59 protein-coding genes and 2 tRNA genes (1 of these 61 running past the window's edge) are annotated in these 54,293 nt (G+C 64.2%); 35 read left to right on the top strand and 26 right to left on the bottom strand.

Annotation, left to right across the window (positions count from 1 at the left end; translation table 11 throughout):
* The 4 genes from CHB87_RS17255 to CHB87_RS17270 all read left to right on the top strand — a co-directional run.
* On the top strand, window positions 1–249 hold the 3' end of the coding sequence (locus CHB87_RS17255) for a DUF6599 family protein (RefSeq protein ID WP_089409690.1). It extends 945 nt beyond the left edge of the window; 249 of the gene's 1,194 nt are visible here — the last part of the coding sequence; its start codon lies off the left edge, out of view; the stop codon is at window positions 247–249.
* Between the two features lie 401 nt (window positions 250–650).
* Complete coding sequence (locus tag CHB87_RS17260) at window positions 651–2,108, top strand: glycoside hydrolase family 28 protein (RefSeq protein ID WP_089409691.1); 1,458 nt, start codon at window positions 651–653, stop codon at window positions 2,106–2,108.
* A 12-nt stretch (window positions 2,109–2,120) separates the two neighbouring features.
* On the top strand, window positions 2,121–2,663 hold the full coding sequence (locus tag CHB87_RS17265) for a DinB family protein (protein ID WP_089409692.1): 543 nt from the start codon (window positions 2,121–2,123) through the stop codon (window positions 2,661–2,663).
* 52 nt (window positions 2,664–2,715) lie between these two features.
* Window positions 2,716–2,791: transfer RNA gene (locus CHB87_RS17270), tRNA-Thr, on the top strand.
* Between the two features lie 13 nt (window positions 2,792–2,804).
* Here CHB87_RS17270 and CHB87_RS17275 read toward each other — a convergent pair.
* The gene (locus tag CHB87_RS17275) at window positions 2,805–3,275 is read right to left on the bottom strand and encodes a hypothetical protein (protein WP_089409693.1); all 471 of its coding nucleotides are present in this window, start codon (window positions 3,273–3,275) and stop codon (window positions 2,805–2,807) included.
* Window positions 3,276–3,337: 62 nt separating this feature from the next.
* Window positions 3,338–3,820, bottom strand: coding sequence for a YraN family protein (locus CHB87_RS17280; RefSeq protein WP_089409694.1), 483 nt, complete (start codon window positions 3,818–3,820; stop codon window positions 3,338–3,340).
* 237 nt (window positions 3,821–4,057) lie between these two features.
* Between CHB87_RS17280 and CHB87_RS17285 the strand changes: the two genes are divergently transcribed.
* Window positions 4,058–5,722, top strand: a complete 1,665-nt coding sequence (locus tag CHB87_RS17285; protein ID WP_089409695.1) for a CTP synthase — start codon at window positions 4,058–4,060, stop codon at window positions 5,720–5,722.
* Window positions 5,723–5,941: 219 nt separating this feature from the next.
* Here CHB87_RS17285 and CHB87_RS17290 read toward each other — a convergent pair whose 3' ends face one another.
* Entirely contained in the window at window positions 5,942–6,379 is a 438-nt protein-coding gene (locus CHB87_RS17290; protein ID WP_176441834.1) for a TA system VapC family ribonuclease toxin, read from the bottom strand.
* On the bottom strand, window positions 6,357–6,581 hold the full coding sequence (locus CHB87_RS22020; RefSeq protein ID WP_142988410.1) for a hypothetical protein: 225 nt from the start codon (window positions 6,579–6,581) through the stop codon (window positions 6,357–6,359). The genes CHB87_RS17290 and CHB87_RS22020 overlap by 23 nt, the downstream gene beginning before the upstream one ends.
* A 154-nt stretch (window positions 6,582–6,735) precedes the next feature.
* Between CHB87_RS22020 and CHB87_RS17295 the strand changes: the two genes are divergently transcribed.
* Window positions 6,736–7,599 (top strand): FecR domain-containing protein, encoded by an 864-nt coding sequence (locus tag CHB87_RS17295; protein ID WP_245818057.1) that lies wholly within the window; start codon window positions 6,736–6,738, stop codon window positions 7,597–7,599.
* Between the two features lie 123 nt (window positions 7,600–7,722).
* Window positions 7,723–8,181 carry a hypothetical protein gene (locus CHB87_RS17300; RefSeq protein WP_089409698.1) on the top strand — a complete coding sequence of 153 codons (459 nt, stop codon included), beginning with the start codon at window positions 7,723–7,725 and terminating at the stop codon, window positions 8,179–8,181.
* Here the strand turns inward: CHB87_RS17300 and CHB87_RS17305 are convergent.
* On the bottom strand, window positions 8,178–9,734 hold the full coding sequence (locus tag CHB87_RS17305; protein ID WP_089409699.1) for a VWA domain-containing protein: 1,557 nt from the start codon (window positions 9,732–9,734) through the stop codon (window positions 8,178–8,180). The genes CHB87_RS17300 and CHB87_RS17305 overlap by 4 nt on opposite strands.
* Before the next feature lie 157 nt (window positions 9,735–9,891).
* On the opposite strand from CHB87_RS17305, the gene CHB87_RS17310 reads away from it, so the two are divergent.
* The 5 genes from CHB87_RS17310 (at window position 9,892) to CHB87_RS17330 (ending at window position 15,750) form a co-directional block, all read left to right on the top strand.
* A complete protein-coding gene (locus CHB87_RS17310; RefSeq protein ID WP_176441835.1) occupies window positions 9,892–12,186 on the top strand; it encodes a S9 family peptidase in 2,295 nt (764 codons plus the stop codon).
* Window positions 12,187–12,301: 115 nt separating this feature from the next.
* Window positions 12,302–13,900, top strand: coding sequence for an EAL domain-containing protein (locus CHB87_RS17315; protein ID WP_089409701.1), 1,599 nt, complete (start codon window positions 12,302–12,304; stop codon window positions 13,898–13,900).
* Window positions 13,897–14,532 (top strand): hypothetical protein, encoded by a 636-nt coding sequence (locus tag CHB87_RS17320; RefSeq protein WP_245818058.1) that lies wholly within the window; start codon window positions 13,897–13,899, stop codon window positions 14,530–14,532. The genes CHB87_RS17315 and CHB87_RS17320 overlap by 4 nt, the downstream gene beginning before the upstream one ends.
* A 99-nt stretch (window positions 14,533–14,631) precedes the next feature.
* On the top strand, window positions 14,632–15,282 hold the full coding sequence (locus CHB87_RS17325; protein WP_089409702.1) for a DUF4230 domain-containing protein: 651 nt from the start codon (window positions 14,632–14,634) through the stop codon (window positions 15,280–15,282).
* A 177-nt stretch (window positions 15,283–15,459) separates the two neighbouring features.
* Window positions 15,460–15,750, top strand: a complete 291-nt coding sequence (locus CHB87_RS17330) for a hypothetical protein (RefSeq protein ID WP_089409703.1) — start codon at window positions 15,460–15,462, stop codon at window positions 15,748–15,750.
* A gap of 14 nt (window positions 15,751–15,764) precedes the next feature.
* On the opposite strand, the gene CHB87_RS17335 is transcribed toward CHB87_RS17330, so the two are convergent.
* The gene (locus tag CHB87_RS17335) at window positions 15,765–16,322 is read right to left on the bottom strand and encodes a hypothetical protein (protein ID WP_142988412.1); all 558 of its coding nucleotides are present in this window, start codon (window positions 16,320–16,322) and stop codon (window positions 15,765–15,767) included.
* Window positions 16,323–16,386: 64 nt separating this feature from the next.
* Here CHB87_RS17335 and CHB87_RS17340 point away from each other — a divergent pair, with 64 nt between their 5' ends.
* The 6 genes from CHB87_RS17340 (at window position 16,387) to CHB87_RS17365 (ending at window position 22,593) form a co-directional block, all read left to right on the top strand.
* The gene (locus CHB87_RS17340; protein ID WP_089409705.1) at window positions 16,387–17,430 is read left to right on the top strand and encodes an ACP S-malonyltransferase; all 1,044 of its coding nucleotides are present in this window, start codon (window positions 16,387–16,389) and stop codon (window positions 17,428–17,430) included.
* A 77-nt stretch (window positions 17,431–17,507) separates the two neighbouring features.
* Entirely contained in the window at window positions 17,508–17,993 is a 486-nt protein-coding gene (locus CHB87_RS17345) for a peroxiredoxin (RefSeq protein ID WP_089409706.1), read from the top strand.
* Window positions 17,994–18,193: 200 nt separating this feature from the next.
* Entirely contained in the window at window positions 18,194–18,913 is a 720-nt protein-coding gene (locus CHB87_RS17350) for a polysaccharide deacetylase family protein (protein WP_089409707.1), read from the top strand.
* A gap of 79 nt (window positions 18,914–18,992) precedes the next feature.
* Complete coding sequence (locus CHB87_RS17355; protein ID WP_089409708.1) at window positions 18,993–19,763, top strand: CPBP family intramembrane glutamic endopeptidase; 771 nt, start codon at window positions 18,993–18,995, stop codon at window positions 19,761–19,763.
* A 66-nt stretch (window positions 19,764–19,829) separates the two neighbouring features.
* Entirely contained in the window at window positions 19,830–20,918 is a 1,089-nt protein-coding gene (locus CHB87_RS17360) for a serine hydrolase domain-containing protein (protein WP_176441836.1), read from the top strand.
* A gap of 379 nt (window positions 20,919–21,297) precedes the next feature.
* Window positions 21,298–22,593 carry an MFS transporter gene (locus CHB87_RS17365; protein WP_089409710.1) on the top strand — a complete coding sequence of 432 codons (1,296 nt, stop codon included), beginning with the start codon at window positions 21,298–21,300 and terminating at the stop codon, window positions 22,591–22,593.
* A gap of 42 nt (window positions 22,594–22,635) precedes the next feature.
* Here CHB87_RS17365 and CHB87_RS17370 read toward each other — a convergent pair whose 3' ends face one another.
* Both CHB87_RS17370 and CHB87_RS17375 read right to left on the bottom strand, forming a co-directional pair.
* A complete protein-coding gene (locus CHB87_RS17370) occupies window positions 22,636–23,571 on the bottom strand; it encodes an acetamidase/formamidase family protein (RefSeq protein ID WP_089409711.1) in 936 nt (311 codons plus the stop codon).
* The gene (locus CHB87_RS17375; protein ID WP_089409712.1) at window positions 23,572–24,033 is read right to left on the bottom strand and encodes a RidA family protein; all 462 of its coding nucleotides are present in this window, start codon (window positions 24,031–24,033) and stop codon (window positions 23,572–23,574) included.
* 53 nt (window positions 24,034–24,086) lie between these two features.
* Here CHB87_RS17375 and CHB87_RS17380 point away from each other — a divergent pair, with 53 nt between their 5' ends.
* The 4 genes from CHB87_RS17380 to CHB87_RS17395 are packed head-to-tail and all read left to right on the top strand — an operon-like array spanning window position 24,087 to window position 26,179.
* Window positions 24,087–24,959, top strand: coding sequence for a cytochrome c (locus CHB87_RS17380; RefSeq protein ID WP_142988413.1), 873 nt, complete (start codon window positions 24,087–24,089; stop codon window positions 24,957–24,959).
* Complete coding sequence (locus CHB87_RS17385) at window positions 24,956–25,441, top strand: DUF2165 family protein (protein ID WP_245818059.1); 486 nt, start codon at window positions 24,956–24,958, stop codon at window positions 25,439–25,441. Before CHB87_RS17380 ends, CHB87_RS17385 begins: the two co-directional genes overlap by 4 nt.
* Before the next feature lie 52 nt (window positions 25,442–25,493).
* Complete coding sequence (locus CHB87_RS17390; RefSeq protein ID WP_089409714.1) at window positions 25,494–25,781, top strand: type II toxin-antitoxin system HigB family toxin; 288 nt, start codon at window positions 25,494–25,496, stop codon at window positions 25,779–25,781.
* Window positions 25,778–26,179, top strand: coding sequence for a helix-turn-helix domain-containing protein (locus CHB87_RS17395; protein WP_089409715.1), 402 nt, complete (start codon window positions 25,778–25,780; stop codon window positions 26,177–26,179). Before CHB87_RS17390 ends, CHB87_RS17395 begins: the two co-directional genes overlap by 4 nt.
* Here CHB87_RS17395 and CHB87_RS17400 read toward each other — a convergent pair whose 3' ends face one another.
* Window positions 26,180–27,877: a hypothetical protein gene (locus CHB87_RS17400; RefSeq protein ID WP_089409716.1), complete on the bottom strand. Its 1,698-nt coding sequence runs from the start codon at window positions 27,875–27,877 to the stop codon at window positions 26,180–26,182. It abuts the gene before it with no gap.
* Window positions 27,878–27,955: 78 nt separating this feature from the next.
* On the opposite strand from CHB87_RS17400, the gene CHB87_RS17405 reads away from it, so the two are divergent.
* The gene (locus CHB87_RS17405) at window positions 27,956–28,771 is read left to right on the top strand and encodes an ATP-binding cassette domain-containing protein (RefSeq protein ID WP_089409717.1); all 816 of its coding nucleotides are present in this window, start codon (window positions 27,956–27,958) and stop codon (window positions 28,769–28,771) included.
* A gap of 3 nt (window positions 28,772–28,774) precedes the next feature.
* Here the strand turns inward: CHB87_RS17405 and CHB87_RS17410 are convergent, their stop codons facing one another.
* Together CHB87_RS17410 and CHB87_RS17415 are read right to left on the bottom strand one after the other, a co-directional pair.
* Window positions 28,775–32,158, bottom strand: coding sequence for a S41 family peptidase (locus tag CHB87_RS17410; protein WP_176441837.1), 3,384 nt, complete (start codon window positions 32,156–32,158; stop codon window positions 28,775–28,777).
* A 97-nt stretch (window positions 32,159–32,255) separates the two neighbouring features.
* The gene (locus tag CHB87_RS17415; RefSeq protein ID WP_176441838.1) at window positions 32,256–32,756 is read right to left on the bottom strand and encodes a MarR family winged helix-turn-helix transcriptional regulator; all 501 of its coding nucleotides are present in this window, start codon (window positions 32,754–32,756) and stop codon (window positions 32,256–32,258) included.
* Between the two features lie 123 nt (window positions 32,757–32,879).
* Between CHB87_RS17415 and CHB87_RS17420 the strand changes: the two genes are divergently transcribed.
* On the top strand, window positions 32,880–34,475 hold the full coding sequence (locus tag CHB87_RS17420; protein WP_089409880.1) for a DHA2 family efflux MFS transporter permease subunit: 1,596 nt from the start codon (window positions 32,880–32,882) through the stop codon (window positions 34,473–34,475).
* Window positions 34,476–34,622: 147 nt separating this feature from the next.
* Entirely contained in the window at window positions 34,623–35,396 is a 774-nt protein-coding gene (locus CHB87_RS17425; protein ID WP_089409719.1) for an EAL domain-containing protein, read from the top strand.
* A 148-nt stretch (window positions 35,397–35,544) separates the two neighbouring features.
* Here CHB87_RS17425 and CHB87_RS17430 read toward each other — a convergent pair whose 3' ends face one another.
* The 9 genes from CHB87_RS17430 to trpB form a co-directional block, all read right to left on the bottom strand.
* Window positions 35,545–36,414 carry a prephenate dehydrogenase gene (locus CHB87_RS17430; RefSeq protein WP_089409720.1) on the bottom strand — a complete coding sequence of 290 codons (870 nt, stop codon included), beginning with the start codon at window positions 36,412–36,414 and terminating at the stop codon, window positions 35,545–35,547.
* Window positions 36,411–37,379, bottom strand: a complete 969-nt coding sequence (locus CHB87_RS17435) for a carbohydrate kinase family protein (RefSeq protein WP_245818060.1) — start codon at window positions 37,377–37,379, stop codon at window positions 36,411–36,413. Before CHB87_RS17435 ends, CHB87_RS17430 begins: the two co-directional genes overlap by 4 nt.
* Complete coding sequence (locus tag CHB87_RS17440) at window positions 37,376–37,990, bottom strand: Fic/DOC family protein (RefSeq protein WP_089409721.1); 615 nt, start codon at window positions 37,988–37,990, stop codon at window positions 37,376–37,378. The genes CHB87_RS17435 and CHB87_RS17440 overlap by 4 nt, the downstream gene beginning before the upstream one ends.
* Window positions 37,991–38,212 (bottom strand): antitoxin VbhA family protein, encoded by a 222-nt coding sequence (locus tag CHB87_RS17445; protein WP_089409722.1) that lies wholly within the window; start codon window positions 38,210–38,212, stop codon window positions 37,991–37,993.
* A 16-nt stretch (window positions 38,213–38,228) separates the two neighbouring features.
* The gene (locus CHB87_RS17450) at window positions 38,229–38,936 is read right to left on the bottom strand and encodes an alpha/beta fold hydrolase (protein ID WP_089409723.1); all 708 of its coding nucleotides are present in this window, start codon (window positions 38,934–38,936) and stop codon (window positions 38,229–38,231) included.
* Window positions 38,937–39,055: 119 nt separating this feature from the next.
* Window positions 39,056–40,075 (bottom strand): 3-deoxy-7-phosphoheptulonate synthase, encoded by a 1,020-nt coding sequence (gene aroF / locus CHB87_RS17455; protein ID WP_089409882.1) that lies wholly within the window; start codon window positions 40,073–40,075, stop codon window positions 39,056–39,058.
* Window positions 40,076–40,134: 59 nt separating this feature from the next.
* Entirely contained in the window at window positions 40,135–40,425 is a 291-nt protein-coding gene (locus CHB87_RS17460) for a chorismate mutase (protein WP_342743581.1), read from the bottom strand.
* A 34-nt stretch (window positions 40,426–40,459) separates the two neighbouring features.
* Window positions 40,460–41,230: a tryptophan synthase subunit alpha gene (gene trpA / locus CHB87_RS17465; RefSeq protein WP_089409724.1), complete on the bottom strand. Its 771-nt coding sequence runs from the start codon at window positions 41,228–41,230 to the stop codon at window positions 40,460–40,462.
* Window positions 41,230–42,480, bottom strand: coding sequence for a tryptophan synthase subunit beta (gene trpB, locus CHB87_RS17470; protein WP_089409725.1), 1,251 nt, complete (start codon window positions 42,478–42,480; stop codon window positions 41,230–41,232). Before trpB ends, trpA begins: the two co-directional genes overlap by 1 nt.
* A 367-nt stretch (window positions 42,481–42,847) precedes the next feature.
* Between trpB and CHB87_RS17475 the strand changes: the two genes are divergently transcribed.
* Both CHB87_RS17475 and CHB87_RS22370 read left to right on the top strand, forming a co-directional pair.
* Window positions 42,848–43,090 carry a hypothetical protein gene (locus CHB87_RS17475; protein ID WP_089409726.1) on the top strand — a complete coding sequence of 81 codons (243 nt, stop codon included), beginning with the start codon at window positions 42,848–42,850 and terminating at the stop codon, window positions 43,088–43,090.
* A 158-nt stretch (window positions 43,091–43,248) separates the two neighbouring features.
* Window positions 43,249–43,425: a hypothetical protein gene (locus tag CHB87_RS22370; RefSeq protein ID WP_176441839.1), complete on the top strand. Its 177-nt coding sequence runs from the start codon at window positions 43,249–43,251 to the stop codon at window positions 43,423–43,425.
* A gap of 122 nt (window positions 43,426–43,547) precedes the next feature.
* Here the strand turns inward: CHB87_RS22370 and CHB87_RS17480 are convergent, their stop codons facing one another.
* The 3 genes from CHB87_RS17480 to CHB87_RS17490 form a co-directional block, all read right to left on the bottom strand.
* Window positions 43,548–44,237 carry a phosphoribosylanthranilate isomerase gene (locus CHB87_RS17480; RefSeq protein WP_089409727.1) on the bottom strand — a complete coding sequence of 230 codons (690 nt, stop codon included), beginning with the start codon at window positions 44,235–44,237 and terminating at the stop codon, window positions 43,548–43,550.
* A 5-nt stretch (window positions 44,238–44,242) separates the two neighbouring features.
* A complete protein-coding gene (gene trpC / locus CHB87_RS17485) occupies window positions 44,243–45,070 on the bottom strand; it encodes an indole-3-glycerol phosphate synthase TrpC (protein WP_342743583.1) in 828 nt (275 codons plus the stop codon).
* A gap of 122 nt (window positions 45,071–45,192) precedes the next feature.
* Window positions 45,193–45,279: transfer RNA gene (locus tag CHB87_RS17490), tRNA-Leu, on the bottom strand.
* Between the two features lie 138 nt (window positions 45,280–45,417).
* On the opposite strand from CHB87_RS17490, the gene CHB87_RS17495 reads away from it, so the two are divergent.
* Window positions 45,418–45,672, top strand: a complete 255-nt coding sequence (locus CHB87_RS17495; RefSeq protein WP_089409729.1) for a hypothetical protein — start codon at window positions 45,418–45,420, stop codon at window positions 45,670–45,672.
* A gap of 123 nt (window positions 45,673–45,795) precedes the next feature.
* On the opposite strand, the gene CHB87_RS17500 is transcribed toward CHB87_RS17495, so the two are convergent.
* Entirely contained in the window at window positions 45,796–46,350 is a 555-nt protein-coding gene (locus tag CHB87_RS17500) for a response regulator (RefSeq protein WP_089409730.1), read from the bottom strand.
* Between the two features lie 305 nt (window positions 46,351–46,655).
* Between CHB87_RS17500 and infC the strand changes: the two genes are divergently transcribed.
* Together infC and CHB87_RS17510 are read left to right on the top strand one after the other, a co-directional pair.
* On the top strand, window positions 46,656–47,267 hold the full coding sequence (gene infC, locus CHB87_RS17505) for a translation initiation factor IF-3 (protein ID WP_281252364.1): 612 nt from the start codon (window positions 46,656–46,658) through the stop codon (window positions 47,265–47,267).
* A 410-nt stretch (window positions 47,268–47,677) separates the two neighbouring features.
* Window positions 47,678–48,169 (top strand): hypothetical protein, encoded by a 492-nt coding sequence (locus CHB87_RS17510; RefSeq protein ID WP_142988414.1) that lies wholly within the window; start codon window positions 47,678–47,680, stop codon window positions 48,167–48,169.
* A 73-nt stretch (window positions 48,170–48,242) separates the two neighbouring features.
* Here the strand turns inward: CHB87_RS17510 and dnaG are convergent, their stop codons facing one another.
* Window positions 48,243–50,036: a DNA primase gene (gene dnaG / locus CHB87_RS17515; protein WP_089409732.1), complete on the bottom strand. Its 1,794-nt coding sequence runs from the start codon at window positions 50,034–50,036 to the stop codon at window positions 48,243–48,245.
* Between the two features lie 263 nt (window positions 50,037–50,299).
* On the opposite strand from dnaG, the gene CHB87_RS17520 reads away from it, so the two are divergent.
* Window positions 50,300–51,343, top strand: coding sequence for a YXWGXW repeat-containing protein (locus CHB87_RS17520; protein WP_245818062.1), 1,044 nt, complete (start codon window positions 50,300–50,302; stop codon window positions 51,341–51,343).
* 99 nt (window positions 51,344–51,442) lie between these two features.
* Here CHB87_RS17520 and CHB87_RS17525 read toward each other — a convergent pair whose 3' ends face one another.
* Window positions 51,443–52,411: an oxidoreductase gene (locus tag CHB87_RS17525; protein WP_089409733.1), complete on the bottom strand. Its 969-nt coding sequence runs from the start codon at window positions 52,409–52,411 to the stop codon at window positions 51,443–51,445.
* Window positions 52,412–52,667: 256 nt separating this feature from the next.
* On the opposite strand from CHB87_RS17525, the gene CHB87_RS22375 reads away from it, so the two are divergent.
* From CHB87_RS22375 to CHB87_RS17530, 4 genes are all read left to right on the top strand, one after another.
* On the top strand, window positions 52,668–52,829 hold the full coding sequence (locus tag CHB87_RS22375) for a hypothetical protein (RefSeq protein ID WP_176441840.1): 162 nt from the start codon (window positions 52,668–52,670) through the stop codon (window positions 52,827–52,829).
* A 74-nt stretch (window positions 52,830–52,903) separates the two neighbouring features.
* Window positions 52,904–53,062 (top strand): hypothetical protein, encoded by a 159-nt coding sequence (locus tag CHB87_RS22380; RefSeq protein ID WP_176441841.1) that lies wholly within the window; start codon window positions 52,904–52,906, stop codon window positions 53,060–53,062.
* A gap of 74 nt (window positions 53,063–53,136) precedes the next feature.
* Complete coding sequence (locus CHB87_RS22385) at window positions 53,137–53,295, top strand: hypothetical protein (protein ID WP_176441841.1); 159 nt, start codon at window positions 53,137–53,139, stop codon at window positions 53,293–53,295.
* A gap of 89 nt (window positions 53,296–53,384) precedes the next feature.
* Window positions 53,385–54,272, top strand: a complete 888-nt coding sequence (locus tag CHB87_RS17530) for a hypothetical protein (protein ID WP_089409734.1) — start codon at window positions 53,385–53,387, stop codon at window positions 54,270–54,272.
* Window positions 54,273–54,293: the final 21 nt, after the last annotated feature.

Here is a 54,293-nt window from a genome sequence, read left to right on the forward strand (position 1 = left end):
CCGCTCGAGTTCCATGCCGAGATGGTGAAGACCTACACGCTGATGCAGAATATCGCGTGGTTCTCGGCCGTGGTGGGCGGCGCGGCGGTGCTGCTGGGGCTGTTCCTCGGCGGCGCGCGGGCGGGCTGGCGCGTGATGCGCGGCAAACCCGCCGCGAGCGAGCCGGAGTTCCTGACTATCAACCTGCGTGAAAAACCCAAGGGCGTACTGCTGCCCGACGCCGCAGTCGGCGACGGCAAAGCGACCTGACGCATCGTTCATGCGTCGGGCCTTCTCCCCCGTTGCACCACGGCTTGTGCAGCGCCTCCGCTAAGCGGCTCATTCAGCGCATTTTCCACAAAAAAGGCGCGCTAAGAAGCGAAATAAAGGCGAATACTGCACGCGCGCGGATTCCGTGAAAACGAGAATATAACCCTTTTGTAATGAGCCGCTTACGCGGAGGAAGAAACACTCTTGACAGGGCAATTTGGCCCTTCTATGCTTGCGCCAGACAGTTCCAATGGCTTTGCCTCTATTGGAGCTATTCTCCCTACCAGAAAGGGCTGCCCTGTTGCCGGGTGGCCCTTTCTCTTTGCCTGCGCCCTGGCTGTTCGCAAGTTGTAGCGCGCGTGTGCTAGCGTTGCAGTGCAGTTCGCCCGGAGGTAGGACCAATGTTTTCCCGCTCGACCCCTTGCTCGTTTGCGCCGCTTTCGGTGTGCCTGACCCTTTTGACCGCGCACGCCTTCGCGCAGGACACCCGGCACGTCGAAGAGCCGAAGATTCCCGCCTCCTGCGTTCAGCTCTCCGCAAAGCTGCAGGCGGTGAAGGACAAGGTCGCCGAGGCGGACGAGCACAAGCTGGACACCGAGCGCATCCAGAAGGCGCTCGATAGCTGCAAGCCGGGCATGGCGGTCGAGCTGAAGCAGATGGGCGGCAACAATGCCTTTCTGACCGGCCCGCTCGACCTGCGCAGCGGCGTCACGCTGCTGATCGACGAGGGCGTGACGCTCTATGGCTCGCGCGACGCGGCGGTTTACGACATGGTCGCGAAGCCGGGCGAGGAGCCGATGACGCCAGGACTTTGCGGCACGATTCCCAAGGTCGAGCCGGCGGTCTTCCCCGCGCCGCCCCGTGCGGCCACGGCTCGCGGCGGCTGCCGTCCGCTGCTCTCTGCCGTGAATGTGAAGGACGCGGCGGTGATGGGCGACGGCGTGATCGACGGGCGCGGCTACGCAAAGCTGCTGGGCAAGGACTATAGCTGGTGGGAGATGGCCCGCAAGGCCGAGCCGAAGAACGAGAAGTACTACAGCACGCGGCTCGTGGTGGCAAGCCACGCCGACGGGCTCATCCTCTATCGGATTACGCTGCACAACTCGCCGAACTTCCACGTCAGCGTCGGCGGCACGAACGGCTTCACCGCCTGGGGCGTCCACCTGTTGACGCCGACCGACCGCACGCTGGATGCGCGCAATACGGACGGCATCGATCCGGGCACGTCGACCAACGTGACCGTCGCGCATAGCTGGATCGACAACGGCGACGACAATATCGCGGTCAAATCCGGTACGACGCACATGAGCGTGCTGGACAATCATTTCTACACCGGCCACGGCATGAGCATCGGCTCGGAGACGGTCGGGCAGGCGTACCTGCTGGTCGACGGCCTGACCGAGGACCATACCTCGTCCGGCATCCGCATCAAGTCGAACGTGACGCGCGGCGGCTCTGTCCACGACCTGACCTACCGGAACATCTGCATGCGCGGCGTGGCGAACCCGATCGCCATCTCGCCGTATTACACGAACCAGACGACCGAAGGCTTCGTCGACCCCAAGTACACGGGCGACAAGATTCCGGACTACAAGGGCATCGTCCTGAAGGATGTGTGGTCGCTGACGCCGGGCGACGTGCTGATCGCCGGGCTGAACGCCGACCACATGACCGGCATCAAGCTGGACAACGTGATCGTGCGCGACATCCAGCCCACGCAGGTGCACACGGCGTTCGACATGATGAGCTTCGGCGCGGGCGGTACGAACATTCCCTTCACGGCGGAGGGCCTGGTGAAGTCGAAGCCCGACGCGATGCAGCCGGACGCCTGCAAGGGCGGCTTTCCTCCGATGCAGTAGAGAGCGCCTCCGATGACCGAGAAGGAACGGCAACAAGTATTGGAGCAACTCGCCGCCAGCCAGAAGAAGCTGGTGGAGGCGGTGCGTCCGTTGACGCCGGCGCAGTGGCGGTTCCGCGAATCGCCGGGGCGTTGGTCGGCGGAGGAGATCGTCGAACATCTGCTGCTGTTTGAGGGCTTCATCCGCGGCGTCGTCGCAAGGACGCTGGCGCAGCCCGCCGAGCCGGAGAAGCAGACGCAGGCGCCGGGGAAAGAGCCGTTGGTGCTGGGTCTGGCCAACAGCCGCGACCGGAGGATCGATGCGCGCGAGGTCGTCCGGCCTACGGGGCGTGCTTGGGAGAGGGACGAGCTGCTCGCCAGACTCGACGCCGCGCGGGCGGAGACGCTGGCCTTCGCCTCCACGACCGAGGCGCCGCTGCACGAACACTTCTTCGCGCACCTCGCCTTCGGCGATCTGGACTGCCGTCAGTGGCTGCTGGTGTTGTCCCAGCACACCGCGCGGCATGTGCTGCAGATCGAGGAGATCCAGCGGGCCGCGGGCTACCCAGAGGAATAAGACGCATGCGGATTGCGAGATTGCGGCGCAACCGGTAGAATGACAGAGGTAGGCCGATGTAGCTCAGTTGGTAGAGCAACTGATTCGTAATCAGTAGGTCAGCGGTTCAACTCCGCTCATCGGCTCCACAAATCCCCTACATCAATACTGCAGAATATGCGGCGCTGGCTCGGTCAGTGTGCCATCCTTGCGGTCGTAGAACATGAACAGCTTGTGGCTGCTGTTCACATGCACCGCGACGATGACGCCGCTGCCGAAGGTTCCCGATCCGTCGGTCTTCGAGATGTCCACATGGTGGCTCAGGATCGGGGCGCCGATAGGGCTTTCGGTGGTCCAGTCCTCGGTAAAACGCTGGAGAGGATAGCCGCTGTTCGGGTGGCCGTTGGTGTAGATGTCGTAGGCCTTCTGGTAGTCCTTCGCCTCGAGCGCGACGAAGAAGTTGTTCACCTTGTGCTCGATCGGCAGGTTCGAGAAGAGCCAGCCGTGGCCCAGCGCGAAGCCCACAAAGCTGAGCAGCGCCAGCGACAGGATGCCTGTAACCGTGCCGATAAACAGGTTGCGCTTCAGCTTTTCGAGACCCTCGTTGTACTCCGGCGCCGCCAGCAGACTCATCGCTCAAATCCCCCCTACATCTCTATAGACACCATACCGCGCCGTTCGGTGCCGTGCCAGCCTTAGCGCCACCCGAGCGCATCGCGGAAGAGCGTGAACTCCGGCGCGGCGCCTTGCAGCAGATAGACCGAGACCACGTCGAAGCGCACCGGGATCCGCTCGCGCTCCTCCCGCGCGATGCGCCGCAGGTAGGCGCGGGCCATCTCGCGCAGGTTGTCCGCCTTCTCCCGGTCGACCGCAACCTCGGCGGCGATGTTGTCGTGCGCGGTGCGGGCCTTGACCTCGATGAAACAGAGCGTCTCGCCTTCCCAGGCGACGAGGTCGAGGTCGCCCTTCAGCTCCGGGCTGCGCCAGCGCCTTGCCACGACAACGTATCCCTGCCGGCGGAGGTAGAAGAGCGCCTCGAACTCTCCGCGCAGGCCGGTGGCGAGGTGGTTGGCGAGCTTCGGCGCACGGCCCAGGCGATCCGCCGCCGCGCCCAGCCGCAGCAGGCCCCAGCGCTGCGTGTTCAGCCAGAGTGTGCCGAGTGTGCCTGCTGCCGCCATGCGGGAAGGATATCAGGGTCGCCGAATTCGAGGCGTTCCGATGGCGGCGAGCCATGTTGCCGAGATTTGCGCTGCAAATAAAAGGGTTACGCAGTGACGGAAGCCGTTCCGGCAACGGAGTGCGCCGCCGGGCTTTGCCGCCATCGCCTGCCAACATTGCCCTTACCGCCTCAACCTGCGATACTTAACCGTGCCCACACTGCACAAAACTTTCCCCCAACAAAAGAGGTCGCATACATGTCTGCAAAGTACATCTTTGTAACGGGCGGCGTCGTGTCTTCGCTTGGTAAGGGTCTCGCGGCTGCCTCCATTGGTTGCCTGCTCGAGGCTCGCGGTATCCGCGTCAACCTGATGAAGTTCGACCCGTATCTCAACGTTGACCCCGGCACGATGTCGCCGTTTCAGCACGGCGAGGTCTTTGTGACCGACGACGGCGCGGAGACCGACCTCGACCTGGGCCACTACGAACGCTTTACCCACGCCAAACTGACCCGCGACAACAATCTGACCACCGGGCGCATCTACGAGCAGATCATCACCAAGGAGCGCCGCGGCGACTACCTCGGCAAGACAGTGCAGGTGATCCCGCACGTGACCAACGAGATCAAGGCCGCGATGAAGAAGGTCGCGCAGGACTGCGACGTCGCCATCGTCGAGATCGGCGGCACGGTGGGCGATATCGAATCGCTGCCGTTCCTTGAGGCTATCCGGCAGATGCGGCAGGAGTTAGGCCGCGAGAACACCGTCTTCGCCCACATGACGCTGGTCCCCTGGATCGCCGCCGCGCAGGAGCTGAAGACCAAGCCGACGCAGCACTCGGTCAAAGAGATGCTCTCGATCGGCATCCAGCCGGACATCCTGCTCTGCCGCTCGGACCGCGCCGTGCCGCGCGATATGCGGTCGAAGATCGCCGCCTTCTGCAACGTCGAGGACAAGGCCGTCATCATCGCGCGCGACGTTCCGTCGATCTACGAGGTTCCGCTGAATCTGGCCGAGCAGGGCGTCGACGAAATGGCGCTGAAGTATCTGCACATCGACGCCAAGCCGGCCGACCTGAGCAAGTGGCAGGACATCGTTCACCGGGCCTACAACCCGAAGGACGAGGTCTCGATCGCCATCGTCGGCAAGTACGTGGAGTACGAGGACAGCTACAAGTCGCTGAAGGAGTCGCTGGTCCACGGCGCGCTGGCCCACAACCTGAAGCTGAAGGTCACCTGGCTTGAGGCGGAAGGCCTTGAGAATGAGAAGTATAGCGAGCAGCTCGAAGGCTTCGACGGCATCCTCGTTCCCGGCGGGTTCGGCAAGCGCGGCATCGAGGGCATGCTGAACGCGATCCGCTACGCGCGTGAGAATGAGGTTCCGTACTTCGGCATCTGCCTCGGCATGCAGACCGCGTGCATCGAGTATGCGCGCAACGTCTGCGGTCTGCGCGACGCGAACTCGGGCGAGTTCGACCCCTCCACTCCGCACCGTATCATCTACAAACTACGCGAGTTGACGGGTGTGGAGGAGATGGGCGGCACGATGCGCCTGGGCGCCTGGACCTGCGTGATGGAGCCCGACTCGCTGGCCGCCAAGGCCTACGGCGCGACCGAGGTGAGCGAGCGTCATCGCCATCGGTACGAGTTCAACCGCGAGTACGAGGCGGTCCTGACCGGCGCCGGTCTGCGCCTGACCGGCACGACTCCGGATGCGACGTACGTCGAGATCGTCGAGATTCCGACGCACCCGTTCTTCATTGGCTGCCAGTTCCACCCGGAGTTCAAGTCGAAGCCGCTCGAGCCGCACCCGATCTTCAAGGCGTTCGTGGGCGCAAGCTACGCAAACCGCAAGACGGCGTCCGGCAGCCTGATCCACGAGAGCCACACGCCGGAGACGGCTGTGCCCTCGGCCAAGGCGTAAGCGGAAAAACGGGATTACTCTCAGTCTGCATCAAGGGTGATCCCGTCTACCGCAGGTTCGGTCATCTTCTGCTTCGGTGTTGAAGCTTTTTCTTAACGCAGACGACCTCACTCCGCGCAGCAGCAGCTTTCGCATGGTGACTCGCTCGGACTTGGCTCGGGCTTTCCAGTTTAATGAAGTGAATCAGGAAGCGTAAACGTAACTCTCATCGATCCTCCTTCACCTGCCGCTGAGGAGGATTGCGCCCTTCGTCTTACGGGCCAAAGCCTTATCGAAGGTGACGAACCGTAGACCGGCGAGTTCAGCGAAGGCCGTCAAATAGACGTCTGCCCATTCCTTTGTGGATACTTCGTCTTTTGAAGTCCGCAGCCGCAGCATCTCTTCGATTCCCTTGGGTTCGTCTGCCAGAAACGTCTTGCCGTTTGCGTGAAAGAGATCGTAAATGCGCCACGCCTCGGCTTGTGTCGCGACGTCGTCTCCCATGGTGCTTGCATTCGTCAACAACCGAAGCAGGCTGAGTTGCGAAAACCTGCAAAAGTAGAAGCGGGACGACGGATCGACCGATTCGCCCCATGCGACGGCGGCGCGGTGGTGTGGATGCACCTCATGAGCGAGCGCCAACCAAACGCTGACATCAAGGAAAAGGAATGTATTCATACACATCCTCCGAACCCAGTTTGAGAGAGCCCGGATTTTTAGCCTTGATGGCCGGGAACTTGATCTTTTCGGAGGGTTTCTCACCAGCCGCCTGCTGCGTCACGCGTCGCAGGATCAGATCTTTGACAGATCGCCCTTCAAGCGCTGCTTCGCTCTTCAATTCGCGATAGATGGGATCGGGTATATCGACAGTCGTCCTCATGACGCAAGGCTACCATATTTATGGCTAAGCTAAACTTCGCACAACCTGTCCGATAACCGGCACGCAAGCCCTCCGGACCGGAACCTTTTCCATGTTTCCCCATCTAAATAGGTAGAGGTTTAGAACCATGCCAAGGTCGAAAGCACTTGCTCTTATGCTCTCCCTGGCGACTCTGAGCGCGTCTGCCGTTGCACAGTACGGGCAGAATGCGAGCCCAGCCGGACCAGGTACCGTCAATTACATCGAAGGCCAGGCGATGCTCGCCGGCCATCCTCTCAACCAGCGTTCGAACGCGACCATTCAGCCCGGACAGGTGCTGACCACCGGCGCCGGTAAGGCCGAGATTCTGCTGACGCCGGGCGTCTTTCTGCGCATCGGCCCGAACTCCGCCGTTCGCATGGTCTCGCCCGACCTGACCTACACCGAGGTGGAGCTGGAGCGCGGGCGCGCCGACGTGGAGGTCGACCAGCTCTATAAGCAGAACGACATCGTCATCCGCCAGCAGGGCGTGCAGACGCAGCTCGTCGAGACGGGACTCTATGAGTTCAATGCCGACAACGGCAGCCTGAACGTCTTCGAGGGCAAGGCGGCGGTCTTCACCGGCGACACCATGGACGTGAAGCCCGAAAACCAGCGCGCCACCGTCGTGAAGGGTGGACACCAGTTCACCGTCACCGCGACCGGCAAGCCGCAGGGCTTCGACAAGGCCGCGGCCGAGTCGGACGATCTGTATAAGTGGAGCGGCCTGCGCTCGCAGTATCTCGGTGAAGCGACCTCGCAGATCGCGCCCTACGGCGAAGCGCCCGGCTGGGCCTATGCGCCGGGCCTCTACGGCTATACCTGGCTGCCGGGCGACGGGCTCTTCTATAGCCCGTTCGGCTACGGCTTCTACTCGCCTTTTTACTTCGGCGCCGGGTTCGGCTATGGCTATGGATACGGCGGCTATCGTGGGGGCTTTGGCGGATACGGCGCACGCGGCTTCGCCAGCGGCGGATTCCACGGCGGCGGACGCCGCTGAAGACCGCGCCAACCAGCGCAGCAGACGGGCATCCACACAATCGTGGATGCCCGTTTTGTTTCCCCTCTTTCCCGCATCCTCCTCACGGCATAGAATCGCTCCAACCCTACCCGGAGCCAGCCCATGCGGGTCTTTGCCTTTGCCGTCCTGATCGCCGCCTCGTCCCTGCGCGCCGCGCAGCCAGAGCAGGTTGTGCCGCCGTTTCCCGAGGTGCATGTGGACGAGCGTTGCCGCATCTTCACGCAGGATCGCCCGCGCGGCGATCAGCACTATTCCAAGCCAAAGTTTCGCGCCGACACCTCCATCTGCCAGTTGAACGGCGAGCACCACACCAAACACTGGGAGCAGACGGTCGAGGACGGCGTCGTGCGGCGCACGCGCGTGGAGGTTCGTGAGCACAGCTTCATCCTGCACAACGGAACCGATATGCCGGTCACGTTTGTCGTCGACCAGTCGCTGCCGGCGGGCTGGCGCGTGGACTCCACCCCGCAACCGGTCGAGGTCGCCAACTCCATGGCAACCTTCAAGGTCGTCGCGGAGCCAGGCCAGACGATACGGCTGCATGTCGGCGAACGGCATTAGGGTTTCGCGGCGACCAGCGGCAGGTCGATGGTGCCGATGCGTCCCGTCGAACTGACCCGCACGACGAATCGGACGCGCACGGCCTTGTCGTCGTGCGGCAGCTTGTAGGGCAGCTCGACCGGGCGTTCCAGCCGGCCTGTCGGCGGGTCGCTGCGCGGCGCGGTGACCCGCAGAACGTTGGCGTCGTGCTTGATTTCCTTGCCTTTTTTGTCGAAGGTCGAGACCATCAGGATGATCTCAGCCCCGCGCGGCTTGTCGTCGGTCGCGGCGGACCAGTTCAAAGCCCGCGCATCCACGTGAATGTGGAACGCGCCCGGCTCGCTGGGCGATGGCTTCACCGTGATCGGCACGCCGTCGTAGACCATGGTGCTGTTATTGGCCAGCATCAGGTCCGAGACCAGGCGGGTGGCCGGCTTCTCCGCATTCACCCGCACCGGCGGACCCTGCGGATAGTAACCCTCGCGTGTGATCACCTTCAACCCCGGCCGGTCGACCGTGACGACGATCTTGCGGAACTTGCGCGGATCGTACGACTCCGATGTGGGCCGGTAGGTCAGCGTATAGAAGCTGGCGCCGTCGCGGATGGCCGTGCCGATCTCCGCATCCACGTCGTTTCGGCCGTAGAGCGTGCGTCCGCCGGTGGCCTTGGCCAGCTTGGCGAACTCGTAGTTGCCGCCGAAGGGATCGACCAGTTCGGCGTCGCCGCCATAGGCGTCGACGTTGGCGGAGATGCCGGCCGGGTCGATGGTGTAGAGCGTCACCCGCGCGTCGCGCAGCTTGTCCACGCAATCCTGCACGGCGGTGAAGATCCGATTCTCCGAGTCGACCGTGGCGTGGGCGTAGTTCAGCGACGGAAATCCCCGCCCCACCCAGATCATGTTCTTGTGTCCGGGATGCCCGACGACGGCCTGCGCCACGCGCCGCAGCGTGTTGAACGCGGTCGCATAACGCTCAGCCAGCCATTGATTCTGCTGCGTCCGCCAGGGGAGGGCGGCGAAGTGATGGTCGAGCGCGTTCAGAATCGCCGCGCGGCTCTGCGTGTAATCCTGCAGCACGGTGAAGTTGTCGATGCTCACCGCGATCAGCATCGTCGGCGTCGACAGTTTGTCCGACTCCTTCTTCGTCAGGTACTTCTTCAGCGAGTAGCGCGCGAAGGCCATGTCTTCGAACCGCGTGTTGAACTCGTCCAGCAGAATGATGTTGACCGGCGCGCGCGGCGCCAGGCGATCGAGCTCGGCGGTGGAGTTGATCGCCAGGTCGTCGCCCACCGCGCGCGTCCCCGGCATCTCGAAGTTCTGCACGGTCTGCGTCTCATCCGCCTCGGTGACGTGGAAGTCCTCGCGCTTCAGATCGGGCACGGAGTTGCCCTTTGCATCGACCACGACCATGTCGAGCACGACCAGACGCGCGGTACTGCGGATGGTGTTCGCGGCGGTCTCGGCGGGCGCCGATGGCGCGGCGGCGGCAGGCGCAGGGCTGGCCGGCTGCTGCGCGTGCGGCGATTGGGGCGCCAGAAGAGCAAGTGCAGCAAGGCAGAGCAGGCGGATCGTCATCGAGGGCTTCTCGCTTTTGCCGAAAGAGATGTGCGGCCTGACGACCAAGATACCCCGTTACGGCCCAGAGGCACAGTCGAATCTTCCATCGAGCGAGAGACTCCTCCCGGCCTGGATTCGTGGATGGCCGCCGGTCCGTCCCTTGTACACTGGGCGGATGATGCGCATCTGCCGCCCCTTTTGCACGCTGACCGCGATGCTCAGCCTTTCGACCGCCGCCGCGCTCGCCCAGACTGCGACCCCGCCGCCGGCCGCCGATCCCGCGCATCTGACCGTCGACGCCGTGAACCGCAACCCCACCGGCCCGCCGCCGCGCGGCGCCGTCTGGAGTCCCGACGGACGGCTGCTCACCTGGATGGTCACCGCCAACCAGAGCCCTGTGCAGGACGGCCAGCCCATCGGCAGGAACGGCGACATCGTCCAGATCGAGGCCGCGACCGGCAAGGTCGGCGTGCTCGCCACGGCGCAGCAACTGGACGCGCTTGGCGCAGCCGCCATCGACGAGAAGGACCGCGACCATCGCGACCGCTACAAGATGTCCGCCTTTCTGTGGGCCGACGACTCCAAACACCTGCTGCTCGATAAGGGCGGCATGCTCTGGCTCTACGACATCGCGGCGGGCACGGGGACGCTGATCGTCGACACCCGCGCCGGCTCCGGCGACGACCCCAAGTTCTCGCCCGACGCGAAGTTCGTCTCCTACCTGCGCGACCACAATCTTTATGTGCATCCGGTGGCGTCCGACGGCAAACCGGGCAAGGAGATCGCGCTGACCGGCACGAAGCCATCCACGCTGCTGAACGGCGAACTGGACTGGGTGTATCTGGAAGAGCTGGACGCGCGCAGCAACTACGCCTGGTCGCCGGACTCGGCCAATCTCGTCTACCTGCAGATGGACGAGGCGAGGGTTCCGGTCTATCCGATCGAAGACTTCCTGCCCACGCATGCGACGCTGGACCAGCAGCGCTTTCCGCAACCCGGCGACGCGAACCCCGGCGTGCGCGTCGGCGTGGTCCCGGCCAGGGGAGGCAAGACGAGCTGGATCTCGCTGCCGGTGAGCCAGAACAACGACTACATTCCGCGGCTCGGCTGGGTGGACGCGAACACAGTCTGGGTGCAGTTGCTGACGCGCGACCAGAAGTCGCTGGGGCTCTACTTCGCGGACATCAAGTCCGGCGTCTCCCGCCTGGTGCATCGCGAGACCGACGCCAAGTATCTGGAGGACAACTACGACGTCATGCTGCTGCCGCACGGCCAGTTCCTGAACACCAGTTGGCGCGACGGCCACACGCATCTGTATCTCTACCAGTACGACGAGAAGCACCCGGCCGACCAGGAGGCCACGCTCGTCCGCCAACTGACGCAGGGCGACTACGAGGTGGAACTGACCGGCGCGCCGAAGGTTCTGGGCGAGGTTCCGGCCGTCTACTTCCTTTCAACCGAGGGCTCGCCGGTCGAGAACAATCTCTGGTCGATCCGGCTGGACGGCATGGGCAAGCGCCAGATCACCACCGGCCACGGCGTACACGAGCTCACGCTCGCGCCCGACGGCCAGCACTTCGCCGATATCTACGGCAATATGACCACCGGCGACGTCTACAACCTGTGCTCGGTCGCGACCGCCGCCTGCTCGCCCATGTGGCAGTCGAAGCCCTTCGGACCGGTCTCGGGCGTCAGCGCGACGATCGTCAGCGCGCTGGCCGCCGACGGCGTCACACCGCTCTACGGCACACTCTACGCGCCCGCCGGAACCGGCGCCGCGAGCATCCCCCTCATCGTGAACCCATACGGCGGACCGGTGCCGAACGCCGGTACGCGCAACGCCTCGCCCAACACCATGAGCTTCTTCAGCATGCTGCTGGCGCAGCACGGCTACGCGGTGCTGACGGTCGACAACCGCGGCTCCGGCGGGCGCGGGCGCGACTTCCAGCAGGCGGACTACCGCAACTTCGGCGCCGTGCAACTGGCCGACCAGCTCGCCTTCCTCGACCAGACACTGGCGAAGAATCCGCAGTTCGATCCGCAGCGCATCGGCTGGTGGGGCTGGAGCTGGGGCGGAACCTTCACGCTCTACGCCATGACCCACTCGGACCGCATCAAGGCGGGTGTCGCCGTGGCGCCGGTGACCGACTTCCGCAACTACGACTCCATCTATACCGAGCGGTACCTGGGCCTGCCCGCCGAGGAGAAGGCCGCCTACGACGCGGCGGCCGTGAAGAACGCCGCCGCGAACCTGAAGGGTCGCATCCTGATCGCGCACGGCACGGGGGACGACAACGTCCACGTGGCCAACACGCTGCAGTTCATCCAGCCGCTCATCCAGGCCGGCATCCCGTACGACCTGCAGCTCTTCCCGCGGCTGACGCATTCCATCGCCGGACTGGCCGCGCGGAACGAGCTCTTCAACCGGATTTTGTACCAGTTCGACACGTATTTGAAGCCGAAGCCATAGGGCGCGCACCGATTCGCTCCAACGAAATGCGACTCGATTCAGAGGAGGCTGGCATTTCGGGTTCCCCTGAACTCTCAACTGGACTTTACTTCCCACACGACATAGGCTTTGCAGCATGTCCATTGATCGGGAAGACCTTAGGGTCGCACTAGAACTCGATCAGCTTGTACCGCATTTCCAACCCATCGTCAGTGTGAGTTCGGGTGAGATCTGCGGATTCGAGATTCTCGCGCGCTGGCGCCATTCCTCCGCAGGCAACATCCGGCCTGACGTCTTTATCCGCATCGCGGAAGAGAGCGGCCAGATCGACCTTCTCACGCAGCGGATTCTGCGTAAGGCTTTGCGCGCGGCGCCCAAACTTCCCGCACCCTTGTTTCTTACCGTGAACCTCTCTACGATCCAGCTTCAGAATATGGAGCTGGCCACCGAGTTTGAGACCCTGCTCACGAACTCCGGATTTCCCGCCGAACGCCTGACTCTCGAGATCACCGAAACCGCCCTGATCGTCGATATGAAGCGGACCTCCGCGACCATTCACGCGTTGAAGTCGCTCGGTTGCCGGCTGGCGCTCGATGACTTCGGCGTGGGCTGCTCGAACCTCGAACAACTTCAGTCCCTGCCCTTCGACATGCTGAAGATCGACCGGAGCTTCGTCGACTCGATCGTGAAGAGCCGAAAAAGCCGCAAGATCGCCGCTTCCATCGTGGGGCTTGCCCGCAGTCTTGGCCTGACGACGGTTGCGGAAGGCATCGAAACCGAATCGCAGGCGGATATGCTGCTCTGGCTCGGTTGCCAGTTGGGCCAGGGCTGGTGGTACGGTCGCGCGGAGGCGGAGGACCAGATCACGCCGTTTCTCAACGCACCACGCCACCCCGCCGCGTCAGCGATGCCAAGACCCGGAGACAACTGGGCCGTATCCAGTCTGGAGGCGCTTCCGGCGCAGCGTCTGTCGCAGCTTCAAGCCATCTACGCGGGATCTCCCGTGGCGCTTGCCTTCCTCGATCGAAATCTCCGGTATGTCAGTTTGAACGAGCGGTATGCCGCGATCACGGGCCGCACCGTTCAAGCTCACCTCGGCCAGACCGTGGAGGAGATGGCTCCCGAGGTCTACCCGGAGTATGAGTCCTACTGTGAGCGAGCGCTGGGCGGCGAGTCCATCCACGAGGTGGAGATCAACTGGCCTCTGTCGGAGATCGGCCATAAGATTCAGACCGGGCTGGTCTCGCTGCAGCCCGCCTTCGACGAAGCCAACGAGGTGATCGGCATCTCGGTGGTCGTGATGGATGTGGCCAGGCTGAAGCGCAGGCTGGACGGAATGCTGGTGCGCGACAATCCGCAGCGCGACCTGGAAGATCTGGCGGCAAAAAAGGCCTGGACGATGGATGAAGTGGGTGACCGTGTGCCTTCGCGTGCCAACACCCGAAGCTCGGGTTGGCTCAGCGCCGTGCTGCCGGGCGCCTTGCGCATTGAGAATCTTGGCTGGCTGGAGGCGCTCCATGTCGACGATCTTGAACCGACCATGAAGGCCGTCAAGGAAGCCATGCTGACAGGGCGGCCGATCGACGTGGAGTACCGGGTCTCGGACCTGATTGGCGGATGGAAGTGGGTGCGCTCGCGTGGCTCCGCCCGCCACGGCGAGGACGGCGAGATTATCCGCTGGTATGGAAGTGTGCAGGAGATCGACAGGGCCAGCCGGAGTCCGTCGCCGGTATGAACGGCAACAGGAAGCGGCGCAACGGTTATCCTTGGAACATGCGCCGCTTCCTGTCGACCCTCGCCGCAGCCGTCCTTTTGATCGCACCCGCCGCCGCCGACGCCATCGAAGTCCGCGTCTCCCCCGAGGCGCTCGAGCGCACGCTGAAGGCGCAGCTCTTCTCCGGGCCGGACGGCCGCTACTTCCTCAAGGGCGACCCCACCACGCCCTGCCACGTCTACGGCGAGAACCCGCGCATCACCTTCAAGGACGACCGGGTCGTCGTCCACATCCACACCCACGCCAAGCTCGGCACGACGATCCACGGCTCCTGCATCGGCATCTCCATGACCAACGACGCCGACGTCAGCTTCATTCCCGAGGCGCAGGGCGAATCCGTCGGCTTCCGCGACGCGCGTATCGAGAGTCTGAGCGGCAACAAGGAGCTCGACTTCCTGCTCGTGCCCTTCCTCAGCCGCAAGCTGCCGCAGCAGATGAAGGTGAACGCCGCCGATCTGATGCGAACCCTGCTGGTGCAGTCGCCCAAGACCACCGGCTACACCCTGACGCTGAAGATGTTGAAGCTGCACTCCATGCTGGTGCAGGATAAGGCGCTGGTGGTTGACCTCGATGCGAATCTGAACGTCGAATAGGTGTCTTGACTTGTCATCCTTCGCGCAGCGGAGGATCTGCTTCTGTTTTAAATTCCGCCCAAGGCGCAAACCCGCCCCATCCCGAGCATCCAACAACCTATGACGACCCAGTACGAGACCGGCCGCGGCTCCTCCGGCCTTCTGACCTTCGTATTCGCACTCCTCCTCGGCGCCGTGGGCGTCGTGCTCTTCCTGCGGCACGCGACCACCGGCGCGATGGGCCGCATCGCCACGCTGATCGCCGGACGGCAGGAGAGCTTCGACACCTCCGTGCCCGTCGTCGTCAACAAGATTCAGAAGCTCAGCCGGCTCGAAACCGTCGTCTACTCGCTCGACACCGTCGTGGAGGGCCAGCGTTCGAATCCGCTCATTCCGGACATGCTCGCCGGCGACCGCATCCTGCTCGTCGTGCACGGCCAGTCGATCGCGGGCATCGACCTCGGCAAGCTGAAGCCCGAGGATGTCCGCATCGACCACAACAACCAGCACGCCATCCACGTCACGCTGCCGGCCTCCGAGCTCTTCGTCACGACGATCGACAACGAACACAGCCGCGTCTACGCGCGATCCACCGGGCTGCTGGTGCCGGTGGACCAGAACCTCGAATCCGACACCCGCGCCAAGGCGCAGTTGCAGCTTCAGCAGGCCGCGCTGACCGACGGCATTCTGGACGCGGCGCGCAAGAACGCCCGCGCCACGGTCGCCACGCTGCTCTACGGGCTGGGCTTCACGCAGGTCGAAGTCACGTAAAGCCTTTTGTTTGTCTCGGTCGCTGTCGCTTTGTTTGTCATTCCCGCAGGGAATCTGCTTTTGTCTTTGTATCTCCAGTCTTTTCTGGGCTGCGGAGTTCCCAATTCGATACCCCGCCGAGCCTCCCCGTTATGGTCATTTCACCTCTTTGCGCGTCTGGGGTATCATCCACACATTATGTCGTCGCTTCTGAACAACCTCTTCCACGGGCGCACCACCGAAGGCACACCGGCCAAGGCCGCAACCACCCCTGTTTCCGAACTCGTCGCGCAAAGCTGCGCGGAGGAGGCTGAAACCACGATGCTCAAGACGATCGGATGGATCTCCGCCGGACTGGGCGCGGTCGCCATCGGCCTGTTCGTAGGCCGCGAACTGCGCCAGCGCTACAAGTTCAACCGCCGCACGCCGTACGACTTCTACGCGCACTCGGGCGACTCCGAGGATATGGAGTTCGGCGTCGGCGTCTAAGTTTCGGCTCCCTTTCAATCGAAAGGGAGTTCGCCTTCGATCATCAGACGGAATCCCTCATCCGCTGTGCCATCGTTGGGCATAAACATCTGCTCCATTGGGAGATAGACCGCACTGCAGTTGTGGTCCCCCATATTCCGTGCGAATCGAGCGAGCGCGGCGTAGATCGCGCGCTTACTCTTCGGACCTTCTTTCCCATTCAATAGATCGATCGACGCCCAGGCGGTGTGCGCGAGCCATGCTCGCCGCTGCTCTGCCTTCGGGAGCCAAATCGTGAGATCCTTCTCACTCAGATCTCCCATATAACGCTGATTCGCTTGCACAACATGCATAACGAAGTCATCTGCCTTGATGAACGTGACCATCCCTTTCTGAACGATAAAGCGAGTTGAACCCTCACCCCGATGGAAGGGCGTCCGCAATCCTTTTTCGCCGGCGGCTTCCAGCTCCGCCTCGGTGAAGAAATGCGGTGATCGCAGAAGCAGTACGATGGACGGGAAAATGCTGTGATCTTCCTCTTTGTTATTTCGATTCCATAACATTGACCACAACCGGCGCAGATTCATGCCCATATTTTAAGGGCTCCCAGCGACCTGAGACCGCTGCCGCACCGATCATTTACCATCGGGTACGACGATGAGCGAGACCACCTTCAAACCAGCATTCCTCTTCCCGGGCCAGGGATCGCAGACGGTCGGCATGGGCCGCGAGCTCTACGACCGCTATCCCGCGGCCAAAGCCACCTTCGACGAGGCCGACGATGCGCTCGGCTTTTCGCTTTCCAAGCTGATCTTCGAGGGCCCCGAAGAGGTTCTGAAGCAGACCGAGCACACCCAGCCCGCCATCCTGACCGTCTCGGTCGCGGCCTACCATGTGCTGATGCAGCAGCTTCTGCCGCTGGGCGTGAAGCCCGCCTTCGCCGCCGGCCACTCGCTCGGCGAGTACTCGGCGCACGTCGCCGCCGGCACCTTCAGCTTCGCCGACGCGGTGCGGACCGTGCGCAGCCGCGGCCAGTTCATGCAGGAGGCCGTGCCCGCCGGCGTCGGCTCCATGGCCGCGATCCTCGGACTGCCGGCCGGAGAGATCGCCTCGCTCTGCGCCCAGGCATCGGACGAATCCACGGCGCTGCCGCCGTTGGACGAGATGCCTTCGGACTCGCAGCAGTCGCGCGACGTGGCCGCGCGCTCGATCGTCTCGCCCGCGAACCTGAACTCGCCCGAGCAGACCGTCATCTCCGGCTCGGTCGAGGCGGTCGCCCGCGCGGTCGAACTCTGCAAGGCAGCCGGCGCGCGCAAGGCGATTCTCCTCCAGGTCTCCGCGCCCTTCCACTGCGCGCTGATGCAGCCCGCGCAGGATAAGCTGGCGAGCGCGCTCGAAGGCGTGGTCTTCGACGATCCCTTCTACCCCGTCGCCTGCAACGTGGACGCGCGCCTGCTGAGCCGCCGCACCGATATCCGCGAGGCGCTGGTGCGGCAGGTGACCGGCTCGGTCCGCTGGGTCGAGTGCCTCAACCTGCTCGTCCAGCAGGGCGCGACGCACCTGGTCGAGATCGGTCCGGGCAAGGTGCTGACCGGCCTGACCCGCCAGATTCTCGGCAAGACGCCGCCGCAGATCTCGCTCAACGTCGAGGATCAGGCGTCGCTCGAAAAGACCATCGCAGCTTTTAGTCCCCAGGGCTAAAGCCCTGTTGCTTCCACCGTTTCTTCATGGGGCTGAAGCCCCATGCTTCCACCCAGGAACTTCGCAGGAGAGTAGACATGCCCGCACCCAACGTCGGCGACGCCGTCCAGAACTTCACGCTCAAGAACCAGGATGGCCAGGACGTCTCGCTGTCCGACTACGCCGCCAGCCCGGTGATTCTGTTCTTCTACCCCCGCGCCGATACGCCGGGCTGCACGATCGAGGCCTGCGGCTTCCGCGATACGTTCGCCAAGCTGCAGGCGGCGGGCGCGGTCGTGCTCGGCATCTCGCGCGACGATGTGAAGTCGCAGAAGAAGTTCGCCGTGAAGTACGACCTGCAGTACCCGCTGCTGGCCGACCCCGATATGAAGCTGATCGACGAGTGGGATCTGGTGAAGCCGAAGAACATGTACGGCAAGCTGGTGAAGGGCGTCGAACGCACAACCTACGTGATCGCTCCGGCGGACAAGGACGGCAAGCAGAGGTTGCTGCATGTGTATTCGAAGGTCAAGCCCGAAGGCCACGCCGAGGAAGTGCTGGCTTTGATCGAAGCGAATAAGTAGAGGTATCGCCGCCGCGCGCGAGACGCAGGTCCTTCGACTGCGCTGCGCTCCGCTCAGGATGACAGGCATTCGTTAGCGGAGCTATAAAACGAAGCTGCATGAAGTTTGTCATCCTGAGAACAGAAGCCTGTCATCCTGAGCGACGCGAAGGACCTGCGTCTGTCTTTGTTGTCTATCCTTCCCGCAGGGAATCTGCTTGTATGACCACGCCCGAAGCCATAGCCGCGACCGCCACTCTCGCCGCCGCAGCCGCGGGCGCGGCGGCCTACGCGAGCATGTGGCCCGCCTCGCAACTCTTCGGCGCGGTCGTAACTGCGGCCAAAGATCCGAACCAGTTCGCCCTGACCTACGACGACGGCCCCAACCCGGCCGTCACGCCGCATCTGCTGGATGTACTGGCCGCGCGCAACGTGAAGGCGACGTTCTTCCTGATCGGCAACTTCGTCCGGCAGGAGCCGGAGCTGACCCGCGAGCTGGCGCGCCAGGGACACCTCGTCGGCTGCCACACCATGACGCACCCGCACCTGCCGTTCTGCGGCGCGGCGCGCATCCGGCAGGAGCTGGCGGACTGCCAGTCATTGATTGAGGACACGATCGGGAAACCGGTCACGTGGTTCCGCCCACCCTTCGGCCAGCGCCGCCCGGCCGTGCTGCGCATCGCGCGCGAACTGGGGATGGCGAGCACGACCTGGAACATCATCGTCGGCGACTGGAACCCCATCCCGGCAGAGACGATCCTCGCGCGCATCGAGCGCGGCGTCGCACGCAACCGAGCACACGGTCGCGGCTCAAATATCTGCCTGCACGACGGCGGACAGGGCGGCCTCGGCCAGACGCGGATGCCCTCGGTCGAGGCGACGCGGCGGTTGATCGAGGCGCATCCCGAAGCCGGTTGGGTGACGCTCGATGCATGGCGATAGCGTCCGCAAGAGGACGCTACAGAGAGCTTTAAACTTGCAGCCATAAGCCGAGAGCTCCGGAAGACCGTACTATACGGCTATGACTCCGGAAACCCTGCCCTACGACGCGCCGATCTTCGCGCCGCCAAGCCATCCGACGCCGGACAAGCGGATCGCCCCGTGGCAGCACACCGTCGCCGTGATCCTGCTGCTCGTCGGCTGGGCCGTGGGTGGGCATGCGACCAGCCGCATGATGCCGGGACGCGCGCACTGGGTCACCTATCTTTCGAGCATCATGATGCAGTGGATGTTGCTCGGAACCTGCGTCGCCGGGGTCTACGGACGCGGCGAGTTCTTCGCGCGGACGCTGCGCCAGAACGCGCGCCGGTGGGACTTCGAGATCCTGCGCGGCATCGGGCTTTACTTCTGCCTGCTCCTGATCTTCGGCACGGGCGGCGCGCTGCTGCGTCGCATGGCGCCGCGCGCGGGCTTCGACTCCACCCGCGTCCACGCCATGATGCCGACGAACCACTGGGAGCTGGCGATGTGGGCCTTCGTGGCCTTCAGCGCGGGCTTCTGCGAGGAGCACGTCTTTCGCGGATACCTGCTGCGGCAGGCGATCGCATGGGGCGAGCGGCTCGGCGCGCCGCGCCTCGTCAGCATGGCCGTCTCCGCCGTGGCGACGTCCGTGCTCTTCGGCAGCCTGCATCTGTACGAGGGCTTCGGCGGCGCGATCCTGATCACGCTGCTCGGCATCGCCTTCTGCGCGGTGAGCCTCAAGACAGGCAATCTGCGCGTGGTCATCGTCGCGCATTTCCTGCAGGACTTCATCGCGGTCATCGCCATGATGAGCCATCACGCGCCAAGATAGCAGCCGGAACTTTGCGGGAGAACGCTGCGTATGGACCTGCAGCCGACACCCCCAAAGGAATCTCCCATGCGCCTTCGCTACCTTGCCAGCCTGCTCTGCCTGACCACCGCAGCCTTTGCCCAGACCCTGACGCCCCGCCAGCAGCTCGACCGGAAGGCGCCCGGATGGTTGAAGCTGTACGACGTGCCCAGCGTCTCGATTGCGTATATCGAGCACGGCAGAATCGCCTGGACCGCGGTCTACGGCGAGCAAAGTCCGGGCGTTCCGGCCACGACCGAGACGCTCTACAACGTCGCCTCGCTGACCAAACCGATCACGGCGGAGATCGTGCTGCGGCTGGCCGCGCAGGGCAGGCTGTCGCTCGATGAGCCGATGGCGCCGGTGTGGCTCGACCCGGATCTGCTCGGGCCGGATGGGCAGCCGCAGCCTTGGGCGAAGCTGCTGACGCCGCGCCTCGCGCTCTCGCACCAGACCGGCTTCGCCAACTGGCGGCGGATGACCGGCGGCAAGCTGACGATGAAGTTCGAGCCCGGCACGCAGACCAGCTACTCCGGCGAGGGCTACAACTACGTCGCGCGCTTCGCGGAGAAGAAGACCGGCGAGCCGTGGGAGCAGCTTGCGCAACGGCTCGTCTTCGACCCGCTGGGCATGAAGAGCACGGCCTACTCGCCGCGTCCGTGGTTCGCGGGGCGCGTGGCCGAGCCGCACGGTCCGGCCGGGGAGGCCGCCCCGAAGCCCGCCACAAGCTGGAACGGCGCGGACCTGGTCGAGACCACCGCCTCCGACTACGCCCGATTCGTCATCGGCGCCATGAACGACACGGCGCTGACGCCGGAGCTGCGTAAACAGCGCGTGACCAGCACACGCAACCAGGTCGAGCAGGCCGACGCCGACAAGCTTTGCTCCGCCAACGCGCCCGAGCTTCCCTGCCACGTCGCCGCCGGCATGGGCCTTGGCTGGCAGGTCTTCGACATCAACGGCACGGTCGTCGTCGACCACGGCGGCAACGACTGGGGCGTGCGCACCCATGTCTTCTACCTGCCCGCCACGCAGACCGGCGTCGTGATGCTGACGAACGGGGAGAACGGCAACAAGGTCTATCGCGAGGTCACTCGGCTGCTCTACGACAATCCGCTGTACGTGGGCACGTTGTAGAGGCAAGGCTTTGAGAGCTTGTTGAATATCGGTCTTGCTTAAGGGCACGGCTTGAGCCGTGCCGTAAATGCGTCGTGAGCAGCGCGGCTTTAGCCGCTGAGGTACGCTTTTCGTTCCGTGGCAGCTCGAACAAAACCGTACCCCGGCGGCTAAAGCCGTATTCGGGGCGGGGCGCGCGGCATGGCTCAAGCCATGCCCTTAACAAGACGCCGTTCTTGCTTGACGCCATCGCTCGGCATGAATCGGCGCCGGCACTTCCATCGAGCCGTCGCATTTCCTGTTTCGACACGGATATCAGCTACCTGATATCCGCGCCTCAAATATTCCCAAAAATACTGCACTTTTCGCATCCTTGTGCGTTAGCATGGATCCAATCTCCATGTCATCCACACAGGAAACAGACGCCCAAATTCCGGCAGCCGTCCTTGGCGCCACCGTTCCGCCAGAGCCCATGAGCATGGGCGCGGTGCTGCGCGTCGACGCCATGCGCCGCCTCTGGTACGCGCAGATCGTCTCCACCTTCGGCGACTTTCTTGCGCTCTTCGCGGTCATCAACGTGCTGACCTTCAAGCTGCACGGCACGCCGCAGCAGATTACCGGCGTGCAGATCGCGTACACCGCGCCGATCGCCGTGCTGGGCATTCTGGCCGGAGTCTTTATCGACCGCTGGTCGCTGAAGCCGACGCTGGTCGCCAGCGACTTTCTGCGCGCGCTGCTGGTGCTGCTGCTGCTCTACGCGAACAACGTCTGGGCGTTCTATGCGATTCTCGCGGCCATCAGCGTGGTTTCGAGCTTCTTCGGACCGGCGCAGGGCGTGGCGATTCGTTCGATCATTCCGATGCACGGGCTGCGCTCGGCCAACGGCCTGATGCAGCAGGTGATGTTCGGCATGCGCATCGTCGGCCCGGCGCTGGCGGCGGTGATCGTTGCGAATCTCGGTCCGAAGTATTGCTATTGGGTGGACGCGGCGAGCTTCATCGCCAGCGGCAGCCTGATCGCATCGCTTGCGCTCAGCCGTCCCGCGCCGGCGCCGGGCGATGCGCCGAAGAAGCCGCTGGGAATCGGCAGCGTGCTGGACGACATGCGGCAGGGCATGAGCTTCATCTTTCACCATGCCGGCCTGCTCTTCGTCATTCTCGCGCTGGCCGCGGGCATGTTCGTACTGGGCTGCTTCGGCCCGCTGATCGCGGTCTATGTCCGCGATGCGCTGCATGCGAGCACGAAGGTCTATGGCGCGGCCTCGGCGATGATCGGCCTGGGCATGCTGGGCGGCGTGAATGTGCTGAACTCCGTCGGCAAGAACCTGAAGAACTCCGTGCTGGTCTACGCCGGGCTGGGCGGCATCGCGGTGGGGCTCTGCCTGCTGACGGCGTTCGCCACCATCCCAACGACGGTGCTTGGCAATCTCATCATCGGCTTCTCGGTCTCGGGCATCGTCATTCCCTCGAACACGATGATTCAGCAGGAGACCCCGGCGGCGCTGATGGGCCGCGTCGGCTCGACCGTGATGAGCCTGATCTTCTCGGCGCAGATCGCGGGGCTGATCCTGAGCGGCCTGCTGGCGAACCACATGGGCGTGCGGCAGGTCTTCGCCGTGTGCGCGGTGATGCTGTTCGTGCTGATGGCGGCGGGCAAGATGTTCATGGAGCCGAAGGAGCCGGCGGCGGCTGCGTAACTTCGAACTGGAGCTTGGAGCTGGCAGCTAAAGCTCCAGTATTTACGCCCCGAAGAGCTTGCGCGCGGGCAGCACGGACTTCGCGATGGACGCTGACACCGTCACCATCGGCTCGTTGACCACCTGGCTCAGCCGCAGGTTCATCGCGACGCTGCACAGCAGGTACGCATGCACCGGCTCGAATCCCCAGCGGGCGACGAGCAGATCGACCATGCGGCTGGTCGCCGCGCGAGTTGCCGCAAGCGCATCCGCATCCGACGCTACGACGACCCAGCACGGACCTTCGGGCGCGGCGGCCGGCGTCTCGACCAGCGGGCCGGCGAGCGGCTGCGCCTTGTGCAGATGGAAGCGCAGCGTCGCATCCGCCGGGCACTCGATGCCGTTGATGCAGACCTCGCCATCGCCCTGCGCGGCGTGGGCGTCGCCGCAGGAGAAGAGCGCGCCCGCATGCTGGACCGGCAGGTAGAGCGTCGCGCCGGTGAAGAGTTCGCGCACGTCGAGATTGCCGCCGAAGGCGCCTGGCGGCCGCGTCCGCAGCTCCTCGTCGCCCGCCGGACAAACGCCCAGGATGCCGCAGAACGGGCGCAGCGGCACGATCGCCGGGGCGAGCGAAGCGGTCGTCTCTTGATCCAACGCCCAGTGAAAGAGGAACGGGTCCTTGAATCGGTCCTTCAAAAAACCAAGCCCCGGGATGACGCTCGACCAGCCCCAGCCCTTATGCGCGACCTCGAGCACGTCGATCTGCAGCACGTCGCCCGGCTGCGCGCCGTGGACCGCGACCGGCCCGGTGATCGCGTGGATCAGGCCGCGATCGATCCGCTGAAACTCGTCGACCGTCATGCAGGGATGCACCTGGGCGCCGCTCGAATCCAGGCACTCGAAGTGGACCGTGTCGCCCGCATCGATGGTCAGGCGCGGCGGGATAGCGGCGTTCCAGCGCGAGTGGGTCGGGATGGCCGAGAGCGTGTGGGTCGCCACCTAAATCTCCACCGTCATCTGCAGTTCGACGAGCGCATGACGTGGCAGGCCGCTGACCCCGATGGCCGCGCGGACGTGGCGTCCCGGCTCGCCGAAGACCGCGAGGAAGAGGTCCGACGCGCCGTTGACGACCTTCGGCGAATCGGCGAATCCGGCGATGGAGTTCACGTAGCCGTTCACCGAGACGACGCTCTTGATCGCCGCCAGCGAGCCGAGATGCCGCTCCAGCACGGCAAGCTGCAGCAGCGCGCAGCTCCGCGCGGCGTCGTAGCCCTCTTCCACCGTGCGGTCGAGTCCGACCGTGCCGGTGACGATGCCGTCGGCGGTCTGCGAGATGACGCCGGCGAGAAAGACGAGGTTGCCAACCGTCTTCGCGGACATATAGTTGCCGCCCGGCGCGGGGGCTGCGGGCAGGGTCAGGCCAAGTTCGGCGAGCGCGGCGGTGGGATCGTGTGCGGGCATGTTGATTCGTACTTTATCATCGGCGCGAGCGGCGTATCGGCTACCATGAGCGCATGAAGGCACGACAATTTGTGTTGGGGATGGGGTTGGCGCTGGGCGCGGTCTTTGCCTGCATGCATGTACAGGCGGCGGCGAGGCTGCCGCTGCACGCGAAGCTGCGTCTCTACAATACGCGGCAGTCCGCGAGCGATCTCGAGATCGGCGGCGAACTGGCCGGCGTGCCGCCAGGCGAGACGCGCTTCGTCACGTACAAAGACCTGCTGGCGCTGCCGCAGGAGAGCTACCGCGTCGTCGACGATCCGAACTTCGATCACCCGGTGCAGATCGGCGGCGTGGCGCTCGACAAGCTGCCCGCGCTGCTGGGCGCCGCGCCCGCCGCCGACATGATGATTGCGATCTGCGACGACCAGTACGACGCGCACTATCCGGCGGAGTATCTGAAGCAGCACCATCCATTGCTGGTGCTGAAGATCGACGGAAAACCGCCCGCCCAGTGGCCGAAGGGCAGCGGGCCATACATGGTCTCGCATCCGGACTTCAAACCGGCCTTCCAGGTGTTGTCGCATGCGGACGAGGCGCAGGTGCCGTGGGGCGTCGTGCGGCTGGACCTGCGGCACGAGACAAGGGTCTACGCGGCCATCGCCCCGCATAGCCATGACCCGCGGGTGCAGCAGGGCTACCGGATCGCGCGGCAGAGCTGCTTCCGCTGCCACAGCAACGCGGGCGAGGGAGGCCTGAAGTCGAGCCGGAGCTGGGGCGTAATCGCACGGCGCAGCGTGGCCGATCCGCAGTACTTCGACGCGTACGTCCGCAACCCGCGGAAGCTGAACCCGGCCACGCAGATGGCCGCCAGTCCGGGCTACGACGACGCCACGCTCGAGGCGCTGCGAGCCTACTTCAAGGAATTTTCCGGGAGCCGTCCATGATTGTTGCACGCTGTTCCAAGGCAGCCCTGCTCGCCGCCATCGCCTTCTTCTTCACGCTGGTCGTCTTCAACAACACGACGGACTTCGACTCCAACTACCAGTTCGTGCGGCACGTGCTGATGATGGACTCGACCTTTCCGGGCAACAAGGGCATGTGGCGCGCGGACAACCTGCGCTGGGTCCACCTCGCGTTCTACATCGGCATCATCGGCTGGGAGGCGGCAAACGCGGCGCTCTGCTGGCTGGGCGCGTGGCGTCTGCTGCGCGCCGTGGGTCTGCCCGCGGCGGAGTTCCGCCAGGCGAAGAGCATCGGTATCGTCGCGCTTACGTCGGGCATGCTGCTTTGGTTCGTGGCGTTCATCACGGTCGGCGGCGAGTGGTTCCTAATGTGGCAGTCGAAGCTCTGGAACGGGCAGGAGGCCGCGTTCCGGATGTTCGTGGTGGAGGGGATCGTGCTGGTGCTGCTGCAACTGCCGGAGTGAGGAAGGAATTGACAAGTTCGCAAATTGCGAATCAGATACAGGCAGGCGAAATATGCACATCATCAGCCGTAAGCGATTACTGGAAGCAGCGGCGGAGCATCCCGAGCTTGCTGCTCCGCTCGACGCCTGGTACCGCATCGCAAAAAAAGCAGAGTGGCATTCTCTGGAAGATGTGCGGAAGGTCTTTCCGTCTGCCGACTCTGTCGATCGGTTTACGGTCTTCAACCTCAAGGGCAATCAATTTCGATTGATCGCGGAGATCAACTACAGAACGGGACGGCTGTACGTACGGCACGTTCTGACCCATGCCATATACGACAGGGGAGGATGGAAGCGATGAGCGCACTTGCAGTCAATCCAGCCTACACGGCGCTGCTGGCCAAGTTCCCGCCGAGAATCATCCGGTCGGAGGAGCAGAACGAAGGCTACGTTCAGGCTCTCTATGAGCTCGAGCAGCGTCACGACCAGTGGACTTCGGACGAGGCCGAACTCGCGGACCTATTCACGCTGTTGATCGAAGACTTTGAAGACAAGAACTACCAACTCCCAAAGGCCACACCGCTGGAGGTGTTGGCCTTCCTGATGGATCAGCATGGGCTAAAGCAGAAGGATCTAACCGGCGTCTTCGGCACACGAAGCGTGGTCTCCGAAGTCTTGAGCGGCAAACGGGAGATGAACAAGGAGCAGATTCGCCGGCTCAGCGAAAGATTTGGCGTCTCCGTTGAGTTATTTTTCTAGCTACTGTGTGCTGCCAGTCGTGAAGATCTGTTGCGACTGCGCGCCGATGACCCTATACAGCGCGAACTGGCGCGAGTGCTGCGCGCGCAGCTCCATCAGCAGGCTGGCGCGGTTGGACGCCTCGACGTCGACCGCGTCCACCAGCCGCATGCGTGGCGTGCGGTCCAGGTGCAGGGCGTCGGTCACGCTGGACATCGCCACCTTCAGCTCACCCAGCGCGTCCGCCTGCGCGACCACCGCGACATAACGCACGGCGCCGTCCGGCCCCGGCGGCGCGGCGGCGGTGTAGACATAGGTCGGCGCGCCGCCGTAGCTCAGCGTATAGGCCTTCACGGACTCGTCCGTCAGCGCCATCTCCGGCGGAGGCATCTTCGCCGCGAGCGCGGCCTTGCGGCGAGCGGCAGCGGTGGCAGGCGGCTTCACCGGCGGCGGAGGCGGCGCGGCAGCCGCGACCGTGGCGTTATAGGCCAGCACCTTTTCGCGCGCGAAGCCCTGCAGCTTGCCCAGAATGACTGCGTGCTCCTGCTCGGTGTCCCACGCGAGGGTGAAGTTATGCGGCGGCCGGTTGACGGCGTCCGAGACCGCGACCATCTGGTGCAGGTTCTGCGGCAGCCCGGTCAGCTTGGTGAGGTCGTCGTCGCTCAGCGCGCCCGCGGGTTTGCCGCGATGAATCTTCGGGCGGTTGGGGTCGTCGTTCAAGGATCCAATGCCATCGGAGGAGGACTGATTGCGCTCCTTCGCCGCCTGCTTCAGCTCGGCCGGGCTCCGTTTCTTGAGCGTGGGGCGATCCGGGTCGTCGGCGGGAGGCGTGCTGGTGTCTGTCGTCGTCGAGGCCGTATCCTGACGCTTCTTCATCGTGGGCCGGTCGGGATCGTCCGCCGAAGAAGAGGATGTGGTGGATGCGGTCGAGTCCGTCTTGCGCGTCAGCGTCGGACGGTCCGGATCGGCGGCGGGCGTGCTTGTGGTGGTCGCGGCCGGCGTCGTGCTCGGCGCGGACGAGTCGTCGCGGCGCTTCATGGTGGGCCGGTCGGGATCGTCGGCGGGAGCGCTGGCGGCGGGGGTGGTCGTCGAAGAGGTCGCGGCCGGAGTCGAGGCGGCGGAGTCGTCCTTGCGCTTCATCGTCGGACGGTCCGGATCATTCGAAGAGCTGTTGGAAGCGGTGGGAGGGGCGGACGAGTCCGCCGCGGGCTTCCTGGCGAACGACGGCCGGTCGGAGTCGGGCTTTGTCTGGCCGTTCACCGCGACCGATGCGTTCGACTGCCGGACCTTCGTCGCGGGCTTTACCTTGATGACCGGCAGCGGCTTGTAGACGCCGTAGCCGAACCAGCCGTCGTCGTAAGGTGTGGCGTCGTTGCTGGCCGTCTCGGACGGCACGAGGTGGCGCGCGAACGAGAGTTCGACCGTGCCCTTGACGATGCCCGCCTCGTCGAGGTCGAAGATGGTGCCGGTCTCGAGCGCGAAGGGCACGGGCCGCGCGAGGTAGACGCCCGCGTCCCGCAGCTCGCTGTCGATGTAGACCGTGACCGGGATGAGCCGGCTGGCGTCTGGTTTGGCAAGGTCGCCCGTCCACTCATAGACCCCGACCGCGCGCACGACCGCCTGCTGCTTCTCGACCCGGTGGGTCTGGGAGAACAGGGCGTGGCTCAGCATTGGAGGCGCGAACAACAGCGCGGCGAGGATGGTGCGACGGCTCATCATGCACCCCATTAGACGCGGAAAACGGGTTCGAGTTCTACCCGCGCCGCAAATGGTCTGGATTCAGTTTAGGATTCAGCGATGGCGCCTCTTTTACAGGCAGACAATCTCACCATCGCCTTTGGCGAGCGCGCCGTCGTGCATGGCATCTCGTTCCACGTGGACGCGGGCGAGACGCTGGGGCTGGTGGGCGAATCCGGCTCGGGCAAGTCGGCGACCTCGCTGGCGCTGCTGCGTCTGCTGCCGCCGGGCGCACGGATCTCGGGCTCGCTGCGGCTGGCGGGCGAAGACCTGCTGGCGCTGCCGGAAGACGCCATGCGCCGGCATCGCGGATCGAGCATCGCCATGATCTTCCAGGAGCCGATGACCGCGCTGAACCCGGTGATGACCGTCGGGCGCCAGATCGCCGAGGCGGTGCTGGTACACCATCCGAAGCTCGACAGGAAGGCGGTGAAAGAGCGGGTGCTGGCCGCGATGGACGAGGTCGGCCTGCCGGACCCGATCCGCCGCTATGGGGACTACCCGCATCAGTTCTCGGGCGGCCAGCGCCAGCGCATCCTGATCGCCATGGCCATCGTCAACCGGCCCCGACTGCTGATCGCCGACGAGCCGACGACCGCGCTCGACGTGACCATCCAGGCCCAGATTCTGCGGCTGCTGGACGATCTGCGCCGAACGCACGGACTCGCGATGCTGTTCATCTCGCACGACCTGGCCGTGGTCGCGCAGGTGGCGGATCGCGTCGCGGTGATGCAGCACGGGCATCTGGTCGAGCAGGGCGCGGCGACGGAGCTCTTCCGCAACCCGCAGCATGCGTATACGCGCAAGCTGCTGGCATCCGCGCCGACCATGCGGACGGACCGCCAGCAGCCGCTGGCGACTCTTGCCGGCGCCTAAGGCTCAGTACTTGAACGACTTATCCGGATACGCCGGCGGCGGCGGCACGGGTCTTGGGTCGGCGGCGATCTGCTTCTTCAGCAGCTCGATGGCCGACTGCAACTGCTTGTCCTCACCGGCAAAACTCGCGTGCGGCAGGTTGTCGACGACCACATCCGGGTCGACGCCGTGGCCTTCGATCAGCCACTTGCCCTCCGGTCCGTAGACGGCCATCTCGGCCGCGGTGGCGATGCCGCCGTCGGCCTGGCGATTGTTCGCGCTCAGCCATATCTCGCCGCCCCAGGTGCGCGTGCCGATGACTGTGCCGATCTTCAGCCGCTTGACGCCTTCGGTGAAGGCCTCGCCGTCGGACGCCGTCTCCTGGTCGCAGAGCACGACGACATGGCCGCGGAAGGCCTCCTGCATGTTCCAGGTCGGGTTGCCGGTGCGCGGCTGCCAGTAGAACCAGGCCTGGCGCAGCAGCTTGCCCAGCAGCCAGGAGTCGATATTGCCGCCGTCGTTGTGGCGCACGTCGATGATGAGCCCCTGCCGGTTGTAGATGGGGTCGAACTCGCGCGCCCACTGCTCGATATCCGGCGGCCCCATGGCGCGCAGGTGGACGTAGCCGATGTGGCTGGCCGAGGCCGACTCGACCGTGACGCGTCGGCTGTACTCCCAGTCGTTGTAGCGCATGTCGAACTCGGCGCGCGCGCTGACGGGACGGACGAGCACCTCGCGGATCTCGCCCGCAACGGGCTTGACCCGCAGCATCACCTGCTGTCCGGCCTTGCCGCGCAGCAGGTCGCGCTCATCCGAGACCGAGAGTGCGTCGGCGCCGTCGATGCCGACGATGACCTCGCCCTCCTTCACCAGCGACTCCGGCCGGGCGAAGGGCGGCGCCGTGTCGGGCCGGTCGGGATCGTGCAGGTAGATGTGTTCGACGACGAAGCCGCCGGCGCGCTCGTCGCGGCGCAGCCGGGCGCCGAGCGTGGCCAGATCGATCTTGTCCGACGGCATGCGCGCATCGCCGCCGCGCACGAAGGTGTGCAGCGCCGAAAGCTCGCTCACCATCTGCGAGATCACGTCGTTCAGCTCCTCGCGGGTCGACACGCGATCGACCAGCGGCGCGTAACGGACGCGCATCGCCTTCCAGTCCACGCCGTTCATGTGCGGATCGTAGAAGTAATCCCGCTCCAGCCGCCAGGCGTCGTTGAACAGACCTTTGAACTCCTCGCGTGGATCGACCGCGAAGGTCCAGTGTGAGAGGTCGATCTGGGCCTTGGCCTGCGCCTTCGGGTCGCCCGCGCCCGAACCCTTCACGTCCGCATCGAAGATGTAGAAGTTCTCCTCCTTGCGGATGAGCATCTTCTTGCGGTCGGCGGAGATCTCGAAGCTGCGCACGCCGGACATGACCGTGTCCGCCTCGTCGCCCTTGTTGGCGATGTCGAGGCACTGGAGCTGCGCCCTGGGCTCGGATTCATCCGGAGAGCTCAGCCAGCAGAGGCGCTTGTCGGTGATCTGCAGGCTGCGGAAGTTGCCGGAGGGCGCCGGGACCTCGGTCAGGCGCGCGGCGAGACCGGCGAAGTCGATCTTGACCTCGGCGACCTTCTTGTCCTTCGCCTTATCGTCCTTTTCTTTGTCCGCGTCCTTCACGGCGTCGGCGGCCTTTGCATCGCCTGCAGCGGCCTTCTTCTCGGTCTCCTTCTTCTTATCGTCCTTCTTGTCTTCGTCCTTCTTATCCTTCGATTCGGGATGCAGCTCGTCGTAGGGCAGGAAGGGCGAGCGCTGGTCCGGCTGCAGGGCAAGCTGGTAGATCTTCACCGAGCGGTCGAAGTGCGGGTCCGGCTGGCGCGAGCCCCAGGGCGACTGCACCGAGGTCTTCAGCATGCGGTCCGAGAGGAAGTAGAGCCACTTGCCGTCCGTGCTCCAGACCGGGTCGGAGCTGTTATAGCGGTCGGAGGTGATGGCCGTGATCGCGCCTGTCTCGACGTTCAACACCCTGGCCTGCTGGAACTGGTTATCCCCGGCCTCGACGAAGGCGAGCCAACGGCTGTCGGGCGACCAGCTCAGGTTGCTGAAGTCGTCGTTCGCGGACTTCGCGATGAGCTTTTCGGTCTTGCTCTTCGTGTCGAAGACCCAGAGCTGCTGCTTCTTGTCCGTGTGCGCGAGCCACCGGCCGTCGGGCGAGGAGACGCCATCCCAGCGCAGGACGTCGGCGTCTTTGGTCCACTGCTCCGGCTTGCCCTGTCCGTTGGCGGGATACTTCCAGAACTCCGTCTCGTCCGTCTGGGTGGAGAGGGCGAGGATGCTCTTGCCATCGGGCAGGAAGCGCGCGCTGCGGAAGCGCACGGCGGAGTCCGCCGCGATGCGGACCGTGCGACCGCTGCTCTTCGCCGGCAGGGTAAAGACCTCGCCGCGCGCGGTGAAGACGGCGGAGCCGCCATCGGGCGAGAGATGCACGCTGGTCAGGTAGTCGGTCGGCTTCTTCACCCAGTGCTCGCGCAGTTGCTCGAAGTCCGAAAGCAGCGTGATGGGGATGATCGCCTCCTTGCCGGTCGCGAGGTCGAGCGACCACAGGTCGGCCCCGCAGGCGTAGACGATGTGTCCGTCCGAGACCGAGGCGGAGGCGATGTCGAAGCCATGCTGATGGCTCTCCTGCTTCACGCCCTTGCCCTGCGGGTCCATCGAGTAGACGTTCATGACGCCGTCGCGGTCGGAGAGGAAGTAGACGCGGCCGTTCCAGAACATGGGATTGTGCGAGGTGCCGGCAAAGTCGCCGGTCAGGGGCACGGCCTCGGAGTGGCCGTCGAAGCGCCAGATGGTCTCCGGCCAGCCGCCCTGGTAGCGCTTGGTGTAGCTGAACTGCTTCTCGAAACGGGTGAAGAAGAGCGACTTGCCGTCGGTGGAGTAGGCCGCCTCGGAGCCGGTGGCGAGCGGCACGGTCTCCTGCTCGCCGTGTTCGCCCAGCAGGACCAACTGCGCGTCGGGCAGCGTGGCGTAGCGGCTGGTGCTGACGATGAGGCGGCCATCGGGAGTCCAGCCATCGGGAATGGCGTCGCCGTTCCAGGTGCGGCGGCGCGGTACGCCACCCAGGATCGGCAGGGTGTACGCCTCGGCCGGACCCTCGTACTGCGCGGTGAAGGCCACGGTCTGGCCGTCGGGCGAGATGGTCGCGTGCCGCTCGAGGCCGCTGCCGGAGGTCAGCCGCCGCGCCGCGCCGCCAGCCAGCGGCACGGACCAGAGATCGCCCTCGGAGGTGAAGACGACCGTATCGCCGTGAACCGCGGGAAAGCTGTAGAAGCCGCGATGCGCCGCAAGATCCTTCCCGGCCGCCAAAAGCGAGACAGGAACGGCAAGGCAGAAGGCAAACAGAGAGATCGTCCGGCGGAGGGTGGTTCCTCTAAACATGTGCGGCTGCTCCAGTGCGTCGTTGGGAGATGAATGCACGGAGAATACCACCGATCGAATGCAGGGAATAGGAACCTTGTGTGGATGCCCTTCTTCCCTAGCCCTTGTCGCGCGTCCGGTCATGCGGCGCCAGATTCCCCAGCGCCTTCTCGATCAGCGCGCTGAAGCCCTCGATCTCCTCGGTGGCGACGCCCTTCCAGATGGCCTTTTCGATCTCCGCGTAGGTCGTGTCGCCGTGTTCGAGCATCTGCAGACCGGCCGGGGTCAGCGTAAAGGTGACCAGGCGGTTGTTCTCCGTATCCTTGCCGCGTTCGAGCCAGCCGCGTTCGACCGCCTTGGCGAGCATCGTTTGCGTCGTCTGCGGCGTGACGTTGCAGGCGCGGGCCAGTTGCGCGCCCGTGGCGCCCGGCTCCAACTTGACCTCGTACAGGATGCGAAGCTGCGCGGCCGTGACCTCCTGCGGACGCAGCTCGTCGTCGAGGCGGTTCTTCGCCGCCAGAATCAACCGGCGGATCAGCTTGCCTGCCTGGCGCAGGGTCTTGGCTCTCGAAAGGCGGCGGGTTGGCTTGCCGGGTTTGCCGGCGACGTCTGCGCTCATATCAGCTTGCTGATACTCTATCAGGAAGCTGATACGGAAAGACAGAAGCGGATCCTCTTCGAGGATGACAAACAAGCGAAAGCAAGAACAACAAGCACAGGTACAGCAGCACACGAGCCGACGATGCCAGACCAATCGCACCACGAAGAAGAATGGAAGCCAAGTCATAACCCCTGGGCCGTCGCCCTGACCGTGACGCTCGCGACCTTCATGGAGGTGCTCGACACCTCGATCGCCAACGTCGCGCTGCCGCACATCGCCGGATCGCTCGGCGCGTCGGGCGAAGAGGCGACGTGGGTGCTGACCAGCTACCTGGTTTCGTCGGCCATCATCCTGCCCATCTCCGGCTGGATCTCGAATCGCATCGGCCGCAAGCGCTTCTACATGACCTGCGTGGTGATGTTCACGGCCTGCTCGATGCTCTGCGGCCTGGCGCCGACGCTGCCCATCCTCATCTTCGCGCGCATCCTGCAGGGTCTTGGCGGCGGCGGTCTCGCGCCGTCCGAACAGGCGATCCTCGCCGACACCTTCTCCGTCGCCGACCGCGGAAAGGCCTTCGCGCTCTACGGCACGGCGGTGGTCATCGCGCCGGCCATCGGGCCAACGCTGGGCGGCTGGATCACCGACAACTTCAACTGGCACTGGATCTTCTTCATCAACCTGCCCATCGGTCTGCTGTCGCTCTATCTTTCGAACCGCATGGTCGAAGACCCACCGGCGGTGAAAGCGCGCACACTGATCAAGAGCCCGGTGGACTTCACCGGCCTGGGCCTGGTCGCCGTCGGCGTCGGCTGCCTGGAGTTCTTCCTCGACAAAGGACAGGAAAAAGACTGGTTCGGCGATCCGATGATCTGCACGGTCGCGGCCATCGCCTGCATCCTGTTGATTGCCTTCGTCTTCTGGGAGTGGCGCCATCCCGACCCGATCGTGGACCTGAAGCTGTTGAAGAATCGCAACTTCGGCACGGCGGTCTTTCTACAACTCATTCTCGGCATGGTGCTCTTCGGTTCGACCGTGCTGATTCCGCAGTACCTGCAGGGTTTGCTGGGGTATACGGCGGAGCGCGCCGGCCAGGTGCTCTCGCCCGCCGGCCTCGTCATGATGGTCATGATGATCGTCGCGGGCCGGTCGCTGGGCAAGTTCGACCCGCGCCTGATGGTCTCGCTGGGGTACATCGCCGTCGCGGCGGGGCTTTACAACCTCACGCGGCTTTCGCTCGACAGCGCCTTCGGGACGGTGACGCTGTGGCGCATGCTGCAGGTCATCGGGCTGCCGTTCGTCTTCATCCCCATCAGCACGCTGAACTACGTCGGCGTGCCGCGCTCGAAGTCGAACCAGATCTCGAGCCTCTCGAACTTCGCCCGCAATCTCGGCGGCTCGGCCGGCACGGCGCTGCTGACGACCTTCCTCGCGCGCCGCGGACAGACCTTCCAGTCGCAGCTTGCGGAGCATTCGGTGCAGGGCAGCGTGCAGTACACGCGCTACATCGACAGCGTGGCGGCGGTGCTGCGCCAGGGCGGCATGTCCGCCACGCAGGCCATGCAGAGCGCCGTCGGCTATGCCTATCAGCAGATGCTGCGGCAGGCATCCATGCTGGCGTACAAGAACGCCTTCGCCCTGCTTTCGTTCGTCATCGTGTGTCTTACGCCATTACCCTTCTTGATGCGCCTGCCCAGCAAGGCCGAGAAGCCGCTACCCGAAGACGCGGTAGCCCACTAGACTCAGTGAGGGTCGGTGGCCAATCTCGTAAACGGAGACGAAATCGAAAGATTCGTCTTCGTTAGGACATGGCTTCCTCCGCGCTCTCTTCCTACTGCGGCTCCGGCAACTTGCAATCTTGGGTCAGATATCACGGGGCGGTAGATTATGGCATCGGTACTCAGCTTCATCACGCGCAAACCCGCTCCGCGGGCGCCGGTCACGATGGCGTTTCAGCCGATCGTGGACGTACGCGGCGACCGCATCGTCGCGTATGAGGCGCTGGCGCGCGGTCTGCAACGGGAGCCGGCGCAGGCGCTGCTCGGCGGCCTCTCGCTCGAACAGCTTCACCTGATGGACGGCGACTGCCGCAGCGCCGCCATCGACTGGGCCGGACGACTGGGCCTGATGCAGACACGCGCCGACCTCTGCATCAACTTCTCGCCCAACTCGGTCCTCGAGACCGCCGAAGGGCTGAGCGGACTCGCCGAGCTGGCCGCGAAAGCGCGCATTCCGCTCGACCGCATCGTGCTCGAGATTACCGAGATGGAGCGCATCCGCGACCATGAGCAACTCCGCGCGCTCTTCGAACCCTACCGCACGCAGGGCCTGCGCACGGCCATCGACGACTTCGGCGCGGGCTACGCAGGCCTCTCGATGCTGGCCGCGTTCCAGCCGGATATCCTCAAGATCGACATCGAGCTGACGCGAAGGATCCACGAGCGCTGGCCAAGCCAGACGATCGTGAAGTCCATCCTGCAGGTCTGCCGCGACCTCGACATCGACGTGATCGCCGAAGGCATCGAGCAGGAGGCCGAGTTCGACACGCTCTACACGCTCGGCGTACGCAAGTTCCAGGGCTTCTACTTCGGCCGGCCGGGCTTCGAACGGCTGCCCGGCCACAACCGGCAGGCCAGCTCGCGGCAGTACAAGCTGATTTAGATTTTCTTGTTTGTCATTCCCGAAGGGAATCTGCTTCTGCCTTTCTCACGAGCTTCCACTGAAGCTAGGGTGCCCCATTCTTTGCGGTCGTATCGCGAAGAATGGGGCACCCAGGCGCTTCCGGTTCTGCCAACAGGAAAGGCAAAGACTAGTCCCGCCGCGCGCGAAACTCATTCGCCAGCCGGAACTCCTCGCGCAGCTCCGGCGTCTTCAAGCCTTCGCGCAGATGCGCCAGCCGCTGCTCGAGCGCGTAGATCGTCGCGGCGAGCGGCTGGGTGTTGGTCATCGCGACGTCGCGCCACATGCTGTAGGGGCTCGCGCCCAGTCTGGTCATCTCGCGCAGCGCCCGGCCGCCGATGGCCTGAAACTCCGCCGCCAGCTCCGGCGTGTGGCTGAACTCTTCTTCGAACATGGCCGACATCGCGGTCGCGACCATCTGCGGCAGATGGCTGACCCAGGCGCACACCTGGTCGTGCCGCGCCGGGTCGAGATCCATGCTGCGCGTGCCGAAGCGGCTCACCCAGGCGCGCCACTCGGCCTCGATCGAGGTCTCTTCGGCGACGGGTGTAAAGAGCCACATCGCGCCCTGAAAGAGACTCGCCTCGGCCAGCGCTGCGCCGCCGGACTCCTTGCCGGCCATGGGGTGTCCGGGCAGGCAGCGCGCGCCAGCGGGGGAGTTGTAATGCGCCTGCGCCTGATCCGCGATGGCGCGCTTGGTGCTGCCGGTGTCCGTAACCAGTTGATGGCGGCCAAGTTCAGGCGCGAGCAGGCGCATCCAGTCCAGAATCGCCAGCACCGGCACGGCGAGCAGGATCACATCGGCCTGTTTCGCGGTGGCGATGGCCTCGTCGCGGCTGCGCACGAAGGAATCGATCGCGCCCGAGGCCAACGCCGCTTCCAGCTCGGCGGCGCTGGCGTCGAAGCCCGCAATCTGGCCCGTGAATCCAGCAGCGCGCAAGGCAAGACCCGTGGACGCGCCGATAAGACCTGTGCCGACGATCAGGATGCGTTCAATCATTGTGAAAGGCCCGCGGAGGACGAGGCAAACTGCATCGGATACCGCTTGCCCGTACGCATCAGCTCCTCGATCGCCGCCTGCGGCCGAATCGCCCCGCGCGCGCCGACGGCGGTGCAGTTCAACGCCGCGGCCGCGCAGGCGTAGTCGAGCGTGCGCGCCAGCGGCCAGCCCCGCACCAGTCCGAAGATAAAGCCCGCGTGAAAGATGTCGCCCGCGCCGGTGGTGTCCAGCACCGGAACCTCGTACGCGGCGCTGCCGGTGAACTCGTGGCCGTCCCACGCGAGCACGCCGTCAGGGCCAAGGGTCGCCGCGGCCAGCTTGCAGCCGTAGCGCCGCTGCATGGCGACGAGCGCCTGCCGGAGGTCGTCCTCGTGCATCAGGCGGCAGGGAAAGTCGCGGCTGACGATCAGGTAGTCGACATTTTCAAGCAGCTCGTCGACGCCGGGGTAGGGCTCGTCCATATCGGCGACGACGGGAACGCCGGCCTCGCGGGCCCAGCGCGCGGCCGTGGTGGCGGCGGCGGTATCGTGGCCGTCCACGTGCAGAACGCGGGCGTTGACGATCCACTCGCGGGTGAGGTCGGTGGGCTGGAGGATCAGGCGCTCGTCGCGCCGGCAGAGCACGGTGCGCTCGCCCTCGGCATCGACCAGGATCAGCGACTGCGGACTGGCGCCGCCGGGAACGATGATCAGCCGCGTCTCGACGCCGGCATGGTCGAAGGCCGCGCGATGCAGCGTGCCGGCGGTGTCGTCGCCCAGCTTGCCGACGTAGCGCGTGCTGAGACCCCAGCTCTGGCAGGCGACAACGGTGCTGGCGACCTGGCCGCCGGGCAGGATGGTCGCGGTGGCGTACTCCACCTTCGACCCGCGCGCGGGGTAGCTGGTGAGCGGAATGACGGTGTCGGTCGCGTTCAGACCGACGCCGACGAGATCGACCTTCTGGTACAGCGGGGATTCATTCATCATGAGTTCATCGCGCGGCTGGAGAATAACGCCGCTTCCACGATGGTAGCAAGTTGGCCGTTGTCGCCGCTCAGAAGGCTTGCGATCGAAGCGTCGATCATGGCCTGCTGGGTGAACCCGGCCCAACTCAACGAATGCCCGGCGTGGACGCCGAGCTGACGGATGAACTCCCGCTGGGCGCGTCCGTTGCCCTCGCGAAACGGGTGGATGGCGTTGATCTCGCCGAGATAGAATGCCGCCCGAGTGGCAAAATCCTTCGGGCTGAGGTTGACGAGGAATCCCTCGCGCTTCAGCTTGCCAAGCGCATCGTCCAGCGCGCCGTGTATGTGCATCGCAGGCCCGAAGTTGGAGTTGCCCTTCGAGATATTGACCACGCGGAACTCGCCCGCCCAGGGGAAGACGTCCTGGAAGAGGTACTTGTGGATGGATTGCAGGTGCGGGATATCGAACTTGCCGGTGACGCCGCGATCCCGGAGTTCTCCGGCTCGTTTGATGCCGAGGGATGTTTCAATCTCATGCAGCTCGGCGTAGTCTGTGATGCCGAATCGGTTCTTCGGACACGGAAAGCCACGTTCCGAATGCGGGTCGCTTGCGAAGCCTCGATCAGCCGCCACTTACGCAGCGCCAGCCATGTGCCCTCGTGCGGTAAGAAGCTGCTGGACGTGAAGGTCGATGGCGGCAGAAAGCTGCTCACGGTTCAATTCGCCCTCAGCGAATCGTTCCAGAAGCGCAGTCGTTGTGGTGTCCGGAAAGAGGCCTTCCATGGCGTGGGTACCAAGAACGTCTTCGTTTGACTGTCTACGGCGAAGCTTTTCATCCTCGGAGATGTGAGCCATGGCGATGCCCTCGTCCTTATTTTATCGCCGTTTCAGCAGTTTGCTCCAGGAAACGACAGAGGATCTCTACCATTCGTTTCGGTTCTCGCTGCGCCAGTAGGTGAGGCCCGGGAACACGCACCACCTCGACGCCTGGCAGGCAGCGCCGAATCTCGCGCAGCGCCTCCTGTCCCACCAGACGGTCGCCTTTCGCAAGGACATAGAGCACCGGCACCGCAATTTGAGCGAGCTCCGCGCGGACGTCGCAGTTCAATACAAGGCGCAGGCGGTGGGCCAGGACGGAAGGCGCCACACGTCCTACCGCGGCTCGCACTGCGTCGAGCAGCGACTGTGGCGCGTCTTGACCGACAAGCGCGGCGCGCAGAATTGAGTCCGGCAAGGGCAGGCGAAACAGTAGTCCGGCAAACAGACCTGCGAGGATGCGCCTCCAACCTGACAAAGGGCTTCTGGCAAAGCCCGCGATCAGCACCAGCCCGAGCACGTTTTCCGGTGAGCGTGCTGCGTATCGGATTGCCGTGGGCGTCGAAAATGACTCCGCAACCAGCAAAAACGGTGTCTCCGTCTCCGCCCAGACATCGATCGAGGCACGGAGTTGTTCCTCGTCCAGACACACATCGACCGGATAGCACAGTGCGCGGACCCGCACCTCCCCGGGTAGCGCCATGATGAGGTCGGCATAAAGGTCGCTGGTTCCGTCGAGTCCTGGAAGAAGAACGATCCGCATCGCTACTCTCCCTCATCAAGCGCATTTCGCCAGCGACGCTCTATCGGCGGCACTGGCGAAATGCGGGGGGTTCTCCACTTCGCTGCGCTTCGGTCGAGATGACGAGGCCTGAGGCGAGTTTATGCCACCGTACGCCCAACCACCGGCGCCAGCGCCCGCAACTGCGCGACGAGCTTCTCAAGCTGCTCCGGGAAGAGGCTCTGCGCGCCGTCGGACATCGCCTTGTCGGGGTTGGGGTGCATCTCCATCAGCAGGCCGTCCGCTCCGGCGGCGACCGAGGCCAGCGCCATCGGCGGCACGAAGTCGCGGATGCCTACGCCGTGCGACGGGTCGCCGAAGACCGGCAGGTGCGTCAGCTTCTTCAGCACCGGAATGGCCGAGATGTCCATCGTGTTGCGGGTGTAGGTCTCGTAGGTGCGGATGCCGCGTTCACACAGCATCAGGTCGTAGTTGCCGCCGGACAGGATGTACTCGGCCGAGAGCAGGACCTCCTCGATCGTCGCCGCGATGCCGCGCTTCATCAGCACCGGCTTGCGCACGTGGCCCAGCTCGCGCAGCAGGTTGAAGTTCTGCATATTGCGCGCGCCGACCTGGAAGCAGTCGATGTAAGGGAGCATCACCTCGATCTGCGAGATCTCCATCACCTCGGTGATGACGAGCAGGCCGGTCATGTCGGCGACCTCGCGCAGCAGCTTCAGTCCCTCGACGCCCATGCCCTGGAAGCTGTACGGCGAGCTGCGAGGCTTATACGCGCCGCCCCGCAGGAACTGCGCTCCGGCGGCCTTCACCTGCTGCGCGCTCAGCAGGATCTGCTCGCGCGATTCGACCGAGCACGGACCCGCCATGATCGTCACTTCCTTGCCGCCGACGACCACGCCGTTGGGGAAGGTGATGGTCGTGCCCTCGGGGCGGAACTTGCGGCCGGCCAGCTTGTAAGGCTGCGTGATGCGGTACGCATCCTGCACGCCGGCGAGCACCTTGAACTCGGTCACGTCGAACTCCGTCGGCTTGCCCACGCCGGCCAGAATCGTCTGCTGTGTGCCGGTCGTGCGGTGGACGTTGAATCCGAGGTCGACCATGCGTTCGATCACGTGTTGAATATTCTCTTCGGTAGCCTGGTCCTGCATTGCAACGATCATCGTGCTTTCCTTCGCGGCCGCGGTCTGCAGCGGCATCTATCACCGGGTAAGTTACAAATTTATTTCTGGATCGAACGCATCACGTCGATGATGCGTTCGTACACATGCATGAGCTGAGCGTCGTCGAGCGGACCTGGGTTGGCGGCCTTCACGCGGTCGAAGACGGCCTGCTCGCGCTTCGGTTCGTAGACCGGCATGTCGGTCTGCTTCTTCAATGCGCCGATGGCCCGTGCGGCCTCGGCCCGCTTGCTGATGAGCTGTACGATCTGCACGTCGAGCTCATCGATCTTCTCCCGCCAGTCTGCTATCTCCATGCCCTTGCCTCGCTTTGTGCGGATGGCGTGCGCCATCGCCGAATCTTGATTCCGACCATCATAGAAGTTGTCATGAGCGAAGCCCCGCGATGAACTCGCCCACAGCCTTCGCGGCCTCTTCGGGCGCGGTCTTTTCGATCAGCGCGACCAGCGCGCTGCCGATCACGGCCGCATCGGCGAACCCGCCCACGGCCTTTACATGTTCGGCGTTCGAGATGCCGAACCCCACCGCCACTGGGATGCCCAGTGGCTCGGTAAACTTGCGCAGCCGTGCGACCAGTCCGGGCGCGTCGCTGTTCACGGTCTGCTGGGTGCCGGTGATGCCCACGCGGGAGATGGCGTAAACGAAGCCCTTGCTGGCCTCGGCGATGGCCTTCAGCCGTGCGTCGGGGCTGGTCGGCGCGGCGAGGAAGACCGGCGCGAGATTGTTTGCCTGCATCTCGGCGATGTACTCGGCGGCCTCTTCGACGATCATGTCGGTCAATAGAACGCCGTCTGCGCCTGCCTCAGCTGCTGCCTTGCAAAAGGCTTTAAGGCCCATCCGCACTACCGGGTTCAGGTAGCTGAAGAGGATGATCCCGCACTGCGGGCGCGCCTCGCGCAGCTCCTTGCACAGGGCCAGGACATCGGAGAGGCGGACGCCGTGCGCGACGGCGCGTTCGGACGCACGCTGGATGACCGGGCCGTCGGCGAGCGGGTCGGAGAAGGGGACGCCCAACTCGATGACGTCCGCGCCGTTGTCGATGGCGGCAAGCGCGATCTCGCGGGTGATGGCGATGCTGGGATCGCCGGCGGTGAGATAGGCGATGATGCCGGGTTTGTTTGCGAAATTAATGGGCATTAGAGGCTGCCTTTCGGGGTTATAGGGCTTGCGCCCTTCAGATCCAGCTCGCGCGCCAAAATCCCCATATCCTTATCGCCACGGCCTGACAAGTTCACCATGATGATCTTGTCCTTGCCCATCAGCGGCGCGAGGCGAACGGCCTCGGCGACGGCATGGGCCGACTCGATCGCCGGCAGAATTCCTTCGGTGCGGGAGAGCGTGACGACAGCCTTCAGGGCGTCCTCGTCCGAGCAGGAGACGTACGTCGCGCGGCCGGAGTCGTGCAGCATCGCGTGCTCCGGGCCGACGCTGGCGTAGTCGAGTCCGGCGGAGACCGAGTGAGTGCTGGCGACCTGACCGGCATCGTCCTGCAACACGTAGGAGTAGGTCCCCTGCAGCACGCCCGGGACGCCGCCGCCGACCTTCTGGAATCGCGCCGCGTGCTCGCCCAGCGCCGTGCCGCGTCCGCCTGCTTCGACGCCGATCAACTGCACGTTCGCGTCGGGGATGTACTCGTAGAAGGCTCCGATGGCGTTCGAGCCACCGCCCACGCAGGCGACGATGGCGTCCGGCAGACGGCCCTCCTGCTCGAGGATCTGCTGCTTCGATTCGAGCGAGATGACGCGGTGGAAGTTGCGCACCATCGTCGGGTAGGGGTGCGAGCCCAGCGCCGAGCCGAGGATGTAGTACGTCTCGCGAACGTTCGTCACCCAGTCGCGCATGGCCTCGTTGATGGCGTCCTTCAGCGTGGCGGAGCCGCCGTTGACGCCGCGCACCTCGGCGCCCAGCAGGCGCATCCGGTAGACGTTCAGCTCCTGCCGGCGCATGTCCTCTTCGCCCATGTAGATGACGCATTCGAGCCCCAGTAGCGCGCAGACCGTGGCCGTCGCGACGCCGTGCTGGCCCGCGCCGGTCTCGGCGATGATGCGCTTCTTGCCCATGCGCCGCGCGAGCAGCCCCTGGCCCAGCGCGTTGTTGATCTTGTGCGCGCCGGTGTGCAGCAGGTCCTCGCGCTTCAGGTAGATCTTCGCGCCGCCCAGCGTCTCCGAAAGGCGTTTGGCGTAGTAGAGCGCCGTCGGGCGGCCGCAGTAGTGGTGCAACAGCTCGTCGAGCTCGGCGTGGAAGGCTGGGTCGGCGTCGGCGTCGGCGTAGGCCTCGTCGAGCTCGAGCAGCGCCGCCATCAGGGTCTCGGGAACGTAGCGCCCGCCGTAGGCGCCGAAGCGGCCAGGAATGGATGTTGCTGTCGGATTCAGTGTTGCTGTCGCCATCGGGAACACTCCTGAGCACTAAGAACAAGTTCGCAAACAACACAAAAGCCGCACCTTGTGGAAAGGTTGCGGCTCGTCTGGGGTCGAATCGTCTGAAGATTGGGGTGATGCCGTCTTTCAGAGGATGCTTACACCGTCGAGGCCGCCATGGCCGCCCAATACTGGGCACGCCAGAAGCGGTTGGTAAACGACGGGCTGAAAGAGTTGTTCATCTCGGTCTCTACCTTACAACGGGTCCGGGGGTGGTGGCAACTGCGGAGGCAAAAACAGAAGCAGATCCTCCGAGAGGATGACAGACAAGCAAGACAATAAAAAGAAAACGGCGCCCGCCATGTAGCATTGCGACAGACGCCGTACCGGAGAGCCCTTGCCCTACATCTACATCGATAAAGTCCTGAACGAACTGCGCGACGAGCTGCTCTCGGCCATGCATGCCGCCGTCGACCGCGAACTGCGCCAGGGCCGGGTGGACGTGGCGAAGCTCTACCGGGCGTTCACCCGCGCGGCGGCCAACCAGTGCTCGAACCCCGCGCTGGTCTCGGATAAGTGCATTGAAAACAATACGGTGCGGCCCAAGAAGGGTCGCGGCGGCGTACGCTCCGAGGAGTAACGCCTACCGCGGCGACGCGGGTCCGCGCAGACCCGATCGTGGTAGAAGACGCTAAGCAACCCAGGTGACATTACCGTCATCCGAATGAGCCGCATTTCGCTGAATCCGCGACCCACCCTCCCGCGTCAGATGTAATAGAAACGGAAGGGTAGGACACCATGAAGAATTCGGCCAAAGTAACGGTTGCTCTCTTTGCTCTCGCACTTGCACTCAGCCCGGCGCTTGCTTCGGCCCAGGGCCAGAACCAGAACAACGGCGGCGGCCACTCGCACGGCGTAACGGTCCACGACCGCAGCCCGCGTCCGCATGTGCACGAGATCTCGATGCATCACTAAGACGCCGGGCGCGGCGCCTGCACTGGCTCGAACGATCAGCCGGCAGCGAGTTTCAAAATCCACCGACAACTCAGGATTCACAGCTTCCACAACCGAAGCCTTTGAACCCCTGCGCCCAGACGTCACAACCTCACGGCCCTGGCGGCCTCGATGAAGCGCTTCAGGCGCTCCGGGGCCTTCCGGCCGGGAACCTCTTCCACACCGCTGGCCACGTCCACTCCCCATGGGTGGAGCGCACGGATCGCGTCGGCGACGTTCTCCGGATTCAGACCGCCCGCGAGGATGATGTCATGAGCCTTAAGTCGGCTGTCGCTGTCGATCACAGCACGCGCCTTCGCCCAGTTGAATGCGATACCCGTACCGCCCAGTTCGTCTTTGACCTTTGAATCCAACAGGATGCGGGTATCAACGCGCGTGTGGTGCGCGAGTTGCAGCAAAAGTTCAGCGGCCTGCCGATCGGACTCCTCGTCGCCATTCACTACCCACGAAGCCGTTCGTATGACTTCGACGTAATTCTCACCCGGACGCGCACCCAGCCGAGAGATGTACTCTGCGTCGTGATGCCCCCCGTGCAGCTGAACACCGGTGAGATCTGCTTTCCCCACAATCTGGATGATCTCGTCGTCGCTCGTCGTCGTGAATACACCAATGCGTTCGACATTCCGCGGCAGATGCGGCGTAATCGCCGCCACCTGCTCCACCGTCACCTGTCGCTTGCTGGGCGCGAAGACGAACCCCACCGCATCCGCGCCAAGCTCAGCCGCCATCAGGGCGTCGTCGAGGTTCGTGTTCGCGCAGATCTTGATCCACATCGGAGTTAGATCTCCGACGCGTAGTCGCGACCGGTCAGCAGGGCGAGCGTCGCCGCCGGGTCTGGCTGGCGCATCAGCGCCTCGCCGATCAGGAAGGCGTCGTAACCCGCCGCAATCAGCTTCTCCACGTCCTCTGGCGTGCGGATGCCGCTCTCGGCCACGCGAATCACGTTCGCCGGCAGATACTGCAGCAGGTCCAGATGGCTCTCCAGCGTCACCGCCATGGTCTTCAGATTGCGGCTGTTCACGCCGACGATCTCGAAGCCCAGATCCTTCGCGCGTTCGATCTCCTCGCGATCGTGTACCTCGCACAGCACGTCGAGCTGCAGCGAACGCGCCTCGGCGGCCAGCATCTTCAGCGTCTCGTCCTTGTGCGCGGCGACGATCAGCAGGACCGCATCCGCGCCGGCCGCGCGCGCCTCGAGAATCTGAAACGGGTCCAGAATGAAATCCTTGCGCAGCACCGGGATCGAAACCGCCTTCGAGACGGCCTCCAGATGGTCGAGCGAGCCCTTGAAGAACTCCTCGTCGGTCAGCACCGAGATGGCCGCCGCACCCGCCGCCGCGTAGCCCTTGGCGATCTCCACCGGCTGATAGTGATCGCGAATGATGCCACGCGAAGGCGAAGCCTTCTTCAGCTCCGCGATGACCGCCGGGCCGGCGACCGCGGCCTTGCGCAGTCCGGCGGCAAATCCGCGAGGCTTGTGCTCGGCGGCGTGACGCTCCAGCCGGGCAAAATTGGCGGTCTCCTTCTTCGCGTGAACCTGAAGAAGCGTGTGGGCCATAATCTGATCTAGGGTTGTAGACATTTCTAACCTGTTTTTGAGGGGCATACCACTAAGTAGCGCCGCGAGGCGGTATGGTTGCTTGGGAGCCGGCTGCTCTGATCCGGTCCATAGAATGTCCAGATACAGCAAAACCCCTCGCTGATTTGAGGGGTTTTGCTAAAAATCTTTGGTGCCGAAGAAGGGACTCGAACCCCCACACCCTTGCGAGTACGTGGACCTGAACCACGCGCGTCTGCCAATTCCGCCACTACGGCACGAGTCGAACGTTCAAAAGAACGTTCTCTCTTGCTTTCCAAGTATCGCAAAAGCGCCGGGGGCTGTCAATTCTCCGCGCCGCTGGCTTACACTTGGCAAAGCTCCGCGAATCTCTCCCATTTAAGGAATTTCTCCACATGACCCAGACTCCACCGTCTTCCGCCAACTCCAACGAAGTCATTCCGGAAGACCTGGCGATCGAGATTCGCAAGCTGGCGCACGACCTGTCGAACGCTCTCGAAATCATCGTGCAGACCAGTTTCCTGCTCTCGACCGCGGAGCTGAAAGAGCCCGCCTCCGCATGGCTGGGCATGCTCGACAGCGGCGTCACCAAAGCGCTCGATATCAACCTGGCGCTGCGCGCTTACATCAAGGCGCACACGCCGAAATAAAGGGGATAGGGCCTAACGGGGATAGGGAATCAAAGCCAGGCGGCAAGAGCATCCGTGGCGGCTTTTGCCTCACTGGCTTGTTCTCCTTGAGGAGGACCCGCTTTGGTCGTCCTTCCGGCGGGACTAAACCTTCTTCTTCGCGGCCTTCTTCGCCACTTTCTTCGCAACGGCCTTCTTCGCAGCCGTCTTTTTCGCCGGGACGACTTTCTTTGCCGGCGCAACCTTCTTCGAGACCGCCTTGCGCGCCGCCACAGCCTTTACCGGCGCTGCCGTCACGGGCGCGGAGGCAGCCGTCGCCAGCTTCTGCAGTTTGGCCGCATGGCTCACCATCAGCTTTTCGATATCGGCCAGCAAAGCGCGGGTCTGCATCGGCTTCAGCAGCATCTTGTCGGCGCCCATCTCGGCCCAGTCTTCGTCGCCGACCGGGAAGGCCGTCAGCAGCGCGACCGCCGGATGATACGGCGCGGTGCGCGCGGCCAGAATCACGTCGCGGCCCGCCACATCGGACTCCATCCGCATATCCGTAATGACCATCTGGTACTCGCGGGTCTTGATCTTCGAACGGCCTTCGCGGGCCGAGGCGGCGGTATCCACGTCGAATCCACTGATCTCCAGCACCGCTTTCAAGGTCAACAGGACGGCGACTTCATCGTCTACGAGCAGGATCTTGCGCTTCATCTTTTCTACCTCTTAGGAATGGCTTCGCCGCATCCCATCATGCAGCAAAGCCCCAGCCGCTGCAACCCGCACGGGCATGAATCGGCGCGGACAACCTTTTCGATTCGCCGAACATCTATGTATGGTGACTCGGCTACACTTTGTGCGATGGTATACTTCGACGTGCAGCGCACAGATTCCTGTCGGGCGCGCGTTCTCTGGCGTCGTGTACGCCCTCAACTCCTAACCCACGCATGGCTTGCCCGTGAGGCACGCTGTGGAGGCCAACTATTCCACCGATCGATAAGCGTTCCATCAAGTCTTTCATCCGCACGAACGAGAAGATTCGTGCACGCGAAGTCCGCGTCATCGACGAAAACGGCGAGCAGCTCGGCGTCATGGTGCCGTTCGAGGCCCTGAAGATGGCCCGTGAGCGTTCGCTCGACCTCGTCGAGATCTCGCCCAACGCCGTCCCCCCTGTGTGCAAGATCCAGGACTACGGCAAGTATCTCTACGAAAAAGACAAGTCCGACCGCGCCGCGCGCAAGAAGCAGAAGGTCATTGTCATCAAGGAGGTCAAGTTCTCCGTGACGGTGGACGAGCACGACTATGTCACCAAGAAGAACATGGCCGTCCGGTTCCTGGGCGACGGCGACAAGGTGAAGGCGTCGCTGCGCTTCAAGGGCCGCCAGATGGCGCACCGCGATCTGGGCTACAAGATCATCAACCGCCTCATCCTCGACATCGGCGACGCCGGTACGGTCGAATTCATGCCGCGCATGGAAGGCACGACGCTGCACGCCATCCTCGCCCCGACCAAGAAGGCCGAGGTGCAGAACCCGCCCGCGGTGAAGAAGCCCGCAGCCGTGGCTCCCGCCGCTCCTGCCGCAGCCAAGCCTGCGGAAACGGCTCCCGCGCCTGTCACCGCTCAGGCATAACTGCCTCGTTGCCAACAAGAATGCCCGCCTTAGCCGGCGGGCATTCTTGCGTTTGCGACCGAAATCAAGCTACCGGCGAACGCAGACGCGGTGATGGTGACGAACCTTCCAGACCTTACAGGGGCGGGCAAAGGCGCTGGTGGTCATGAGCAGAAGTACAGCCGAGATCGTGATTTTCTTCATTGATTTCTCCTGGGGTTCCTGGGGGTGTGATGCTTCGGGAGCATGAAGAATCTCCTGTGGAGAATACGTTTCGCAGTTGGAAAAGACGCGGGCTGATGGATGGCTTTCGTTTTTACTCTCCTGCGTGCTTGAGGACGCGAGAGGCGATCGCGCTGAAAATAAAGAGAATTATGCAACCTGCTCCACTTCTCGCACGTCTCCTCTGTGTCGCTCCGTGAGGTTTCACCATGCGTTCCGCCCTTAGCCTTGTTCTCGTCTCCAGTCTCGCCTTCGCGGCGCCCGCTCTCCATGCACAAGCTGCGCCGGCGAACCCCCAAAGCTGCCCGGTGCAACCCGTGAAGTTCGACCCCAGCGGCCTTTCCGTCCGCATCGAGAACACCAGCGGCAAGATGATCGTCGGCATGACCTGGTTTGCCGCTATCGCCGACGGGACCGAGCACTGGAACTGGATCTTCTGGAACATTCCCGGGCCGCTGCGCCTGCGCGAGTTCAACTGGAACAAGGAGATCAAGCCCGGCTCGAAGAAGACCCTGAGCTGGCCCTATGAAGATCTGAACTTCCAGCACGCAAGCGGGGGAGCCTTCATCCTCGGCAGCGTGCTCTTCGCCGATGGCTCCCGCTGGGAACAGAACCCACAGGCGCACACCTGCCAGGCGGTCTGGCTTAACGGCAACAAGAGGATGCTGACCCGGCCGGAAGAGCTCCCGCCAAGCCAGTAAGTATCGGGTCTTCAGCGGGGTTCGGTCCCGACCCCGTGACACACGTTCGTCATCCCTTGCAACACCAACCGGATCAATGCAGCCGTAGCGCCCGGTCGACCTGCATCTTCTCGTTCATTAGCGTCATCGCCAGCTCCGCATCCCCACGCCGTTCCGCGTCGGCGATGGCGGCGCGCAGGTCGCGCTGCTGTCGCTTCAGTCGCTCATACGCCAGCGCCTGCAGCGCATTCTCCGTCTGCTCCTCCATGCTCTGCTGAGGAGAGCCCTCGACCGCCTCGGGGATCGTCTGCAGCACCTGCGCGAGCATCGCGCGCGTGGCGTTGTCCGGCGCGGCGTCCAGCGGATTGCCTGGGACGACGTTGTGGGCCAGCACGTCGAAGAGCGGCGCGGCCGGCAGCCCCTCGTACCACTCCGGGTTGTCGGCGAGCTTCTCGGCGGCGAGGACGCGGGCGGGGTCGGTCTCCGGCAGCACCAGCGCGCGCAGCAGCACGCGTTCGGTCTCGCTGATCGGCTCCACGCGATGCGCGCGGACGCTTTCGACCCGCTGCGCCGCGGCCTGCTTCAGTTCCTGCCGCAGGATGTCCGACGGGATCGCCAGCTTCTGCGCCGCGTCCTCGGCGAACTCGTTGCGCTGCAACGCGTTGGGCATGCGCCGGATGTGCGGCAACAGGAAGTTCATCGCCTTCACCTTGGCCTCGGCCGTGCGCGCGGGATAGAGCTGGCGCGCGCGATCGATCAGGTAGTCGGCGTAGCGCTTGGCTCCGCGCAGCGCCGCCATGTAGGCCTGCACGCCATGCTTGCGCAGGTACTCGTCCGGGTCCAGCCCGCCCTCGAGCGCGACGACCTTCACGTTGAAGTCCTCCTCGGTCAGCAGGGCGATCGACTTTTCGGCTGCGCCTTCGCCGGCGGTGTCCGGGTCGAAGTTCACGATCGCCTGCTTGGTGAAACGGCTCAGTAGCCGCACCTGCGTCTCGGTGAATGCGGTGCCGGAGACCGCGACGACGTTCTTCACCCCGGCCATGTAGACCGAGATGCAGTCCATCTGACCCTCGACCAGCAGCGCGAAGTCGAGCGTGCGCATGTCGGCCTTGGCCTTGTCCAGGTTGAAGAGCACGTTGCCCTTGGTGTAGAGCGCCGTCTCGGGCGAGTTCATGTACTTGGCGATGTCGCGGCCCTTGTCGTCCTGCGACTCCAGCGCGCGCGCCGTGAAGGCGATCGTCTTGCCCTGCTCGTTCGCGATGGGAAAGGTGATGCGCTTGCGAAAGCGCGCGTACATCTGGCCCTGGCCGCCGTCGGCCTGCTCCTTGGCGCTGAAGAGGCCGCTGGCGCGCAGGACATCCTCGGGAAAGTGCTGGCGAAGCCGGTCGCGCATATCGTTAAAGTCGTCCGGCGCATAACCGATACGGAACTTCGCGATGGTCTCGGCGGTCATGCCGCGGCCCGTCAGGTACTCGCGTGCGCGCGCCGCGCCGGGGCTCTTCAACTGCGCCTCGAAGTACTGCGTCGCCGCCTCGTGGATGTCGATCAGCGACCGCCGCAGCCCGGCCTCGCGCGCCTCCTCGGGGGAGTTGAACTCGCGCTTGGGCAGCGCGATGCCGCACTTGGTCGCGACCGCACGGACGGCTTCGGGAAAGCTGAGCGTCTCCAGCTTCATCACGAAGGTGAAGACATCGCCCTTCTCATGACAGCCGAAGCAGTAGAAGTAGCCGTGCGTGGCGTTGACCGAGAACGACCCGGATTTTTCTTTGTGGAACGGGCACAGGCCGGTATAGTTCTGAGCGCCGGTCTTGCGCAGCTTCACGTAGTCGCCGACAATGCGAACGATGTCGGCCTGGGCCTTCACGAGTTGGGCAAAGTCGTCGGCCATTGCGGGAAGCTCCGTTCAGTTTGCGCCGAAACGGCGATGTTGCTCAGATAAGGTCGCCCGCCATTGCGGGAAGCTCCGTTCAGTTTGCGCCAAAACGGCTATGTTGCTCAGGCAACGTCGTCGCCATGGCGGCAAGCTCCAGTTTAGATCAGCGGGACAGGGGAACGTTTTCCGCAGAACTAACAGCCAGAAACCGGGTCTAAACTCTCTGGGGAAGATTCCCAAAGTTGAGGCCTTCGCGCCGCCGCGTATGGGAGAAAGACATGATCGCGTTGAAGATGAAGAGGTTAATGCTGAAAATGGTCGTGGGCGCCGCGCTGCTTACCGCTCCGGCCATGTCGTTTGCCGGCGTGTTCATCTCGGTGGGCTTCGCTCCGCCGGTGCTGCCGGTCTATACCCAGCCCCTTTGCCCCGGCGACGGCTACCTGTGGACGCCGGGTTACTGGGCCTACGGCCCGTACGGCTACTACTGGGTGCCGGGCGTGTGGGTGCAGCCGCCGGGCGTCGGCCTGCTCTGGACACCGGGTTACTGGGGCTTCTTCGGCGGTTCGTATCGCTGGAACGCCGGTTACTGGGGACCGCATATCGGCTTCTACGGCGGCGTGAACTACGGCTTCGGCTATATCGGTCATGGCTACGAGGGCGGCTACTGGGAAGGCGGCCACTTCAGCTATAACCGCTCGTTCAATAACATCAATGTCTCGGTGATCCACAACACCTATTCGCATCCGGTGGCTGTGGGTGGCGGCGGCTATAGCCGCGTCAGCTTCAACGGCGGCGCGGGCGGCATTGCGGCGCGTCCGCTGCCGAATGAGATGGCCGCGCAGCGCGAGCAGCATGTACAACCGACCGCCCTGCAGCAGAGCCACCAGGCCGCGGCCGGACAGGATCGCAACCAGCTCGCAAGCGTGAACGGCGGACATCCGCAGATGGCCGCGGCGCACACCGCGAACGAATACCACAACGTCGCGACGCAGCACGCACAGGCGCATCCGCTGACCGCAAACGACCGCGCCGGAGCGGCCGGCGGTGGTGCGCGTCCGAACACGGTGGCGGGCAACAACGCGACGCAGCGCGGCGGCTTCGCCGGCGGCGCGCAGCAACAGGCGCGTCCGCAGGGTGGCCAGCCCCAGCAGCAGGCTCGACCGGTCGCCCAGCCGCAGCAGGCGGCTCGTCCGCAGCCGCAACAGGCAGCGCGACCTGCTGCCGCACAGTCTCAGCCGCAGGCCAGACCGCAGCCGCAGGCGCGCCCGCAGGCTGCGCCACACGCGCAAGCCGCGCCGCAGCGCTCCAACGGACATCGCTAGAACGAGATGATCGTGAAGATCGACCGGGCTGGGTGGAATCTCCACCCAGCCCGGTTTTTCGTGCTCGTTGGAGCCGTCCCGCACGTCTCCTGACAGGGGCTAAACCGGAAACTGCACCCCCGTCAGCTCCTCGCAGACCTGCCACAGCCGCTTCGCCGCTGCCATGTCCCGCGCCGCGGCCGATATCTTCGCCGACCCCACATCGCCGCCGCGCATCTCGCGAAAGCCCTGCGGGCCGTAGTACCCGCCGCACTCCGCCTCCGGAGCCGTCGCCGCATACAGCGTCGGGAGCGCCCCTTCGGCGTCGGAGTTCAGCAGCGCACCGATGGCGTGGCCGAAGAGCCTGCGGATCGCCCGCTCCGGCGCGGAGAAGTCGCCGACCTGAAACAGATTCGTGTTCGCCACGCCCGGATGCGCCGCCAGACTACAGATGCCCAGGCCGGCGGCCCGCAGCCGGCGCTCCAGTTCAAAGGCGAACATCAGGTCGGCCAGCTTCGTCTGCGCGTAAGAACCCATCGGCGCGTAGCGCCGCAGCGATTGCAGATCGTCGAAGTCAATCTTTCCGCGAAGGTGCGCGATGGACGCAATCGTCACCACGCGCGGCGCGACCCCGCCCACAGCCAGCCGCAGCGCAGGCAAAAGCAACAACGTCAACGCAAAGTGCCCCAGAACGTTCGTACCGAACTGCAGCTCGAAGCCATCCTGCGTCTCCAGCCGCTTCGGAGGGGCCATCACCCCGGCGTTATTGACCAGGAGATCGAGCGGCCGGCCATCGGCGACGATCCTCGCCGCCACCTCCCGAACCGATGCGAGCGACGCCAGATCCAGCAAAACCAGCTCCGCCTCAGATGCAGCCGAACCGGGGCCCGTTGCCTCGCGCCGCAAACGCGCCAGCGCCGCCTCGCCGCGCGCGCGGTCTCGGCTGGCGAAGAGGAGCGTCGCGCCGTGTCGCGCCAGCTCCAGCGCCGCGTGGTAGCCGATGCCGCTGTTCGCGCCCGTGATGAGCACGCGACGGCCGGTCTGTGAGGGGATGTCCTTCGGGCGCCAGGTAGAAGTCGTTGCGTTCATAGGACTTTTGGATGCGAACGGCTTGGAAACGTCTGCAATTTCTCCATCCGGTTCTCGCTTGGATGACTGAAGGAGATCACCGTTCCGAGGCTCCAGCATCTCTTCCGTAATTGATTACCTTAGTAACAATGTTTATTGAATACTTGTGTATATCGTTCAAAACATTAGACTTCGCTAAGTATAGCCTCCATAGTTACAACATCTGGTAACCGAGTCCAGAGAAATCTTAGAGCAATACCACTAAAGGAGTACCGAAATGAACACGATCATCCGCCTCTCCGTCGCTGCCCTCGTCCTCACCGGTGTCGTCGCGACCACCCAGGCCAACGCTTCCTCGAAGACCACCATTCAGCCCAAGATCAGCGCCATGCCCGTCCCCTCCTGCGCGCCCGACGGACAGAACTCCTGCGGTCTCTAGTTTCGACGGCTTTCAGCTTGCTGTGCTGTCCCACCTCCCCCTTCAACTCAGAGCAGCTTTCAAGGAGTAACACCATGAAGACCACCATCCGCCTCGCCGTCGCCGCCCTCGTACTCACCGGTTTTGCCGCGACCACCCAGGCCAGCACCTCCAAGACCACCGTTCAGCCCAAGGTCAGCGCCATGCCCGTTCCCTCCTGCGCGCCCGACGGACAGAACTCCTGCGGTCTCTAGTTTCGACGGCTCTCAGCTTGCTGTGCTGTCCCACCTCCCCCTTCAACTCAGAGCAGCTTTCAAGGAGTAACACCATGAAGACCACCATCCGCCTCGCCGTCGCCGCCCTCGTACTCACCGGTTTTGCCGCGACCACCCAGGCCAGCACCTCCAAGACCACCGTTCAGCCCAAGGTCAGCGCCATGCCCGTTCCCTCCTGCGCGCCCGACGGACAGAACTCCTGCGGTCTCTAGTCCAGTCCCGATGTACCTGAACTAACACTTAAGTTGCTGTTGAAATCTCCCTCCGGTGCGGTATTCTAGTGATCCGGAGGGCACGACGAATGAAAACAAGTGGCATCATCGATCTTCTGAGCTACGCAGAGCTTGCCGCTTGCTTTTGCATCATTGTCGTCATGTTCGTCCGCAAGCAGATGGCCGCTTACGGCCCACTGGCCGCCTTTCTGACGGTTCGGGCCGGGTCGAGCGTCATATTGCTTTGCGTTCAACATCTTTCGGGACACGGCCTGGATCGCGGCCACGCCTATCAGGTTTACTTCTACGTCTATTGGGCCTCCCATACGATGGAGGCGCTGCTCGGTATCGCGGTCATCTACAACCTCTATAAGCTGGCCATGGCGCCGCTTAAGGGGCTGCAAAGTCTCGGTATGCTGATGTTCCGCTGGGCCGCCGCAATCGCGGTTCTGGTCGCGGTGGGAATGGCCTTTGGCCCGCACGTGACAGCCACTAAATTTATCGTGACGGCCGTCAGCCAGTTGCAGCAGACGCAGAGCATCCTGACGCTCTGCCTGCTTCTCTTCGTCACCTTTGCGATCCGGCCGATGGGGCTTTCGTATAAGAGCCGCCTCTTTGGCGTCAGCTTCGGCCTGGGCATCATGTCCGTCATGAGCCTGATCGGTTCTGCCTGGATTCCGCACGACCAGCAGACCATGTTCACCGCCTTCGGCATCGCCAACGGCGTGGCCATCGTTGCGACGCTGCTCACCTGGATGGTTTACTTCACCCTGCCTGAGCCGAAGCGCCGCATCATCGTCCTGCCCACGACGTCGCCCTTCCTACGCTGGAACCAGATCTCCGAGGCGCTCGGCGATGAGCCGGGATACGTCGCGGTCGGCGGCGTTCACCCCGAGATCTTCGCCCCTGCGGAGCTTGAGGTCATGCGCCGCGCCTCGATGAAGATGATCCTCGAACCGATCTCGATCAACGAATAAATTCGTTTGGAAGCAAGAAAA

Origin of the sequence: Granulicella rosea (assembly GCF_900188085.1) — a bacterium.
Classification (GTDB): domain Bacteria; phylum Acidobacteriota; class Terriglobia; order Terriglobales; family Acidobacteriaceae; genus Edaphobacter; species Edaphobacter rosea.

Bases quoted from the DNA above. Each gene is read 5' to 3' on its own strand.
- CHB87_RS17260 (WP_089409691.1), top strand. From the start codon at position 651: ATGTTTTCCCGCTCGACCCCTTGCTCGTTTGCGCCGCTTTCGGTGTGC.
- CHB87_RS17265 (WP_089409692.1), top strand. From the start codon at position 2,121: ATGACCGAGAAGGAACGGCAACAAGTATTGGAGCAACTCGCCGCCAGC.
- CHB87_RS17275 (WP_089409693.1), bottom strand. From the start codon at position 3,275: ATGAGTCTGCTGGCGGCGCCGGAGTACAACGAGGGTCTCGAAAAGCTG.
- CHB87_RS17280 (WP_089409694.1), bottom strand. From the start codon at position 3,820: ATGGCGGCAGCAGGCACACTCGGCACACTCTGGCTGAACACGCAGCGC.
- CHB87_RS17285 (WP_089409695.1), top strand. From the start codon at position 4,058: ATGTCTGCAAAGTACATCTTTGTAACGGGCGGCGTCGTGTCTTCGCTT.
- CHB87_RS17290 (WP_176441834.1), bottom strand. From the start codon at position 6,379: ATGAATACATTCCTTTTCCTTGATGTCAGCGTTTGGTTGGCGCTCGCT.
- CHB87_RS22020 (WP_142988410.1), bottom strand. From the start codon at position 6,581: ATGAGGACGACTGTCGATATACCCGATCCCATCTATCGCGAATTGAAG.
- CHB87_RS17295 (WP_245818057.1), top strand. From the start codon at position 6,736: ATGCTCTCCCTGGCGACTCTGAGCGCGTCTGCCGTTGCACAGTACGGG.
- CHB87_RS17300 (WP_089409698.1), top strand. From the start codon at position 7,723: ATGCGGGTCTTTGCCTTTGCCGTCCTGATCGCCGCCTCGTCCCTGCGC.
- CHB87_RS17305 (WP_089409699.1), bottom strand. From the start codon at position 9,734: ATGACGATCCGCCTGCTCTGCCTTGCTGCACTTGCTCTTCTGGCGCCC.
- CHB87_RS17310 (WP_176441835.1), top strand. From the start codon at position 9,892: ATGATGCGCATCTGCCGCCCCTTTTGCACGCTGACCGCGATGCTCAGC.
- CHB87_RS17315 (WP_089409701.1), top strand. From the start codon at position 12,302: ATGTCCATTGATCGGGAAGACCTTAGGGTCGCACTAGAACTCGATCAG.
- CHB87_RS17320 (WP_245818058.1), top strand. From the start codon at position 13,897: ATGAACGGCAACAGGAAGCGGCGCAACGGTTATCCTTGGAACATGCGC.
- CHB87_RS17325 (WP_089409702.1), top strand. From the start codon at position 14,632: ATGACGACCCAGTACGAGACCGGCCGCGGCTCCTCCGGCCTTCTGACC.
- CHB87_RS17330 (WP_089409703.1), top strand. From the start codon at position 15,460: ATGTCGTCGCTTCTGAACAACCTCTTCCACGGGCGCACCACCGAAGGC.
- CHB87_RS17335 (WP_142988412.1), bottom strand. From the start codon at position 16,322: ATGGGCATGAATCTGCGCCGGTTGTGGTCAATGTTATGGAATCGAAAT.
- CHB87_RS17340 (WP_089409705.1), top strand. From the start codon at position 16,387: ATGAGCGAGACCACCTTCAAACCAGCATTCCTCTTCCCGGGCCAGGGA.
- CHB87_RS17345 (WP_089409706.1), top strand. From the start codon at position 17,508: ATGCCCGCACCCAACGTCGGCGACGCCGTCCAGAACTTCACGCTCAAG.
- CHB87_RS17350 (WP_089409707.1), top strand. From the start codon at position 18,194: ATGACCACGCCCGAAGCCATAGCCGCGACCGCCACTCTCGCCGCCGCA.
- CHB87_RS17355 (WP_089409708.1), top strand. From the start codon at position 18,993: ATGACTCCGGAAACCCTGCCCTACGACGCGCCGATCTTCGCGCCGCCA.
- CHB87_RS17360 (WP_176441836.1), top strand. From the start codon at position 19,830: ATGCGCCTTCGCTACCTTGCCAGCCTGCTCTGCCTGACCACCGCAGCC.
- CHB87_RS17365 (WP_089409710.1), top strand. From the start codon at position 21,298: ATGTCATCCACACAGGAAACAGACGCCCAAATTCCGGCAGCCGTCCTT.
- CHB87_RS17375 (WP_089409712.1), bottom strand. From the start codon at position 24,033: ATGCCCGCACACGATCCCACCGCCGCGCTCGCCGAACTTGGCCTGACC.
- CHB87_RS17380 (WP_142988413.1), top strand. From the start codon at position 24,087: ATGAAGGCACGACAATTTGTGTTGGGGATGGGGTTGGCGCTGGGCGCG.
- CHB87_RS17385 (WP_245818059.1), top strand. From the start codon at position 24,956: ATGATTGTTGCACGCTGTTCCAAGGCAGCCCTGCTCGCCGCCATCGCC.
- CHB87_RS17390 (WP_089409714.1), top strand. From the start codon at position 25,494: ATGCACATCATCAGCCGTAAGCGATTACTGGAAGCAGCGGCGGAGCAT.
- CHB87_RS17395 (WP_089409715.1), top strand. From the start codon at position 25,778: ATGAGCGCACTTGCAGTCAATCCAGCCTACACGGCGCTGCTGGCCAAG.
- CHB87_RS17400 (WP_089409716.1), bottom strand. From the start codon at position 27,877: ATGATGAGCCGTCGCACCATCCTCGCCGCGCTGTTGTTCGCGCCTCCA.
- CHB87_RS17405 (WP_089409717.1), top strand. From the start codon at position 27,956: ATGGCGCCTCTTTTACAGGCAGACAATCTCACCATCGCCTTTGGCGAG.
- CHB87_RS17410 (WP_176441837.1), bottom strand. From the start codon at position 32,158: ATGTTTAGAGGAACCACCCTCCGCCGGACGATCTCTCTGTTTGCCTTC.
- CHB87_RS17415 (WP_176441838.1), bottom strand. From the start codon at position 32,756: ATGAGCGCAGACGTCGCCGGCAAACCCGGCAAGCCAACCCGCCGCCTT.
- CHB87_RS17420 (WP_089409880.1), top strand. From the start codon at position 32,880: ATGCCAGACCAATCGCACCACGAAGAAGAATGGAAGCCAAGTCATAAC.
- CHB87_RS17425 (WP_089409719.1), top strand. From the start codon at position 34,623: ATGGCATCGGTACTCAGCTTCATCACGCGCAAACCCGCTCCGCGGGCG.
- CHB87_RS17430 (WP_089409720.1), bottom strand. From the start codon at position 36,414: ATGATTGAACGCATCCTGATCGTCGGCACAGGTCTTATCGGCGCGTCC.
- CHB87_RS17435 (WP_245818060.1), bottom strand. From the start codon at position 37,379: ATGATGAATGAATCCCCGCTGTACCAGAAGGTCGATCTCGTCGGCGTC.
- CHB87_RS17445 (WP_089409722.1), bottom strand. From the start codon at position 38,212: ATGGCTCACATCTCCGAGGATGAAAAGCTTCGCCGTAGACAGTCAAAC.
- CHB87_RS17450 (WP_089409723.1), bottom strand. From the start codon at position 38,936: ATGCGGATCGTTCTTCTTCCAGGACTCGACGGAACCAGCGACCTTTAT.
- aroF (WP_089409882.1), bottom strand. From the start codon at position 40,075: ATGATCGTTGCAATGCAGGACCAGGCTACCGAAGAGAATATTCAACAC.
- CHB87_RS17460 (WP_342743581.1), bottom strand. From the start codon at position 40,425: ATGGCGCACGCCATCCGCACAAAGCGAGGCAAGGGCATGGAGATAGCA.
- trpA (WP_089409724.1), bottom strand. From the start codon at position 41,230: ATGCCCATTAATTTCGCAAACAAACCCGGCATCATCGCCTATCTCACC.
- trpB (WP_089409725.1), bottom strand. From the start codon at position 42,480: ATGGCGACAGCAACACTGAATCCGACAGCAACATCCATTCCTGGCCGC.
- CHB87_RS22370 (WP_176441839.1), top strand. From the start codon at position 43,249: ATGAAGAATTCGGCCAAAGTAACGGTTGCTCTCTTTGCTCTCGCACTT.
- CHB87_RS17480 (WP_089409727.1), bottom strand. From the start codon at position 44,237: ATGTGGATCAAGATCTGCGCGAACACGAACCTCGACGACGCCCTGATG.
- trpC (WP_342743583.1), bottom strand. From the start codon at position 45,070: ATGCCCCTCAAAAACAGGTTAGAAATGTCTACAACCCTAGATCAGATT.
- CHB87_RS17495 (WP_089409729.1), top strand. From the start codon at position 45,418: ATGACCCAGACTCCACCGTCTTCCGCCAACTCCAACGAAGTCATTCCG.
- CHB87_RS17500 (WP_089409730.1), bottom strand. From the start codon at position 46,350: ATGAAGCGCAAGATCCTGCTCGTAGACGATGAAGTCGCCGTCCTGTTG.
- CHB87_RS17510 (WP_142988414.1), top strand. From the start codon at position 47,678: ATGCGTTCCGCCCTTAGCCTTGTTCTCGTCTCCAGTCTCGCCTTCGCG.
- dnaG (WP_089409732.1), bottom strand. From the start codon at position 50,036: ATGGCCGACGACTTTGCCCAACTCGTGAAGGCCCAGGCCGACATCGTT.
- CHB87_RS17520 (WP_245818062.1), top strand. From the start codon at position 50,300: ATGATCGCGTTGAAGATGAAGAGGTTAATGCTGAAAATGGTCGTGGGC.
- CHB87_RS17525 (WP_089409733.1), bottom strand. From the start codon at position 52,411: ATGAACGCAACGACTTCTACCTGGCGCCCGAAGGACATCCCCTCACAG.
- CHB87_RS22375 (WP_176441840.1), top strand. From the start codon at position 52,668: ATGAACACGATCATCCGCCTCTCCGTCGCTGCCCTCGTCCTCACCGGT.
- CHB87_RS22380 (WP_176441841.1), top strand. From the start codon at position 52,904: ATGAAGACCACCATCCGCCTCGCCGTCGCCGCCCTCGTACTCACCGGT.
- CHB87_RS22385 (WP_176441841.1), top strand. From the start codon at position 53,137: ATGAAGACCACCATCCGCCTCGCCGTCGCCGCCCTCGTACTCACCGGT.
- CHB87_RS17530 (WP_089409734.1), top strand. From the start codon at position 53,385: ATGAAAACAAGTGGCATCATCGATCTTCTGAGCTACGCAGAGCTTGCC.